The sequence below is a fragment of the Pseudomonas sp. TR47 genome (genome assembly GCF_044143025.1).
In the GTDB taxonomy this organism is placed as follows: domain Bacteria; phylum Pseudomonadota; class Gammaproteobacteria; order Pseudomonadales; family Pseudomonadaceae; genus Aquipseudomonas; species Aquipseudomonas putida_E.
Map to the genome: position 1 here is coordinate 1 of NZ_JBHFCS010000017.1, position 54,719 is coordinate 54,719.

Below are 54,719 nucleotides of genomic sequence, written 5' to 3' on the forward strand. Positions count from 1 at the left end.
GCAGCCCGACAAAAACGATGGAATGGGCAGAAGTGACGTGCTGTAGGGCCAGTGCCGTCAGCAGCGGAAAACCGATAACGACGCCAAGCGCTGTTACAGCCAGTGACGACAGGTCACCGCGCTTGGGTCGCGGCTGGCGTAGCACGATCAAGAACAGCGCACCCAACAGCGCGGCAATGGTTGCCCTGGCACATGTCAGAAACGTAGGCTCGAAGGCCGTCACTGCCACGCGGGTGGCCGGCAACGAGCCGGCAAAGATGGCGACGCCTATGAAGCCGTTTATCCATCCGCTTGTTGTTTTTTCCATCGGTGCGTCCTCGATAAGCCAGGGCTCAGTACATCACTGACGGGCTCACCAAGGCCATGTACACTCCACTACAATTCAACCGAACTGTTATGCATATGAATCCAGCACAGTTGAGGGTGCGATGAAACGGGACGGAACGCGAATCCGAGCTGTGATGGGGGAGGTCCAGGCCAGGATAGCCTCTCGAAGCTACACACCAGGTGCGAGAATTCCTTCAGTTCGCGCAATGGCTCAGAGCATGCAAGTATCGGTTTCTACCGTCCTGGAGGCTTATGAACGGTTAACCGCAGAAGGTGTACTTAGCGCACGCCCTGGCTCCGGCTTTTACGTGGCTGGGCCAGCTGCGCCATTGGCACTGACCGAGCTCGGCCCCAAACTTGATCGTGATGTCGACCCGCTTTGGATCTCGCGCCAGTCTCTGGAAACTACCAGTGATGCGTTGAAACCAGGATGCGGGTGGCTGCCCGCATCCTGGCTGTACGAAGCAGGCTTGCGTAAAGCTCTTCGAATGGTTGCGCGTTCTGACACTTTGAAACTGACTGAGTACGCTTCACCGCTTGGGCATCCGCCTCTCAGGCAATTCTTGTCGCGACGACTGGCAGGCGTTGGTATCGAAGCCCCTCTGGAACAGATCATGCTCACTGAGTCCGGCACTCATGCTATCGACCTGATTTGCCGTTTTCTGCTGCAACCGGGTGACACTGTCCTGGTCGACGATCCCTGTTATTTCAATTTTCACGCATTACTCAAAGCACATAGGGTGAACATCGTCGGAGTCCCCTACACCGTAACGGGTCCAGACATCGAGGCGTTCGGCGCTGCCCTGCGCGAGCACGCGCCGCGGTTGTACATAACGAACTCCGGCATCCACAACCCGACCGGGGCCACCTTGTCACCAGTCACAGCACACAGGCTGCTAAAGCTGGCCGACACCTCCAGCCTGGTAATTGTCGAGGACGACATCTTCGCCGATTTCGAGAATACCCCCGCGCCACGACTGTCTGCCTTCGATGGCCTCGCTCGTGTGATCCAAATCGGTAGTTTTTCCAAGACCATCTCCGCTTCAATCAGATGCGGCTACATCGCTTCGCGCAGGGAGTGGATCGAGAGCCTGGTCGACCTCAAGATTGCGACCACATTCGGGGGTGGGCGCATGGCTGCGGACATCGTTCATCAAGCTATTACCGATAGCGGGTACCGAAAGCACATGGAAGGTGTCCGCTTCAGGTTAGCCCAGGAAATGGGCAAAACAGTAGCGAGGCTTCAGGCGATTGGTATCAAGCCTTGGATGGTTCCCCAGGCAGGCATGTACGTGTGGTGCCAACTCCCTCAGGGTAAGGATGCAGCGACGCTGGCCAGAGCTTGTTTGAAGGACGCAGTGGTGCTCGCGCCCGGAAATGCTTTCAGCCAGTCCATGACTGCGGGAGATTTTCTGCGTTTCAACGTCGCTCAATCTGGCGACAGCAAGATCTACGAAGTGTTGAAACGGGCTCTGAATGCTTAGCCGCGGGACCGATCCAGCGGCGACTCATCCTGTTCTAGCTGCTTTCAAGGCGTGCATGGCATATCCTTACGCCACGCAATCAACTTCGAAGCAGTGAATTGAACGATGGGTTTTGAACAACTAGCAGAGCTACGTGACCGTCTCAGGTCGGAAAAAGAGCAGGTAAAGGCTGACGGTGGGAAACACCCCAAGCGCAAGCCTTCCCCGCAGGCGAAGCCTCGCGACCTTGATCCGGCAGTGCAAGCGATCTGGCCCTTGCAGAAGCATTTTCCCTTGGCCTTCCCCGTCAATCCGGCGCCCAAGGTGCCGCTCAAGGAGGGTATTTTCAAGGATGCCGAGCAGCACCTCGAACTGCTCGGCTTGACCCGCGAGCAGCTCAAGCTGGGTATTTCTACCTGGTGCCGGGGAGCTCGATACTGGGCAGCCATGGTGGAGAATGCGCCGCGCCTGGACTTGAATGGGCAACCGTCTGGCATTGTGACCGCCGCTCAGGCGCTGCATGCCAAGCAACAAGCTTCGCGCCAACGTAGCCAGGGCCGACGCAAGCGTGTGAAGTCAGAAGCGAGTGCCCCGGCCTCTACCGCCGATAGCACAGCAGAGCAGATTACCGACTGAGGCCGGTCGCCCGCTGCCCAGGGCTTTCAGGACTCGCGTGAGAGTGCTTGTGAACGGGAATGTGCGGCCTGCATGGCAGCGTCGACCAGCCGACGCAAGCCCTCATTCTGTTCAAACGAGGCGATCGCCGCCGCCGTGGTGCCATTGGGCGAGGTGACTGCGGTGCGCAACTCTACAAAGTCTGCGCCTGGCTGGGTTTGCAGCGTCGCGGCACCCAGCGCTGTCTGCGCTGCCAGGGGCCTTGCCAGTTCCGGGCTCAGGCCCAACGCTACACCTGCGGCGGCGAGGGCTTCGCTGAACAGGTGGTAGTAGGTAGGGCCGCTGCCGGACAACGCCGTCACGGTATCCAGCAGGCCCTCGTGCTCCACCCAACTGGCGCTGCCGACCGCTTCGAACAGCCGAGTCACCCGCTCGCGCAGGTTTTGACATGAACCAGTCCGTCGCTGCCGCCACGGATCAGCAACGTGCGGTGGTCGGGTCAATCAGTCGCGAAGTGGGCGAAATCGTCACGCTCAATCAGCATGTGCAGGCGGGCCAAGAGCAGACGTTGGGAGTGTGTGAAAAGCTGGATGGGCGTTCGGGGGAGTTGCGTCGATTGGTGGCGAGCTTTTGTATCGAGAAGTAGTTCTGAAGCTTGTGTGGTCGTTGGGGGCTGACCTGCGGTTTGCGGTGCTGCGCAAATCGAGCGCCTGTGCGGCGCTCGATCTCAAGGGTGCGCAAGAAATTGGCCTGTCAGGCGACCATCACCCCAGCGCCGGTGTCCGTGGCGGGATCATGCGGCGTGAGCCGGTCGCTTCGAAGGCTGCCGCAAAACTCAACAGCGCATTGTCGCTGTAGGCACGCCCGGCGAAGGTCAGCCCCACCGGCATGCCGATGTCAGCCATCACGCCCATTGGCACGGTGACGGTCGGTACGCCCAGGTGGCGGATGGCGAGGTTGCCGTTGGCTACCCAGATGCCGTTGCTCCATGCGATGTCCGCCGAGGCCGGGTTCACGTCGGCATCGGCCGGGCCAACGTCGGCCACGGTCGGGAACAGCACCGCATCGAGGCCTTGGGCGTCCATCCAGTCTTCCAGGTCCAGCTTGCGAGTCTTTTCCAGCCCGCGCAGGCCGTCGGGCAGGGTTTCGATCTGGTCCCAGCGCTTCAGGCCGCGTTTGGCCATGTTGACGTATTCGTCCATGCCGGCAGCCAGATCGTCCTCACGGTTGGGCAGGGTGCCTGGGTCGTGGGGGAAGATCTGCGGGCCGTCGACATCGGCCAGGCGGTTGAGCTTGGGGTCGTTGTTGGCACGCAGGAAGTCGTCGAAGCCCCAGCCGGACAGTTCCCACAGCTCGTCATGCAGGAACGCCTTGCTGACGATACCGCGGTTGTAAACGGTCGGTGCGCCGGGCCGATCGCCTTCGCAGTTGGAGACCAGTGGGAAGTCCACTTCAACCACTTCAGCGCCCGCTGCTTCCAAGGCCTGGCGCGCCTGTTGCCACAGGTCGATGACTGTGGCACGGGTGTTGATGCGCTGGCCGGTCGGGCCACCGATGCCAGGTTTCTCGGACGTACCGGCCTCGGGGTCGGCGTTGATGTACATGCGCGGTACGCCGAAACGCTTGCCCTTGAGCGCGCTGGCGTCAACCGCCAGGTCCAGGTAGGACGCCGGGCGTACCGAAGAGGCGGCCGGGATTGGCACCCAAGGTTGCAGGCGCCAGAGGTCGCCACGCTTGTCGGCATCGTCGGCAACCACCACATCCAGCACTTCCAGCAGGTCGGCCATGGTGCGGGCGTAGGGCACTACCACGTCCATGGTCGGTGTCAGCGGCCAGTTGCCGCGTACCGAAATGACCCCGCGCGAAGGGGTGTAGGCGCACAGGCCGTTGTTAGAGGCCGGGCCACGGCCACTGGACCAGGTTTCCTCGGCCAGGCCGAAGGCGCTGAAGCTGGCAGCGGTGGCGGTGCCGGCACCGTTGGATGAGCCGGAGGCGAACGGTGCGGTCAGGTAGTTGGCGTTGTACGGGCTTTCGGCACGGCCGTAGACGCCGCGCTGCATGCCACCGTTGGCCATGGGCGGCATGTTGGTCTTGCCCAGGCAGATGGCGCCGCCGGCGCGCAGGCGCTCGACGGTGAACGCGTCGCGCTGGGCCACCAGGTCTTTGAATGCCGGGCTGCCGGATGCAGCGGTCAGGCCCTTGACCAGGTAGCTGTCCTTGGCGGTGTAAGGGATGCCATCGAGCGGGCCGAGCAGTTCGCCACGGGCGCGGCGCGCGTCGGAAGCCTCGGCCTCCTTGAGCGCCTCTGGATTGCGGACTACCACCGCGTTCAGCGCGGTGGGGGTATCGGCTCCATCGTAGGCGTCGATGCGCGCCAGGTAGGCCTTGACCAGCTCGACCGCCGTCGTGCGGCCCTTTTCGAGCGCGTCGCGCAGCTCGGCAATGGAAACCTCGGTTACCTCGATCATGCTTTCACCAAAATTTGTGCAGGTGGGGGCTTTTGCGAGGAGTGTACAAGAAGGGCTGGGCGGAAGCAGGTTTGCGCGGGGGCAAATGGATTTTTGCAGCGGGGCATTGTCGGGCCCCTCGGCTGCCGGCTTGCTGGGCAAAGGGCCGCTTGGCGGCCCATACGCGCTTAATCCAGATCTGCCGCCCAATGGCGCTCGGGCACCTGGCTGGCTTCATCTCCCCAGGTGCGGTTGACCCGGGTGCCCCGCTGCACGGCCGGCCGCTGCGCGATTTCTTCGGCCCAGCGCTGCACCTGCGGGTATTCATGCACGGCAAGGAACTCTGCTGCGCCATACAGGTTGCCGCGTACCAGTTGGCCATACCACGGCCACACGGCGATATCGGCGATGCTGTACTCATCGCCACCCAGGTAGCGGCTTTGCGCAAGGCGCCGCTCAAGCACGTCCAGCTGGCGCTTGGCTTCCATGGTGAACCGGTTGATGGCGTATTCGAACTTTTCCGGGGCATACACGTAGAAGTGGCCAAAGCCCCCACCCAGATAAGGCGCCGAACCCATCTGCCAGAACAGCCAGTTCAGGGTTTCGGTACGCGCGGCCGCACCGGTGGGCAGGAAGGCTGCGAATTTCTCGGCCAGGTACAGCAGGATCGAACCCGATTCGAATACCCGAACCGGTGGCTCGACGCTGCGATCGAGCAGGGCGGGGATCTTCGAGTTGGGGTTGACCTCAACGAACCCGCTGGAGAACTGGTCGCCTTCGCCGATGCGGATCAACCAGGCGTCGTACTCGGCGCCGCTGTGGCCCAGGGCCAGCAGTTCTTCAAGAAGGATGGTGACTTTCACGCCGTTGGGGGTTGCCAGCGAGTACAGCTGCAACGGGTGCTTGCCGACAGGCAGCGCCTTGTCGTGGGTAGGGCCGGCGATCGGGCGGTTGATACTGGCGAACTGGCCGCCAGAGGCTGACTCATTGCGCCAGACCTTGGGCGGAACATAGGGGGACTTGCTCATGCAGGGGCTCCTTGAGTGGCGCAGATGGTCACATACAGGCGTTGACCCGCATCTATGCCACGGGTTCGCAGAAAAGTGCAAATCCGGTGGCGCGGGCCAGGGTATCAACGCGTTTAGCGGCCACGCCGCCGCGACACGCGCGCCTCGATGTTCTTGCGGCCAATCAGCAGCGGCGGTTTTTCCACTACCGGCTCGTCGGCCAGCCATTTGTACATCACCAGGCAGTCCACCAGGCCCAGGCGGGCGTGGCGGTAAGCCTTGGGCAAGCGGCCGACGGTCTCGAAGCCCAGTTTGTGCCATAGCGCCACGGCCACTTCATTGCTGGCCACCACCGAGTTGAACTGCAGCGCCAGGAAGCCTTCCTGACGCGCCAGTTTCTGTGAGTGTTCGCACATCAGCCTGGCCACGCCGCGACCACGGGCGGCTTCGGCGACCATGTAGCCGCAATTGCCAACATGGGCACCGGGGCCGGCGGCATTGGCCTTGAGGTAGTATGCCCCCAGCAACTCACCGTCCTGCTCGGCCACCAGCGTGTGCAAAGGCAGCTCCAGCCATAGCTGGAGTGCCTGTTCGAAGCTCAGGGCAGGGTCGTAGGCGTAGGTTTCGCGGGCCTGGACAACGGCCTGGAAGGTGGGCCAGAAACGCTCGAAGTCCTCGGGCGTCATGGGGCGGATGTGGATCATGGCGGCAAAAGGCTCCCGGCCTGCTCAGATATAGATGAAGGCCAGCACCAAGGCCGCCACCACCAGCCACTTCTCCAGGTAGTAGCGCATGCGGTTGCGTTTTTTCAGTGCCTTGCCCCGTTCACGAATCTTGTAGATCCGGGTGAACAGGCGGTTGATGCCGCCAGTCTTGTCATTGGCATTGTTCGGCGCTGCCGCGGCAGCCATCACATTGCGGCTGAACCAGCGGTTGAACGCAGTCGCCCAGCGGTATTTCAGCGGGCGCTCGATGTCGCAGAACAGAATGATCCGGTTGTGCTCGGTGGTGTTGGCGGCGTAGTGGATGTAGGTCTCGTCGAACACCACGGCTTCGCCGTCACGCCAGGAATACTTCTCGCCATCCACATCGATGTAGCAGCCATCGTCGTTCGGTGTGTCAAGGCCCAGGTGGTAGCGATAGGAGCCGGCATAAGGGTCGCGGTGGCGCACCAGCTTGGCGCCCGGCGGCAGGGTCGCGAACATGGCTGCCTTGACCGTGCCGATGCCCTGCAGCAACTCGGTGGTGCGCGGGCACAGGTTCATCGCAGACGGGTGGCTTTCGCCGTACCATTTCAGGTAGAAGCGCTTCCAGCCGGTCTTGAAGAAGGAGTTGAAGCCAACGTCGTCGTAATTATCGGACTTCTTGATCTCGCCCACATGCAGCAACTGCTGGGCCTCCTGGCGGATTTCCTGCCAGTGGTCCTTGAGCGGCTGCAGTTCGGGGAACGCTTCTACCGGCAGATAGGGTTTGGCCGGGTGCCTGGAGAACAGGTAAAGGAAGCTGTTGACCGGGGCCAGGAAACTGGAGTGGTCACCCAATTGGCGGGTGAGCTTGTGGCGTACCCGACCGCGCAGATGAACATAGGCGATCGAGAGGGCAAAGATCAGTACGAGTGCAATTTTCATGGACGATTACTTGTCGAAAAATGGCCATGCGCCATGGCATAAGCCCGCCAGCATAAACAATCATGGGGGGAGTTTGTACAGATAGTTTGTACCGAGGTTGGCGAGATTTGCGGCCGACCAAGGTGTAATGGCCGCAGTTTGCGCAAACGTTTAAGGTAAAGGAGCACGCATGGTTCAGGACCCGCGCCGCAGTGGCGCCCCCTTCAAACGGCTGTTTTTCGCCCTGCCGGTAACCGACGCCCAGCAGCGTGCGATAGCCCAGTGGCGGCGTGGCCTCCAGCTGCGTAGTGGCAAACCGGTGCCCAGTGCGAACTTCCACCTGACCCTGATGTTTCTAGGCGATGTGGATGCAGCGCAGGTACCTGCGATTTGCGCTGCGGTGGACAACCTGGCGCGCCCTGATGCCCCCCTGCGCCTGCTGCTCGATCAGCTCAAGGTCTGGCCGCGGGCAAACGTGCTGGTGCTCGAGCCGCAGCAGGCCCCGGCTGCGCTGCGCCAGCTGGCCTATGGGCTGCAGCAGGCACTGCTGCCCATGGGCTTTGCCGAGCAGGCCCGTGAGTACCGGCCGCACCTGACCCTGTCACGGGACTTTCGCGGCCAGGCGCCCGAGGCCAGCGTGGCGCCCGACTTCTTCATCGCCGCCCGGTACTTCGCGCTCTACGAGTCGCGCAAAGGCCAGTACCTGCCGCTGGCGCAGTGGCCTTTGACGGCGTGAAGCGGGTTCAGCGCGCATTGATGCCTTGGTCGAGAGGCCGGGGCTGGGCCCGCTTGCCGCCGCGTACAGTCATGCAGGCAAACTCTGATAGGCATGCTCATCTCCCGGGCTACGGGCAAACTGGCGTTTGTACTCGCGGCTGAACTGTGAGGTGCTCTGGTAACCCACCCGGTGCGCCGCCTGCGCCACGCCAAGGCCTTCGCCGATCAGCATCTGTTGCGCCTTGAGCAGCCGCAGGCGCTTGAGGTACTGCATCGGCGCCATGTCGGTGCAGCGCTTGAAGTGCTCGTGGAAGGTCGACACGCTCATGTTCGCCCGCGCTGCCAACGCCTCGACACTCAGCGGCTCGGTGTAGTGTTCACGCAGGTGAGCAAGGGCGGCGCCGATGCGCGCGAAGTGCCCCTGCTGCTCGACCAGCGCCCGCAACACCCCGGCCTGGGGCCCACGCAGTGCGGTGTACAGAACCTCGCGCACCCGCGCCGGCCCGAGCACCTTGGCGTCTATCGGGTCCTGCAGGCAGCGTAACAGCCGCTCGACGCATTCGCGCATGGGCACATTCAGCGCTGCCGAGGTCATCGACTGCGGTGTCTGCGCCTGCACTGCGGGGTCAGGCGACAGGGCCATGCTCTGTACCAGTTCACCCAGCACGCCACGGTCGATGTCCACAGCCACGCCCAGCAACGGCGCTTCGGCGGTGGCGAAGGTTTCGCACATGAACGGCACCGACAGCGCCTGCACCAGGTAATGCCCGGCGCCGTACTCCAGGGTGCGCGGGCCAAGGCGCGCCAGCTTGCTGCCCTGGGCCAGGATCATCAGGCTGGGCTCGTAGATCTGCGGGCTGCTGGCCACGTAATGGTCCCAGCTCAAAACCTGGACCTGTGGCAGATGAGTGGGCACGAAGCCCGGGCGTGTGGCCAGGCTGCGGATCAGGGCGCACAGCGTGGCGTTGGCGTCGACGTGGCGGGTCAGTTGCATGATGGACCATGGGCAGAGAATCAGACACTTGCATCATCTCAGATTTGAGGCTTGGCGCCAGGTGGCTCTGGCCAGGTTCGGAGAATCAGGCATTCACCTCGGAGGATCTGCTGTGGCCGGGGAGGGCGAGGATGCGGAAAATGTATCGACTGAATCGTTTCACTTTCACCTGAGGTCTTGTATGTACACTGCTATCGGTTACGCCGCCCAAACCCCGACCAGCCCCTTGGCACCCATGACCTTCGAGCGTCGCAGCCCGCGCCCGGACGATGTCGCCATCGAGATCCTCTACTGTGGCGTTTGCCACTCCGACATCCATCAGGCCCGCAATGAGTGGGGCATTGCCGTGTACCCGCTGATGCCCGGGCACGAGATCGTCGGCCGCGTCACTGCGGTGGGCGAGAAGGTATCGGCGCACAAGGTCGGTGACCTGGTCGGCGTTGGCTGCATGGTCGATTCCTGCCGCCACTGCAAGGCCTGTGCCAAGGACCTGGAGCAATACTGCCTGGAAGGCCCGACCATGACCTACGCCACCCCGGACCGGGTCGATGGCAGCAATACCATGGGCGGTTACTCCAGCAGCATCGTGGTCAGCGAGCACTTTGTGGTGCGCATCCCGGACGGCATGGACCTGCCCAGCGCGGCGCCGATTCTCTGCGCCGGTATCACCACCTACTCGCCGCTCAAGCACCATGGCGTCGGCCCTGGCCACAAGGTCGGCATCCTTGGCATGGGCGGCCTGGGGCACATGGGTATCAAGCTGGCCAAGGCGTTGGGCGCTGAAGTGACCCTGTTCACCCGCTCGCAGGCCAAGGCCGAGGAAGCCCGTCGCCAAGGCGCCGACCATGTGATCGTGTCCACCGATGCCGAGCAGATGCGCGCCGCTGCCGGCCGCTTCGATTTCCTGCTCGACACCATTCCGGTGCAGCACGATCTGAACCCGTACCTGGAGACCCTGAAGTTCGATGGCGTGCATATCCTGGTGGGCCTGATCGAGCCGATCGACCCGGCGCTGCACGCAGCCAACCTGGTGATGAAGCGCCGAGTGCTGGCCGGCTCGCTGATTGGTGGTATCGCCCAGACCCAGGAAGTGCTGGATTTCTGTGCCGAGCACGATATCCGTTGCGATATCGAGATGCTGGATATCCGCAATATCAACCAGGCTTACGAGCGCATGATCGCCGGTGATGTGAAGTACCGTTTTGTCATCGACATGGCGACGCTGCAGGGCTGACCCATCCCAGCCAGGCGTTGCCCCCAGACCAGATGGGCGATCTGGTCTGGGGGCAACGCCCATTCCCCTGCGCACGTCTGCGCGTCTGGTTGTGAGGCGCGCTGTTGACGCGTACCATGCCGGCATTCCCTCCAATAACAAACCCGTGCCTCAGCGCGGCCGATACTTGGCCCCTGACGCGCGTCCTTTCGCCTTGCCTGCGGAGAATAGAATTCGCCCCATGAACGGACCTGTCCCCACCAACCTTGCGCCAACCACCGGTGGCGGCAGCTGGCTGAGTGTGATCGCCCTGGCCCTTGCGGCTTTCATCTTCAACACCACTGAGTTCGTCCCGGTGGCGCTGCTCAGCGACATCGGCCGCAGTTTCGACATGAGCACCGCTCAGGTCGGCCTGATGCTGACCATTTATGCCTGGGTGGTGGCCTTGGCCTCGCTGCCGATGATGCTGCTCACGCGCAACATCGAGCGTCGGCGCCTGCTGTTGTTCGTGTTTTTGGTGTTCGTGGTCAGCCACCTGCTGTCGTGGCTGTCGCAAAGTTTTGCCATGCTGCTGCTGAGCCGCATCGGCATCGCCCTGGCGCATGCCGTGTTCTGGTCCATCACCGCCTCGCTGGCGGTGCGTGTGGCGCCGCCAGGCCAGCAGGCGAAGGCGTTGGGCTTGCTGGCTACCGGTACGACCCTGGCAATGGTCCTGGGCATCCCGCTGGGGCGCGTGGTGGGCGAGGCGCTGGGCTGGCGGGTCACCTTCCTCAGCATTGCCGGAGTGGCGCTGGCCACCATGCTTTGCCTGATGAAATCGCTGCCGCTGCTGCCCAGCCAGAACTCCGGTTCACTGCGCAGCTTGCCGATCCTGTTCAAACGCCCTGCACTGGTGATCACGTATGTGTTGGTGACCCTGGTGATCACTGCGCAATTCACGGCGTACAGCTACATTGAGCCGTTTGCCCTGCAGGTGGCACAGATCAGTGGTGAGCGCATCACGTTGTTGCTGCTGCTGTTCGGCGGTGCAGGGGTGTTTGGCTCGGTGCTGTTCAGCCGCTACAGCGACCACTTTCCGCATGGCCTGCTGGTAGGCTCGATCGGCTTGCTGGCGGCTTGCCTGCTGCTGCTGTTGCCGCTGGCGAGCAACTTCTATCTGTTTGCCGGGCTGAGCATGTTCTGGGGAGTCGCGATCCTGAGCTTCAGCCTGTCGCTGCAGTCCAAGACCCTGAAGCTGGCGTCCGATGCCACGGACGTGGCGATGGCGCTGTTCTCGGGCATCTATAACATCGGCATTGGCGGTGGGGCGTTGCTGGGCAGTATCGTCAGCAGCCAGATGGGGGTGGCCTCTGTCGGGTGGGCCGGCGGCAGTGTGGCGGTGGTCGGCTTGCTGCTGGCAATGGCCAGTACCCGGCGCTTTCGCGAGGCCCTGAGTCATTGATTGACGTTACCGGCCCTATCGTCGGCAGCTGCCGACAGGGCCGGTACAGCCCACCTTCAACTCAGCCAAGCAGTGCAGCCCAGGCTGACACCAGCAACATGCCCGCCAACCCCCGGTTGAACCATAGCAACCGCCCCGGCGCCTGCAGCCAGCGCGCACTGCCTACCCCCAACAGTGCCCAGGCCGTCATGCACGGCAGGGCGATCAATAAAAACACCAGTGCCAATTGCCACACCGGCAGCGACGGCGCGGCAAACACGCCGATCACCGCCACTGCCATCATCCACACTTTCGGGTTCACCACTTGCAGCGACGCTGCGCTGAGGGCGTCGAAAGGCTTGGCTGCGCTGACATCCAGGGGCTGCCCCGCGCTGCGCAAAATGCGCCACGCCAGCCAGCTCAACCACAGCACTCCGGTCCAGCTCATCACCTGCTGGGCCAGCGGGTGACGCACCAGCAAATCACCAAGCCCCAGGCCGACCAGCAACACGACCGCTGCCGCCGCGCCGCAACCCGCCAGGATCGGCGCCACGCTTGCGCGCAGGCCCTGCCGTGCGCCATGGGCAAGGATCAGCAGGTTGGTAGGCCCGGGGCTGATACTGGCGACCAGGGCGAAGAGCATGAACGGCAACAACGAATGCGACATGGTGAACGGCTCCTGTTGAACAGGGCACCATGCTCGGCGATTGCTGCGTGTCAGTCTGGAAGGTTTGAGCAGCGGCGCCGGTAGTCCGCTGGGGTGAGCCGGTAGGCACGGCGAAACCAGCGCCCCAGGTGGCTCTGGTCAGCAAAGCCGAGCGCCATGGCCACTTCGGTCGGTGTCTGGCCTTGGGCAAGCAAACGCCGGGCACGGGCCAGGCGCAGCTGGATCAGATAGGCGTGCGGCGCCAGGCCGAAGGCGGCCTTGAACGCACGGGTCAGGCGGAAGCGGTCCACGCCGCAGGCCAGTGCCAGGTCGTCCAGGCCGATGTCCTGGTCGAGGTGGGCATGCAGGAAGTCGCGCGCCCGCTGTGCCGTCAGCGGCAGGCGCGGGTCGGGGTTCAAGCGCTTGCGCCAGTGCAGGTGGCCGGTGAGGCAACTGAGCAGGTCATCGGTGGCGGTTTGCCGCACGATGCGCATTTCGCCACCATGCACCGCCTGAAAGGCGAGGGTAGTTGCGCGGGCAAGCTGGCGATCATCGCACAGCGTATCGGCGAAGCTTGGCAGGCTGTCACTGGGCGCCTGCTCGAACAGCACGCGCAGCTCGGCCTCAAGCCACGTCGGCTCCAGGTACAGGGTCGAATAGGTAAAGCCTTCCGCCGTTGGCGCATCGCCGTCGTGAATGTCGCCTGGCTCGAGCAGAAACACCTGCCCGGGCGTGCTGTGATGGCGTGTACGGCGGCAATTGAACTGCTGCACCCCCTGCTCGGTGACCCCGACCAGAAAGCTCTCGTGCCAGTGCGGGTCGTAGGCGTGGCCAACGAAATGCGCACGCACCGACTCGATGCCGGTGTCGGCGTCTTGCTTGAGGTCGATCCAGTCGGGCATGGCTGCGAGGCTGCAGAGGGTAGGGCAGTTCACCTTAACGCAGAACCCCACCTGCGTTTAGAACAATTGTGCACCGCAGGCTTCAGTGCGGCTGCTGTGCCGCGAAACGCTCCCGCAGCCACAGGTGCAACTGCGATACCGCAGGCGACAGCTGCTTGCGGTGTGGGCATACCAGGGTTACCGGGCTCAGTTCGCCCGGGTGCTCCGGCAGCAGCACTTCCAGTTCGCCAGTCGCCACATTGGCGCTGACATCCAGCCACGACTTGTAGGCAATGCCCTCGCCGAGCACGGCCCAGCGCCGCACCACATCGGCATCGTCGCTGAACAGCGGGCCGCTCACCTGCACGGTACGGTTGCCCAGCCGCCACTTGTCGTAGGTTCGCCCCTGTTGCAGGTAAAGCAGGCACGCGTGCTGCTGCAAGTCATCCAGCGTCTGCGGCCGCCCATGACGCGCCAGGTAGGCCGGCGAGGCCACCAGCACGCGGCGATTCCACGGTGCCAGGGGCAGGGCGATGTAGTTGGCTTCTTCGTTCAGGCCATAGCGTATGGCCACGTCCACCGGGTCGCGGAACAGGTCGGCAACGTGGTCGGACAGGTGCAGCCGCAGGGTCAGCTCAGGATGCTCACGGCGAAAATCACTCAACCACGGCAGCAGGATGTTGCGGCCAAGGTCCGAGGGCGCCGACACCTGCAGCACCCCACGCAGGGTGCTGTGCGCGCCGTGCAGGTTATCGCGGCCCTGGCGCAGGCTCTGCAGCACGCTGAGCGCGGTGGGCAGGTACAGCTCACCCTCGGCTGTCAGGCGCAGGCTGCGGGTGGTACGTGCGAACAGGCGCACGTCCAGGTCGCGCTCCAGGCGTTTGATGGCGGCTGCGACCTGCCCGGGCAGCAGGTCTGCCTCGTGGGCAGCGGCGGTGAAACTTCCCAGTACGCTGCTGCGCACGAACAGTTCGAGGTCGGCGATGCGGAGCATTTTCACTCCATGGGTGAAAGTGTTGCTGCATTTTGCCGCTTTTTCTGGTTTGCAGGAAAGATAATATGCGCCACACGTCCCGTTCCGCTTAAGGAGTTGCAACATGGATACCGTTTCTCTGGCCAAGCGCCGCTACACCACCAAGGCGTACGATGCTGCCCGCAAGATCCCTCAGGCCACCATCGACGCCTTGCTCGAGCAGCTGCGCCACAGCCCATCCTCGGTCAATTCGCAGCCATGGCACTTCATCGTGGCCGACAGCGCCGAGGGCAAGGCACGTCTGGCCAAGAGCACGCTGGACGGTTTTGCCTACAACACGCCGAAGATCCTCGATGCTTCCCATGTGATCGTGTTCTGCACCCGCACCGACATGACCGAAGCACACCTGGACGCCGTGCTCGACCAGGAAGCGGCTGACGGACGTTTTCGCGACGATCAGGCCCGTGCCGGCCAGAACCAGAGCCGTCGCCATTATGTGAACCTGCACCGCTACGATCAGAAAGACCTGCAGCACTGGATGGAGAAGCAGACCTACCTGGCCCTGGGCACTGCGTTGCTCGGCGCTGCCGCCCATGGCCTGGACGCGACGCCGATCGAAGGTTTCGACAGCAAGATCATGGATGCCGAACTGGGCCTGCGTGAGCAGGGTTACACCAGTGTGGTGCTGCTGAGCCTGGGTTATCGCAGCGAGTCGGACTTCAATGCCGGGCTGAACAAATCGCGCTTGCCGGTTGCGAAAGTATTTACCTTCCTTTAAGGCAAGCGTCGTCAGTACCGGCCTCTTCGCGGCCCTGCCCGCAAAGAGGCCGGTTCAGCAGGCGGTAAAGCCCGGGTTCACCACAAGGCCGGTGAAGCGCCCGCAACTGTGCGTTCAAACACCTCGATCGCCTTTTCCACCTCGGCTTCGCTGGTAAACCGCCCGATGCTCATGCGCACGCTTTTGCGCGCCTGCGCCTCATCCAGCCCCAACGCCAGCAGCACATGCGACGGCGCGTGGCTCGCCGAATTGCACGCCGAGGTGGTCGACAGCGCCAGCTCACCGGCCAGCGCCATGCTGTTGAAGCCCGGGGCCTCGATACACAGGTTCAAGGTATGCGCAATGCGCTGGTCGGCGCAGCCGTTAAGCTTGACCCCTGGCACTGCCAGCAGCCCCTCGCGCAGCCGCCTGGCAAGCCGCTCGATGCGCTGGTGCTCGCTGTCGCCAGGCTGACCGGCCAAGGCGAAGGCGCTGCCCATGCCAACGATCTGATGGGTAGGCAGGGTGCCTGAGCGCAGCCCGCGCTCATGGCCACCACCGTGAATCTGCGCACGCATCAGGGCGCGTGCGCGAGCCCCGACATACAACGCACCGATGCCTTTTGGCCCATAGACCTTGTGGGCAGAAAACGACATCAAGTCTACCGCCATCGCCCGCAAATCGATGGCCAGCTTGCCCACCGCCTGGGCTGCATCCACGTGCAGCAGGGCGCCATGGGCGCGCACACGTTCGCCAATGGCAGCGAAATCGGTGACGGTGCCCAGTTCGTTGTTGACCGCCATCAGTGACACCAGGCGGGTATCGTCGCGCAGGGCCGCTTGTACGTCATAGGGTTGAATCAGGCCGGCAGCATCCGGTGCCAAGCGCGTGACTGCCCACCCTTGGCGCTCCAGTTCGCTGACGGTATCGAGCACGGCCTTGTGCTCGAGCTGACTGGTAATCAGGTGGCCTGGCTGGCCCATGCCCTGGGCGATGCCTTTGAGTGCAAGGTTGTTGGACTCGGTGGCGCCCGATGTCCAGACCAGGTCCTGCGCGCTCGCCCCGACGCAGTCGGCCACTTGCTGGCGAGCTTGCTCGACGGCTTCGCGGGCGCTCTGGCCGTAGGCGTGACCGGAGGAGGCGGGGTTGCCGAAGTTCACCTGGCGGCCGAGGCAGGTGAGCATGGTTTCGATGACGCGCTCGTCTACCGGTGTGGTGGCGGCGTAGTCGAAATAGAGTGGGGAGCTGGGCATGGCGGTGGGTCCGTCGCTGTCGCCGCGGGTTCGGCGATCCTGACAGCAAGCGTACCCTCGGCGCTGCGAAAATTTTTGCCCTTGATTTCGTGATTTACCAGTTTTTGTAGAAAAATATTCTCCAAAGGCGGTTGATCGTAGGCCATTTAGAGGGTGCAGGAGGGATCACACGGGTTCCGGCGCCCGTTCTTCTTCCGCCACCACCCGTTGGCACAATTCGATGATCTGCTCGCGCATCCAGCGGTTGGCCGGGTCCTGGTCGGTGCTTTCGTGCCAGTACAGGTGCGTTTCAAGCGCAGGCACTTCCACCGGCAAGGGCTGGTAGCGCAATTGGTGGCGACGGGCAAACCGTTCTGGCACGGTCATCGCCATGTCTGTCTGCTGCAGCACCTGTGAAGCCATCAGGTAATGTTGCGAGCGCAGGGCGACCTTGCGTTGCACGCCCATTTTGCCTAGCGCCAGGTCGACATAACCCAGGCCGTTTCGACGGCTGGAAATATGGATATGGGTCATGCCCAGGTAGCTCTCGACGGTGAGTTTGGCGTCGGCCAGCGGGTGGCCCTGGCGCAGGGCGCAGACGTATCGGTCCTGCATCAGCTTGACATGGCGCACCTGCGGATCTGTGTTCAAGGGTGCGTCGACGGCGAAGTCCAGGCGCCCTGCAGCCAGCTCCTTGGTAGTTTCGCGGCGCTTGCACAGGAAGCTCTCGATCAGCACCGCAGGCGCCAGCCGCCGCAGGCGCTGGAACAGCGGGGGCAGGATCACCGCTTCGGTAAGGTCGGTCATGCTGATGCGGAAGGTCTTGTTGGCCTGCTGCGGGTTGAAGATGCGGCTTTCCTGCACCGAGGTGCGCAGCAGCGCCAACGCGTTGCGCACCGGGCCGATGATGTTCTGCGCCATGGGGGTGGGCACCATGCCCTGGGCGGTGCGCACGAACAAAGGGTCGTTGAAGGTTTCGCGCAGGCGCGAGAGAGCGTTTGACACCGCTGGTTGGGTAATACCGACGATCTGCCCGGCGCGGGTCAGGTTGGCTTCGGTGTAGATCGCATCGAAGACGATGAACAGGTTCAGGTCGACCTTGCTGAGGTTCATGGGCGCCGCTCTTTGTTGGAATTATCGGCCGATCATATATCGGTTATGAATGTTTATACACGCAGAAAATAGACTAGGTGGATTGAGTTGCACTGCTCTAGGCTCTGCCCATGTACTTCGAACCGTGAAGGTAGCCCCGATGGATTTCGCCTATTCACCCAAGGTCCAGGCTCTGCGCGAGCGCGTCACTGCATTCATGGATGCCCATGTCTATCCCGCCGAACCGGTGTTCGAGCGCCAGGTCGCCGAGGGTGACCGCTGGCAGCCCACCGCAATCATGGAAGAACTCAAGGCCAAGGCCCGCGCCGAGGGCCTGTGGAACCTGTTCCTGCCCGAGTCGCAGTACGGTGCCGGCCTAAGCAACCTGGAATACGCGCCCCTGGCCGAGATCATGGGCCGCTCGCTGCTGGGGCCGGAGCCCTTCAACTGCTCGGCGCCGGACACCGGCAACATGGAGGTGCTGGTGCGCTATGGCAGCGAGGCGCAGAAGCGCCAGTGGCTGGAGCCTCTGCTGCGGGGCGAGATTCGCTCGGCTTTTGCCATGACCGAACCGGACGTGGCCTCCTCGGACGCCACCAACATGGCCGCCACTGCCGTGCGTGACGGTGATGAGTGGGTGATCAACGGCCGCAAGTGGTGGACCTCCGGGGCCTGCGACCCGCGCTGCAAGGTGATGATCTTCATGGGCCTGTCCAATCCTGATGGCCCGCGCCACCAGCAGCACTCGATGGTGCTGGTGCCGACCGACGCAGCGGGGGTGAAGATCGTTCGGCCGTTGCCCGTCTTCGGCTACGACGACGCACCCCATGGCCACGCCGAGGTGTTGTTCGAGAACGTGCGTGTGCCCTACGAAAACGTGATCCTTGGTGAGGGGCGCGGCTTCGAGATCGCTCAGGGGCGCCTGGGCCCAGGCCGTATTCACCACTGCATGCGTTCGGTGGGCATGGCCGAACGGGCGCTGGAGCTGATGTGCAGGCGCTCCGTCGAGCGCACAGCGTTCGGCCGGCCGCTGGCACGGCTGGGCGGCAATGTCGACAAGATCGCTGACTCACGCATGGAAATCGACATGGCGCGGCTGCTGACCCTCAAGGCGGCGTACATGATGGACACGGTCGGCAACAAGGTGGCGCGCAGTGAGATCGCCCAGATCAAGGTGGTGGCGCCGAATGTCGCATTGAAGGTGATCGACCGTGCGATTCAGCTCCATGGTGGGGCAGGGGTGAGTGGGGATTTCCCGCTGGCGTACATGTACGCGATGCAGCGTACCTTGCGCCTGGCTGACGGGCCGGATGAGGTGCACCGGGCGGCGATTGGCAAGTATGAGATCGGCAAGTATGTGCCGGTGGAAATGTTGCGTAGCGGGCGGTGAGGGCCCGCTCGACGAACTGTTTTTGAGTATCTTTGTAAGCAAAACTTCAGGGAGAGGGAAGGTCAGACCCGCAATTGCGGGTCTTCTTCCTTTTTGGCGCTCTTGGTCTGCGCGGATGGGGGCTGTTCCCCTTGCGCTTCATCCATGCCCGCTTTTTGCCCACGCGTCTTGATCAGCGACACCACCACCCCACCGAGCAACAACCCGAACGTCACGCCCAGCGACAGCAGTGCCGGCACCTTGCCCACCATGCCGTGGTAGAAGATCTTGCAGCCGATGAAAATCAGCACCAGCGCCAGTGCGTACTTGAGGTAAACGAAGCGGTGCATCAATGCCGACAAGGCAAAGTACAGTGAACGCAAACCAAGAATGGCAAAGATGTTCGAGGTGTAGACGATGAACGGATCCTGCGTGATGGCGAAGATTGCAGGCACGCTGTCGACGGCAAACACCAGGTCGGCCAGCTCGATCAGCACCAGCGCCAGGAACAGCGGTGTGGCATAGCGCAATGCCTTGCTCTCGCCTGGCGGGGTGAGGCGCACGAAGAAGTGTGAACCGTGAATCTGGTCAGTCACGCGCATGTGCCGCCTGACAAACTTGAGCACCGGGTTGTTGGCCAGGTCGGGGTGGCTGTCTTCTTTCGAAAACGCCATTTTTACCCCGGTAAACAGCAGGAATGCCCCGAAGATGTACAGCACCCATTCAAAGTTTTGCACCAGTGTTGCGCCCACGCCGATCATGATCGCACGCAGGAACACCACCCCCAAGATGCCCCAGAACAGCACCCGATGCTGGTAACGACGGGGGATGGCGAAGAAACCGAAAATCATCGCCATGACGAACACGTTGTCCATCGACAAGGACTGTTCGACCAAAAAACCGGTGTAGAACTCAAGCGCCGACTGCGCGCCCAGTTGGTACCAGACCCACGCGCCGAACAGCACGCCCACGCTGAAATAGCCCGAGTACAGCAGCAGGCTTTCGCGCATTTCGATTTCACGTTCTTTGCGGTGCAGCACGCCCAGGTCGAGTACCAGCAGGCCGATGACGATGGCCATGAACACCAGCCACAACCAGGTGCTGGTACCGAGGAATGGTGTTGTGAGAAATGTGTGTAGAGCTGTCATGAGCCCCTCCTTGATTGTCGACGTTGCATGGCAACAGTGATCCGACATGGCGGCGCGGTAGCCGTCAGAGGGGCCCGGTATCACATGGGTTTGAGCCTAGACCCATTTCCCCGTGATGCCGAATGGCGCGCTGTTACAAATTTTTGCCTGAGCCTGTGCGCGGCTGCCTGCCTCAGTACACCCAAACCTCCACCCGGCGGTTACGCAAGCGTCCCTGTTCCAGCTCGTTACCCGCAACCGGCAACTCGTCGCCCATGCCGGTCACCTCCAGCACTTCGACGCCATCGCGCGCCAGCTCACGGCGTACCGCCTGTGCTCGCAGGCGCGAGAGCAGGGCGGCACGGCCCGGTGTTGCCTTGGTGTCGCCAAAGCCGACCAGCACCGCCTTGCTGTGCAGCTTGCCGGCCTGGCGCAGGTAGTCGGCGACGCGCTGTATGTCGCGCAGCGCTTTGTTGTCGAGGCTGGCACTGCCTTCCTGGAAGCGGAAGTTGACGCTCAGGCGCTGGGCCTTCTGCGCCAAGTTGCGGTAGCGCGGCGGCATGTCGACCTGCGCCGGTACGGCCAGGGACTTGACCTGCTGTGAGACGAACCCTTGCTCGGCGACGATGGCCTGGCCGGCAGGGCTTTGGGCGAATTCTGCCAAGGCCCTGGCCTGGGGTTTGGCGTTGGCGGGCAAATAGAAGTACAGCCGGCGTGACAGGGGGTAATCCTCGCTCGCCACCAGCGGGCGGTCCGGCAGCATGGCTGGCGCATCGCCTTCGGCGATCGCCAGCACCTTGGCTCCGTGCACCGCTGCCAGGCTGCTGAACCCGATGGCCTGGCGATCTGTACGTACCCGATCGGCCAACTCATCACTGGATTCGAAACGCTGCGCCTGCTGGGCCAGTTCACTGCGGTGCGGTTCCAGCACCAGTGCCTTGAAGGTCTCGAAGGTACCGGAGCGGTCGTCGCGTGCATAGAGGTGTATCGGGCCGCCTGCCAAGCCCAGTTGCTCCCAATACTGGATCCGCCCCGAGAAGATGTGTGCCAATTGTTCGGTGGTGAGCTGTGGCAGGGGATTATCGGGGTGGACGAACACTGCAACACCATCCAGACCGATCACTTGCTCGGCACCGGCTGCACGCAAGTTACCCAGCGCCTTGAGCTGGCGCACCTCGGCATCGTTGATGGGGCGAGACGCTGCGGCCAGGTCGGCCTCGCCACGGCCAAGCGCGATAAAGCCGGTGCTCGAGCCGTGCGCCGCGATGTCGATGCGCAGAGGCTGGCCCTGGGCGTCAACGGCGGTTACCACGGTCTCGTTTGCCACAGCGCCTGGCCGTTGCTCGATCGCCGTTGCCTGCTGTGCCCAAAGATGCCCCTGCACCAGCGCAGGCAGCAGGGCCGCGCCGATGGTGTTGGAACCTTGCACGCGCAGCTGCACAGGCTCGGCCACGGCCGTCAGGGGGAGCAGGGGAAGCAGCAAGAGCAACAGACGGAGCATGCCGGGCGACCTTTGGCACAGAGTTGCCCGGCAGATTACGACAGTGGCGTGACCGAAATGTGACCATGGGCGTGCCAGCGCTAAGCTGTCGGGCTGCCTCAGGTGTGCGGAGCCTGCTTGGGCACTGCACCACCGGCATACTGCGGTTTCAGGTGCCCTTGGTCATCCAGCAGGTAAGCATCCATCACCTCGCGCACGACCGGCCCGGCCACCCGGCCGCCGGCCTCGCCGTTCTCGATCATCACGGCCACCACCACGCTCGGGTGCTCGGCAGGTGCAAAGCCGACGAACAGGGCGTTGTCGCGGTGGCGCTCCAGGGTCTTGTTGCGGTTGTAGCGCTCCCCCTGCTTGATCGCCACCACCTGCGCGGTGCCGCTCTTGCCGGCGATGCGGTATTGGGCGCCGGCTGCGGCGGCGCGGGCAATGCCGCGCGGGTCGTGCATGACCATCTGCATGCCCTGGCTGACCTGGTCCCAGGCATGCCGGTCGTGCAGCACGATGTCGGGCATCGGGTTCGGGTCCACCGGGGTTTCACCCCCCACGGTCATGGCCAGGTGCGGGCGGTGCCAAACGCCTTTGCTGGCCAGCAGGCTGGTGGCCTGGGCCAGTTGTAGCGGGGTGACCTGCATGTAGCCCTGGCCGATGCCCAGGATCAGCGTTTCGCCGGGGTACCAGGCCTGGCGGCGGGTGGCGCGTTTCCACTGGGCAGACGGCATCAAACCCGAAGCCTCTTCGTTCATGTCCAGCGAGACCTTATGGCCAAGGCCGAATTCGGCCATGTAGTCGTGCAGGCGGTCGATGCCGAGCTTGTGCGCCAGGTCGTAGAAGTAGGTATCGTTGGAGCGCATGATGGCGGTGTACATGTCTACCCAGCCATCGCCGCTGCGGTTCCAGTTACGGTACTTGTGTTCGTAGTTGGGCAGCTCGTAGTACCCGGGGTCGAACACCCGGCTGCCGGGGGTGATCACGCCACTGTCGAGGCCGGCGATGGCCACTTCCGGCTTGATCGTCGACCCCGGTGCATACAGCCCGCGCAGCACGCGGTTGAACAGCGGCCGGTCGATGGAATCGCGCAGGGCCGCGTACTGTTTGAAGCTGATGCCCTTGACGAACAGGTTGGGATCGAAACTGGGGTTGCTGACCATCGCCAGCACGTCGCCGTTGGCCGGGTCGAGCACCACCACCGCCCCACGGCGGTCGCCCAAGGCTTTTTCTGCAGCCACTTGCAGGTGGGCGTCGAGGCTCAGCACAATGTCTTCGCCTGGTGTAGGGGCCTGGTGCTTGAGCACGCGCATCACCCGGCCCTGGGCATTGGTCTCGACCTCCTCGTAGCCGACGTGGCCGTGCAGCTGGCTTTCGTAGAAGTGTTCGATACCGGTCTTGCCGATCGATTGGGTGCCGCGATACTCGGTGCTGTCGAGGGTCTTGGCTTCCTTTTCGTTGATCCGCCCGACGTAGCCGACCGAATGGGCGAAGTGCTCGGCCAGCGGGTATTCACGGATGAACTGCGGTTCTACATCCAGGCCCGGCAGGCGGAACTGGTTGACCGCTACCAGGGCGATCTGCTCCTCGGTCAGGCCAACCATCAGGGTGACCGGTTCAAACGGCTTGCGTCCACGGCGCAGGTCCTTGTCGAACTGCTTGCGGTCATCCTCGCCCAAGCTCAGGACCTGGGTCAGGGTGTCGAGCACCTTGGCCGAGTCGCCGGCGCGCTCACGGGTCATGGTCAGGTCGAAACTGGGCTTGTTGTCGGCCAGCACCACACCGTTGCGGTCGTAGATCAGCCCGCGCTCGGGGGCGATGGGCAGTACGTGCACGCGGTTGTTTTCCGATACCGCGCTTTGCTGGTCGTGTTGCAGCACTTGCAGCACGTAGAGACGGCCGATCAGCACGGCGACCAGGCTGAAGACCAGGGCAGCGCAAGCCAGGAGCCGGCGGTTGACCAGGTGCTTTTCCTTTTCGTGGTCCTTGAGGGGGATCGGTTGGGGCATGGGCGGTGGTGTGTCGGTTGAGCGCAAACCTGTGGGAGCCGGCCTGCCGGCGACTACGCCAGGCCAGCCAACATGGATGTAGACGAGTGCCATGCACTCGAATCGCCGGCAAGCCGGCTCCCACAAGGATGCGGGGCGGCGATGCTACGCGTGCCGGGGGCGCGCCTCAAGACAGGTGCGATGCGCGAAGCCGGGTATCCGGCGTTTCATCCCGGCATCAGGGCGCTGAAGGCCTGTATGAAGATTTGTTCATTCACCTGACTTGGCCGGCTTGAGACGGTGAATGGATGACTGGGGCAGGCCATTTGGTTAGAATGCCCGCGGGTGCTAGCTGCATGACGCAGTGACGCAGGTTAAATAACTACGCAGGTCGGGCCGCCGTGCGGGAGTTCTTGTGCCCATGCAAAAACACGTAATGCCCCGTGCCCAGCAAATTGCCCAACGCGCATTCGCCAACTTCGAACGCTTTCTGCATATCGAGGCCGTGAGCGGCGTAGTACTGTTGATCGCCGCCGTTGCAGCACTGATCTGGGCGAATTCGCCCGCTGCCGAAAGCTATGACGCCCTCTGGCACACGCCGATAAGCTTCGGTGTCGGCTCGCTGGTCTATTCCCAGTCACTGCATTTCTGGATCAACGACGGCCTGATGACCATCTTCTTCCTGGTCGTCGGTATGGAGATCCGTCGCGAAATTCATGAAGGCGCGCTGTCCAGCCTGCGCCAGGCCACGCTGCCGATGGCGGCGGCTGTCGGCGGTGTGGTGGTACCCGCGCTCATCTACCTGGCGTTCAATCATTCGCCTCCCGCGCAAGAGGGTTGGGCAGTGCCGACTGCCACAGACATCGCCTTTGCAGTGGGTGTGCTGGCGCTGCTGGGCAAGTCGATCCCTTCCAATGTGCGGGTGTTCCTGCTCGCCCTGGCGATCATCGACGACATCATCGCGGTGCTGATCATTGCCTTCTTCTACTCCGGTGGCCTGGATTACAGCGGTTTCGGCGTCGCCGCCATCGGCCTGCTGCTGGTGCTCGGCCTGCAGAAGATAGGTGTCGGTTCGGCCTATGCCTACATCATCCCCGGGTTCATCACCTGGCTGGGCATGTTGATGACCGGTGCCCACCCCACCTTGGCGGGCGTGGTGCTTGGCCTGATGACACCGGTTCGGGCCATGCCTTTGGGCGAGCGCCCACTGGAGGCCGTCACCCGCTTCACCGACGACCTGCTCGGCCGCGCCAAGGCACCGCAGATCGATGACAGCGAACTCATGAGCCCGCTGAAAAACCTGCGTGTGGCGCAGCGCGAGCTGGTCGCCCCAGTGCTGCGCGTGCAAGGCCATCTGCACCCTTGGGTGGCTTTCGCGATCATGCCGCTGTTCGCCCTGGCCAACGCCGGTGTCGGGTTGTCTGGTGTCGACCTGTCTGCCGATGGTCCTCACTGGGTGATGACAGGCGTCGCTGTGGCGCTGGTCCTGGGCAAGCCGTTGGGTATCGTGACGATCAGCTGGCTGATGGTACGTTTGGGCTGGTGCGCGTTGCCGGCGGGCGTTACCTGGCACGGCATCACGCTGATCGGGCTGTTGGCAGGCATCGGCTTTACCATGTCGATCTTCATTGCCAACCTGGCGTTCTCTGACCCTGGCGTTCTGGGTGCGGCCAAGCTTGGCGTACTGTCGGGCTCGGTCATTGCTGCTGTGATCGGCCTGGCATGGGGTGTGTGGAGCCTGCGCAAGGCAGCCAAGACGGCACCGGCCCAGGTAGGCTGACAGGCAAGCCGGGCAACGTACGGGTGGATGCACAATTTTTTTCTACAGGTGCATCCAATCTGCAACCTGGCGGGTATTACAGGTAGCGCGACTTCGCGCTGTCGATTACTCGCCAGGAGATTTGCACCATGAACAGCCCAGTTACCATGCTGATGCTCACAGGCGGTCTTGTCCTGATCGTGGCCAGCCAAGCCGCTCACGCTCAATCCGCGTTGCCCGACGCGGTCAAGGTTCCGGATGGCCACGCCGTCATGCTGGAAACCGTCGGTGTGGGCCAGGTCACCTACGAATGCCGCGACAAAGCCAATGCCCCCGGCCAGACCGAGTGGACATTCGTCGGCCCCAAAGCGGTACTCAAGGACAGGTCTGGCAAGGCGGTGGGCGACTATTTCGGGCCGCCCGCCACCTGGCAGGCCAAAGACGGCTCGAAGGTCACCGGCACCCAATTGGCCGTGGCGCCAGCGGCCAAGGGCGACCTGCCTTACCAGCTGGTTCAGGCCAGCCCGGCCGAAGGTAAAGGGGCCATGACCGGTGTGAGCTATATCCAGCGCGTTGCCACCCGCGGCGGTGTTGCGCCGGCAACTGCCTGCTCGATGCAAAACAAAGGTGAGCGCAAAATCGTTGATTACCAGGCTGACTATATCTTCTGGGCGGCAAAATGATGGCAGTGCGCATAGGCAGGTGAGCCACTGGCGTCTACGCTGATCGACAGCCCCCCGGCCCGATGGCTGGGGGAACCGTCCAGGGACTATAGGGCTGACCTTGCAGTGAACTCACCTTTGCCCCCTTTCGACTTTCAGCGTTGCCTTGAAGCCTGCGCACGGGGAGACCGCCGAGCGCTGCATGCACTCTACGAGGAGGAGGGCGCACGCCTGCTAGGTGTGGTGCGCCGTATCGCCCGCGACCACGCTACAGCAGAAGACATCCTGCACGATGCCTTCATTCGGATATGGTCCGGGGCTGCCAGCTTCGACCCTGCGCGCGGGTCTGCGCGGGGCTGGATCTATAGCGTGGCCCGGCACCTGGCGCTCAATTACATACGCGACACACGGCGCGAAGTCGTGCTGGATGAAGGGGCGTTTGACAGTGCACAAGTACCGTTGCCCTTCGCGAGTGATATCGATCTTATGGCGGACTCGGCCAAGGTTCACCGTTGCCTTGAGCAACTGGAACCCTCACGCAAGCTGTGCATCCTGCACGCGTATGTCGACGGTTGCAGCCATGCCGAAATCGCCGGGTTGCTGAACACACCGTTGGGTACCGTCAAAGCCTGGATCAAACGCAGCCTGAAGGCGTTGCGGGAGTGCATGGGATGAAGAAGCCACTGGGCGAAACCGCCGAGGCACTTGATGAGTTGGCCGGGGAGTATGTGTTGGGTACCTTGTCGGCCGAACAACATGAGGCCGTGCGCCAGCGCCTGACGGGGGATCAGCAGTTGCGTGGTGCCGTGGATGCCTGGGAGCAGCGGCTATTGGCGTTGAACGCACTCGCTGAGCCTTTGCCACCCAGCCCACGTTTGTGGGGGCGTATCAGCCGCAGCGTCGATGCACAGTCACAGTCACAGCCACAGCGCAAGGCGGCGTCAGCACAGCCAAGGCGCTGGTGGCATCGCCTGGTGCTATGGCAAGGCCTGGCGGGTGCAGGCCTGGTTGCCAGCCTGCTGTTGGCCTTCACGCTGCTGACCGCCAAGGCACCGGAGCCTTCCTACCTTGTGGTGCTGGTTGCGCCGGCAGACAGTGCCCCGGGGTGGGTGGTACAGGCAAGCGATGCCCGCAGCATTCAACTGATTCCCTTGGGGCAGTTCGCGGTACCGAGCGACAAGGTGCTGCAGTTCTGGACCAAGGGCGAACAGTGGCAGGCGCCACTGTCGCTGGGCCTGGTCAAACCTGGCGAGCAATATCGCGTGCCCGCGCATGACCTGCCTCCCCTGGAGCCCAACCAACTGTTCGAACTGACCCTGGAAAGAGCGGGCGGCTCGCCGACCGGACGCCCAACCGGGCCTGTGCAGTTCATCGGTCGAGCGGTGAAGGTGCTTTGACAGCGCCTTGCACAGGGGCAGTAAAAGCGGCGCCTGCGCGCCGCTCTACAGGCTTGCAGGCCGCTATCAATCGCCGGTAACCAACTGACGGGCCAACTGGTTGTGGCGCTCCAGCACCAGCGGCAGGTCGACGGTGGTGATGCGGCCGTCCTTGACCACTACACGGCCGTTTATCACGCTGGTATCGACCTGAGTCGGAGTGCAGAACACCAAGGCCGCAAGCGGGTCATGGTGTGCGCCTGCGTAGGCGACATGGCCGAGGTCGAAGGCGACGAAGTCGGCGACCATGCCCGGCGCCAAGGCGCCGATGTCATTACGGTTGAGCACCTTGGCACCGCCGAGGGTGGCGATTTCCAGCGCTTCGCGTGCGGTCATCGCATCAGGGCCGAAGCCGACACGCTGCAGCAGCAGCGCCTGGCGCACTTCACCGATCATGCTGGCGCCATCGTTGGAGGCCGAGCCGTCGACGCCCAGGCCTACGGGCACCCCGTGGTCGCGCATCTTGCGGATCGGTGCAATACCCGAGGCCAGGCGCATGTTTGAGCATGGGCAGTGAGCCACGCCGGTGCCGGTACGGGCGAACAGCTCGATGCCGTGCTGGTCGAGTTGCACGCAGTGCGCGTGCCACACATCGTGGCCGACCCAGCCCAGGTCCTCGGCGTATTCGGCAGGGGTCATGCCGAACTTTTCGCGGCTGTAAGCGATATCGTTGACGTTTTCAGCCAAATGGGTGTGTAGCGAAACCCCGTAGTTGCGTGCCAGCACCGCCGCTTCACGCATCAGGTCGCGGCTGACCGAGAACGGCGAGCAGGGCGCCACGACCACACGCAGCATCGAGCCATGGCTGGCGTCGTGGTAGTCCTCGATCAGGCGCTGCGACTCCTTGAGGATGTCGCTTTCCTTTTCCACCACCGAGTCTGGCGGCAGCCCGCCTTGGCTGCGGCCCACGCTCATGCTGCCGCGTGCAGCATGGAAACGCATGCCGATTTCCCCGGCGGCGTGGATGCTGTCGTCGAGCTTGCAGCCATTGGGGTAGATGTACAGGTGGTCGCTGGAGGTGGTGCAGCCGGAGAGAATCAGTTCGGCCATCGCGGTCTGGGTCGATACCGCGATCATCTCGGGCGTCAACCGTGCCCAGATCGGGTAAAGGTTGGTCAGCCAGTTGAACAGTTCACCGTCCTGGGCCGCCGGGACCACGCGGGTGAGGCTTTGATACATGTGATGGTGGGTGTTGACCAGCCCCGGGATGACCACCTTGCCGGTCATGTCCAGAATCTCGTCGGCGTGCTGGGGCAGCTCGTCGCTGGGGCCGACCTGCTTGATCAGGTTGTCTTCTATGAACAGGCCGCCGCGTCTGATCTCGCGGCGCTCGCCGTCCATCGTCACCAGCAGTTCGGCGTTCGTTATCAGCAAAGTCTTGGGCATAGGTATTCCTTCCCGCCAAGGGCGGGGTGCAATTCGTCAGTGCGGACACCTGGTTTTTTCTCGAGGGCAACCAGGCTCGGTGTGGAAAACACGGCGTTGGCAGCAGGGCCAGTCAGCGCAGCCGCGCACGCGCCGACACCGCTGAGTCACGAAGACTAGGCGCGAGACGGCGGATGGGTGCATAGGGCGACGGGTGAACGGCGAATGCGTCGATTCGCAGAGGGCGCTCGAAGGGATTGAGCAGATAGGGGTAATGCATGGCTTTAGCCTGTCGCAATACGCAGCGGCGATTACCACTGTCGTAGGCGCGGGTTGATGTAACCAGAAATGTTCATTTTTGTATACGAAAAATTCTGCATTGAATGTCGAGGTGGTGCCGCGGCGCTTTGCGCAGTACATGGCCTGGTTTATGTTGGGTGCCCAAGGCATGCACTTCGACAGGACGCCACCAATGCCATCGTCAACCCGATTGATCAGCACCCTGTGCCCTGGCCAGCCAATGGGCTTGGGCCGACCAGCCGCTGCCCGCGCCCCCGGAGCTTGGGTCAGGTTACCGCTCCGGCCTGCAACCGGTTCACGCCACCCGGCACATGGTGGCGGCTGCCAACCCGCTGGCCAGCGAAGCCGGGCGGGCGATGCTGCGCGCCGGTGGCAGTGCCATCGATGCGGCAATTGCCATGCAGATGGTACTCACCCTGGTGGAGCCGCAGTCCAGCGGCATTGGCGGTGGGGCGTTCATCCTGTACTGGGACGGCAAACGGGTACAGGCATTCGACGGCCGCGAGACCGCGCCGGCCGCAGTGACGCCAACGCTGTTCCTGCAACCGGACGGCACTCCGATGCCGTTCCGCGCAGCGCAGATCGGCGGGCGCTCGGTAGGCGTACCTGGGGTGCTGCGCGCCTTGAAAATGGCGCACGAGCAACATGGCAAGCTACCGTGGCATCAACTGTTCGCGCCGGCCATTGCCTTGGCGCGCAGTGGCTTCCCTGTGTCCGAGCGCCTGCATGCGTTGCTGGCGGGTGACCCTTTCATCGCCGGTTCACCCACCATGGCCCGCTATTTCCTGGATGAGCACGGCCAGCCGCTGGCGGTGGGTGCGCTGCTGCGCAACCCCGAACTTGCCCACACCTTCGAACGCATCGCACAACAGGGCGTCGATGCGTTCTATACCGGTGAAATTGCCGAAGCGATCGTCACCCAGGTACAGGCGCATGCCAATGCCGGGCTCCTGTCACTGGAGGATCTGCGCCAGTACCAGGCCAAGGAGCGCACGCCGTTATGCGGCCCTTACAAGGCCTGGCAGATCTGCGGCATGCCGCCGCCATCGTCAGGTGCAGTGACCGTGCTGCAGACCTTGGGCATCCTCGAGGCGCTGCAGCACGCCATGCCACAACGCGACCTTGCGAAGCTGCCGCCCAGCGTCAGTGCTTCGCCGGCAGGCCTTGAGCCTGCGCCGCTGGCCGTTCACCTGATCGCCGAGGCCGAACGGCTGGCCTACGCCGACCGTGCCCAGTACCTGGCCGACAGCGACTATGTGCCGATACCGCTCAAGGCATTGACCGCCCCGGGGTACCTGGCCGGGCGGGCCGAGTTGATCGGCGACTTCAGCATGAAACATGCGCGGCCGGGCAAGCCGCAGGGCGCGGACCTGGCCTTGGCCCCGGACCGTTCGCCGTTGCGCATCTCCACCTCGCACCTTTCGGCGGTGGATGACAGCGGTCAGGCGCTGGCCATGACCACTTCGGTGGAGGCGGCGTTCGGTTCGCACCTGATGGTCAAGGGCTTCCTGCTGAACAATCAGTTGACCGACTTTTCCTTCATCCCACAGGAGAAGGGCAAGCCCGTTGCCAACCGGGTTGAACCGGGCAAGCGGCCGTTGTCGGCGATGGCCCCGACCCTGGTGTTTTCGCAGGCGTCCGGGGAACTGGTGGCCAGCCTCGGATCACCCGGTGGCTCGCAGATCATCGGCTACGTGAACAAGGCGCTGGTGGGTTTGCTGGACTGGCGGCTCGACCCGCAACAGGCCAGCAACCTGCCCAACTTCGGCAGCCGTAACGCCGGTACCGAAGTGGAAGCCGGGCTGATCAGCCCGGCGCTGGTCCGGCAATTGGCGGCCTGGGGCCATGAGGTGACGCCCATGACCATGACCAGCGGCATGCAGATCATCCAGCGTACCGGCGCAGGCTGGGCGGGGGGCGCCGACCCGCGGCGCGAAGGTGTGGCGCTTGGCGATTAGCCGTGGTAGAAGACAACCTTGTCATTCAAAAGTTGAATACCAGGATGTCTATCAGCGTTAAATCGAATAGGGCTCTGTTCGACCTCGACCTGCTGCGTGCCATTGTCGTGGTGGCCGATTGTGGCAGCTTCACCACCGCTGCCGCACGCCTGCATTCGACGCAATCGACCATCAGCCAGAAAGTCCGGCGTCTCGAGGACATGGTCGGCCACCGCCTGCTGGTGCGCGGTAACCGTGACGTGTTGCCGACCGACGCCGGCCAGACCTTGCTCGGCTACGCCCGGCACATGCTGGCATTGAACGACCAGATGCTCGAAGCCTTGGCCGGTGCCATGGTCGGCGTCACCGTCCGTTTGGGCGTTCCCGAAGATTTCGTTGGCGGGCGCACCACCAACGCGCTGTCGGCATTCAGCCGGCTGCACCCGCAGGTCAAGCTGGAGGTCACCAGCGGCCTGTGCCGCGACCTCAGCCAGGCCTATGACAACGGCGAACTTGACCTGGTATTGCTCAAGCAGCGACGCAACAGCCGCGAAGGCGTGGCGTGCTGGCCCGAGCGCCTGCAGTGGATCGACAGTGCACGCATGCCGTCCTTCGAGCTCGACCCGATCCCGCTGGTGACCTTTCCGCCACGCGGGTTGTACCGCGATGACATGATCACCGCCATCGAAGGCATGGGCCGGCGCTGGCGCATCAGTTTCACCAGCTCCAGCCTCAGTGGCATCCAGGCCGCGGTGGCCGACGGCATGGGCATCAGCCTGTTGCCACCACGGGCGGCGACCCCTGAGCATCGGGTGCTTGGCAAGCAACACGGGTTGCCGGAGGTGGACAGCTACGAAATCGTCATCGTCCACCGGCCGACGGCGGATGTGATGGTCACGGCACTGGCCCAGGTGATGTCGCAGGTGCTGGAGGGGGGAGGGATCTGAAGCCTGTACGGCCCCGTCGCCAGCGTGCCGGCGATGGGGCCCGGAAGGTCAGTGCATTACGGCATGCCCAGCCACTGCGGCAGTGCCAGCGAAATGAACGGCACGTAAGTCACCAGCACCAGGAACAGCAGCAGGATCGACAGCCACGGCAGTGCGGCGCGAATCGTCTGCCCCAGCGTCAGGCCCGTCACCGCTGAAGTCACGAACAGGTTCAGCCCCACCGGCGGATGCACCAGGCCGATCTCCATGTTCACCACCATGACGATGCCCAGGTGAATCGGGTCGATCCCAAGCTTCATGGCGATCGGGAAGAAGATCGGCGCCAGGATCAGGATGATCGCCGACGGCTCCATGAAGCTGCCCGCCACCAGCAGTACCACGTTGACCATGATCAGGAAACCGATCGGCGTCAGGCCTTCGGACATCACCCACTGGGTGATCTGCTGAGGGATCTGCTCGGTGGTCAGCACATGGGCAAACAACATGGCGTTGGCGATGATGAACAGCAGCATGATGGTCAGCCGGCCCGACTCCAGCAACACCTTCGGGCAGTCGCGCAGGCGCATGTCCTTGTACACGAACAGCGCGATGAACGCCGAGTACACCGCTGCCACGGCGGCCGCCTCGGTGGGGGTGAACATGCCGCTGTAGATGCCGCCCAGGATGATCACCAGCAGCAACAGCCCCCAGAACGCGCGCCTGGCGGTGCTCAACCATTCGGCAAAACTGGCACGAGGTTGTGCGGGCAGTTTCTTGATCCGGGCGACGATGTAGATCGTCACCATCAGCGCCAGGCCCAGCAGGATGCCTGGCACCACACCGGCCATGAACAGCTTGCCTACCGAGGTTTCGGTCGCCGCCGAGTACACCACCATGACGATCGATGGCGGAATCAGGATGCCCAGGGTGCCGGCGTTACAGATGATCCCCGCGCCGAACTCGCGGGGGTAACCGGAGCGCACCATGCCGGCAACGGCAATCGAGCCCACCGCCGCGACCGTGGCCGGCGACGAGCCCGACAACGCGGCGAACAGCATGCATGCCAGCACTGCGGCAATGGCCAGGCCGCCACGGATGTGCCCGACACAGGCGTTGGCGAAGTCGATCAGCCGCTGGGCCACGCCACCGGTGGTCATGAACGCGCCCGACAGCAGGAAGAACGGGATGGCCAGGAAGGTGTAGCTGTCGGAGGTCTCGAACAGCTTGATCGCCAGCGAGCTCAGTGAGTCCTGGCTGAACATCAGGATTGAAAGTGCGCCCGACAAGCCCAGCGAAATTGCGATCGGCACGCCCAGGAACATGAACACGAACAACAACAGGAACAGGCAGATAACCGTCATCAGTGATGCTCCTCACCCGGGTTGGCCAGCTTGCTCGCCTCTGCAGCCTCGTCGGCCAGGCCCAGGCCATACTGGCGATGGGTGAACAGGCGATAGAGGATCTCCAGGTAGCGGACAATGACCAAGGCGAAACCGAAGGGCACGATCAGCGCAATATGGCCAACCTTGATGCCATAGCGGTCCAGGTCTTCGGCGCCGATGCCGGCCACCAGCACTGCGCTTACCCATTTGATGCTGGCCACCAGGAACAGCCCGGCATACGCCAGGCAACAGGCACAGGCGATCATCGCCAGCACCCGTTGCACTGGTTTGCGGGTGCGCCGCACCAGTACGTCGACCCCCAGGTGGCCGGCGGTGCGCACGCCATAGGCAATACCGAAAAAGATCAGCCAGCCGAACAGCGCCTTGGTCAGGGCGATGCTCCAGGTCATTTCCTGGGCGTAACCCATCAGGTGGTCGCCGATGCCCAGCAGCAGGTCACTGGCAAAAGCCCAGTGGTCACTGAGCGTGTAGAACACGGTATAGAGGTTGTTCAGTGCTACGTAGACGAAGGTCACCAAGGTCATGGCCGCCAGGAGAAGGGCGATCATGCCCTCCTCGAAGTGCTCCCAGACACGCCTGAGCGATTGCATAGGAATTCTCCAGACAGAGAGAGGGCTGGCCACCTGTGCAACAGGTGGCCGGGGCAGGGCGGGCGGCTGTCAGGAAGCCTTGTTGGCGGCCTCGGCTGCCTTGATCAAGTCAGCGCCGATCTGATCGGAAAACTTGTCCCACACCGGGCGCATGGCCTCACGCCATTGCTGGCGCTGCTCGGCAGTCAGGGCATCGATCTCGCTGGTCTTGGCATCGATGATTTTCTGCCTGGAGGTCTGGTTGAGGGCTTCGGCCTGTTTGTTCACCTCGACGGTGACCTGGTCCATGAGCGTTTGCAGCTCGCCACGTACGTCCTCAGGCAGGCCGTTCCAGAACTTGGCGTTGGTGATCACCATGTAGTCGATCAGGCCGTGGTTGGTCTCGGTGAAGAACGGCTGCACCTCGTTGACCTTCTGGCTTTCGTAGTTCGACCAGGTGTTTTCGGTGCCATTGACCGTGCCGGTCTGCAGGCCCTGATAAACCTCGGCAAAGCTCATCTTGCGCGGGTTGGCACGGATCGCCTTGAACTGCTCTTCGAGCACGCTGGAGGCTTGCACGCGGAATTTCAGGCCGCGGGCATCTTTGGGCAGGATCACTTTCTTGTTGGCCGACAGCTGCTTGAGGCCGTTGTGCCAGTAGGCCAGGCCGTGGATGCCTTTGTCGTCCATCGAGGTCAGCAGTGCCTTGCCCTGCGGGCCTTGCTGGAAGCGGTCGACGGCCGCCAGGTCGTCGAACAGGAACGGCAGGTCGAAGATCTGCACCTGTTTGTTGTAGTGCTCGAACTTGGCCAGTGAAGGCGCCAGCATCTGTACATCACCCAACAGTAGCGCTTCCATCTCCTTGCCGTCGCCGAACAGCGACGAGTTGGGGTAGACCTCGACCTTGACCTTGTCCTTGAGCTGCGGGTCCGCCGCCACCAGCTTCTGGAACATCAGTGCACCTTGGCCTTTGGGCGTGCTGTCGGCCACCACGTGGGCGAACTTGATGATGATCGGATCGGCAGCCTGTGCAAGGCCGGCCATGGACACTGCGGCGGCGCAGAACAGCGCTTGGGTCAGCTTGAACATCGATGTCACCTCAGATTTATTTTTGTAGGAGGATGGATGTAACGATGGACCAATGGCTTGCGTGTGGTGAATTAGCATTTGTGTAAGGCGGCATTCGGTATAGCCGAACGCCAACCCAGTTCAACCGGACGCCTGTGCCAACAACCGCTGCGCCCGCAACACGACCGGCGCATCCACCATCTGCCCGTCCAGCTGAAACGCACCGGCCCCGTTCGCTGCGGCGCTCGCCGCCAGCACCCGCCGGGCCCAGGCCAGCGCTTGGGCGTCGGGTGCGAGTGCCGCGTGAATCACCGGCACTTGCCTGGGGTGAATGCACAACGCCCCGCCATACCCCAGGTCGTAGGCATGCCGCATTGCCTGGTGCAACCCTTCGGCGTCGCCAATGGCAGGAAACACGCCATCGAGCGGCGGCAGCAGGTCGGCACCCCGCGAGTGTAGCTGCACGGCCATGCGCGCCTGGTCGAGAAACTGCCTGGCAGCGGCGCTGTCGGTGTTCAAGTGTAGATCCAGCGCCAAGTCGAGGCTGCCGAACGACAACCGCTCGACCCCCTCGGCATGGGCGATCTGCTCCAGCGCGAGCAGGCCCTTGGCGCTTTCGATAATGGGCCATACCGGTTTGCCGGTGTGCCGGGCAACGGCCACCTGTGCGGCGTTTTCCACCTTGGGCAGCAGCACGCCGGCGATGCCAGGCTGCTGCGCGCAGAAGGCCAGGTCTGCCGCATGCTCGGCGTGCTGCGGCGCATTCACCCGGACCCACACCGACGCCAATGGCGTGGCCTGCAGGAACGCCTCCAGGTGGTCCCGGGCCTGGCGCTTGAGGGGTTCCTCCACGGCATCCTCGAAATCGACGATGACGGCATCGGCCCCTGCCGCCAGCGCCTTGGCGAAACGCTCAGGCCGGCTGCCGGGTACGAACAGTGCAGAGCGCACGCTGTTCATACCACACCACCTGCGGCCAGGCTGGCTTGCTCTGCCGGGCTGAAGCCCAGCTCGCCGAGGATGCCCTGGGTGTGTTGCCCCAGCGCCGGCACGGCGTCCATGCGCGGGGCAAAGGCCGCGTTGCGCCCTGGTGGCAGCAGCGAGGGCAGCTTGCCGGCCGGGCTGTCCACTTCACGCCAGCAGCCGCGGGCCTGCAACTGCGGGTGTTGCCACACCCCGTGCATGTCGTTGACCCGGGCGTTGGCGATTTGCGCATCTTCAAGGCGTGCCACTACCTCGTCCAGCGACAGGCTGGCGAAGCCCTCGATGATGATCTGCCGCAGCACCTCGCGGTTATCCGAGCGCTTGAAGTTGGCATTGAAGCGGTCATCACTGGCCAGCGCCGGGTCAAGCAGCACCTTTTCGCAGAACAAGGCCCATTCCCGTTCGTTCTGCAGGCCAAGCATGATGGTGCCGCCACCGCCGGTTGGGAACGGCCCATACGGGTAGATGGTGGAGTGCGAAGCGCCGGCACGCGGGGGAGGCGGCGCGCCGTCGTAGGCGTAGTACATCGGGTAGCCCATCCACTCCACCAGGCTTTCGAGCATCGACACGTCGATGCGGCTGCCGATGCCGGTCTTGTCACGCAGCAGCAACGCCGAGAGCACGCCGGTATAGGCGTACATGCCGGCGGCGATATCGGCGATCGAGCAGCCGGCCTTGGCCATGTCGTTTTCGCCAGGGCCACCGGTTACCGAGAGAAAGCCGCCTTCGCTCTGGATCAGCAGGTCGTAGGCCTTTTTCTTTTCATAAGGGCCGCCTTCGCCATACCCGGAGATATCGCACACGATAAGCCCTGGGAAGCGGGCGTGCAGGGCGTCGAACGACAAGCCCATACGCGCTGCCGCGCCCGGTGCGAGGTTTTGCACCAGCACATCCGCCTTGGCCAGCAGGGCCTCGAGAATACCGTCGGCGGCGTCCTGCTTGAGGTCCAGGGTGAGGCTTTCCTTGGAGCGGTTGGTCCATACGAAGTGCGAGGCCAGGCCATCGACACGCTGATCGTAGCCGCGGGCGAAGTCGCCGCTGCCAGGGCGCTCGACCTTGATCACGCGGGCGCCGAGGTCGGCCAGTTGGCGGGTGCAGAAGGGGGCCGCGATAGCGTGCTCCAGGCTGATCACGGTGATGCCGTCCAGCGGGCGGGGCGTTGTTTGGGTCATAGGGTCACCTGTTGGTGTTCAGTGCAGATCAGCCAGCGAGCGGGCGTCGCGCAGTTGCCAGACGCGCTCGATCAATGCCTGGCCCTGGGCCGGGCTGCGCGCGCCGGAATACGCCAGCAGGCGCTGAAACTTGGCCTCAAGCTCCGGGCGCGACAGGGTGTTGCCGGGGTCGCCTTTAGGTTCGTCGATGGCGGCGCTGAAGCTGCGGCCGTCGGTGCAGGTAACGTCCACGCGGCCCAGCCACCTCTTGGGGTAGGCGGCGTCCACTTCGGCGTCCAGTTGCATCTCGACGTGCTCGCGAAACTTCGCGACCTGTGGGTCGGTGAGCGCCAGGTCACGGAAGTCGATGAGTTGCGCGCTGCCATGCACTGCAATCAGGCCGAGTACGGTACCCATTGAGAACTTGGCCTGGTGCACGGTGGCAGGTGTGGTGACGCGGCCAAGCACATCGATCGCACCCTGATGCACGCGGGTGACGACCCTGGCGATCTGTTCATGGCCAAGGCCTTCGCGCTGCATCAGCAGCAGCAAGGCATCGGCGGCGGGGTGGGTATGGCGACACGAAGCGTGGTACTTGAACGAGGTTTCCACCAGCGCCCAGCGCGTGCCCAGGCGGTCGCTCAGGCGCGCCGGGTCGGCATCGCTGGACATGCCGGCGGCCATGCCCTGTTCGCCTTCGAGGATATTGCGTGCACCGCTCAGGCCATCGGCGGTGAGGTAGGCGGCCAGCAAGCCGTCGGCGGCGGCCTTGGCGGTATGTAACTGCTTCGAATCGGCGGCGTCGCGCAGGAACTCCCATAGCCCGGCGGCCTGGGTGCCGGCGCTGCCGAGCAGGTTGATGAACTGCGCCTGGTTGAAGCCCAGCAGTTTACCCACCCCGACTGCTGCGGCCAGGGTGCCGACAGTGGCGGTGGTATGGAAGATGCGGTAATGCGAGCGACCGAGGAATTCACCGATGCGGATGCCGGCTTCATAGCCGGCGACTGCAGCCAGCAGCAGGTCCTGGCCAGACTTGCCAAGGTCCTGTGCCGCCGCCAGTACGGCAGAAAACACCACGGTCGCCGGGTGCAGCACCGAGCTGTTGTGCAGGTCGTCCTGCTCGACCAGGTGCGAGGCCGCGCCATTGACCAGGGCAGCGAAGTAGGGGGATGACGTGCGCCCGCTGGTCAATACTCGAGCATTGCCCTGCGCAGGCCCCATGCGTTCGGCATAGCGCTCGAACAGCGGGATCGGGTGCGCGCCTTGGCTGGCCAGGGCCGAGCCAAGCCAGTCCAGGAACAGGTCTTCAGTGCGGTCCAGCACGTGGCCGGGCAGGTGTGCGTAACGCAGGTCGGCGAGAAAGCCGGCCAGGGCGTGGGTATGTTGCATGCTCAGGCCCTCAGAAGCTGCGCGGCAGTTCGAGCAGGTGCTCGGCCACGTAGGACAGGATCAGGTTGGTGGAAATCGGCGCCACCTGGTACAGGCGGGTCTCGCGGAATTTGCGCTCAACGTCGTACTCGCAGGCGAAGCCAAACCCGCCATGGGTTTGCAGGCACGCATTGGCGGCTTCCCACGAGGCCTTCGCCGCCAGGTACTTGGCCATGTTGGCGCTGGCCCCGGCATTCTGCCCGCTGTCGTATTCGGCGCAGGCGCGCCAGCGCATCAGGTCGGCGGCTTCGATTTCGATGTGCGCTTCGGCGATGGGGAACTGCACGCCCTGGTTCTGCCCGATCGGCCGGCCGAACACCACGCGGTCACGGGCATAGGCGCTGGCTTTTTCGACGAACCAGCGGCCGTCACCGATGCACTCGGCGGCAATCAAGGTACGCTCTGCGTTGAGGCCGTCGAGGATGTACCTGAAGCCTTTGCCTTCTTCGCCGATCAGGCTGCTGGCCGGCAGTTCCAGGTTGTCGAAGAACAGCTCGTTGGTCTCGTGGTTGACCATGTTGGCGATCGGCTGCACGGTCAGGCCCTTGCCAATGGCGTCGCGCAGGTCGACCAGGAAGATCGACATGCCCTCGGACTTTTTCTTCACCTCAGGCAAAGGCGTGGTGCGGGCCAGCAGGATCATCAGGTCGGAATGCTGGACCCGCGAGATCCACACTTTTTGCCCGTTGATCACGTACTTGTCGCCCTGGCGCACCGCAGTGGTCTTGATCTTGGTGGTGTCGGTACCGGTGGTGGGCTCGGTCACACCCATCGACTGCAGGCGCAGCTCGCCACTGGCCAGCTTGGGCAGGTAGTGGCGCTTCTGTTCCTCGCTGCCATGGCGCAGCAAGGTGAACATGTTGTACATCTGCCCATGCACGGTGCCGGAGTTGCCACCGCAGGCATTCACTTCTTCGAGGATGACCGAGGCTTCAGCCAGGCCCAGGCCCGATCCGCCGTACTGCTCCGGAATCATCGCCGACAGCCACCCGGCATCGGTCATGGCTTTTACAAAGGCTTCAGGGAAGCCTTTTTCTTCATCGATTTTGCGCCAGTAGCTGGCGTCGAATTCGGCGCACAAGGCGCGCACGCCTTCGCGGATGGCATTGAGGTCATCACTGTCGTACGTATGCATGCGGGGTTCCCCTGTCCAGTTCTCAGTCGAAAAGCACGTCGGCGCTCTGCGCCACGCCGTCGGCATTGCCGGCCCACAGTTGCGCCTGGCCCGGTGCGCCGATGCGCCCGGCCACTTCGAATGGCGTGGGCACGGTCAGTGGGCGTACGCCGCGATAGGCGAATTGGCGCAGGCGCTTGCCAGGGTTGGCGCGCAGGAAGGCGCGCAGGGTGAGGGTGGCGATCAAGGGGCCGTGCACGACCAGGCCGGCGTAGCCTTCGGTGCCGGTGACATAGGGGTGGTCATAGTGGATGCGGTGGCCGTTGAAGGTGACGGCGGAGTAACGGAACAGCAGAGTCGGGGAGGGCGTGACGGCCTCGCTCCAGTCGCCTGGGGCGGTTGGCGCGGCGCTGCTCAGTTTGGGTGGGTTCGGTTCGCGGTAGACGATATCCTGCTCTTCACGTACGCACAGTTCGCCCTGCTGGGAGTACTCGTGGCGCACCGTGACGAACAGCAATGCGCCACTGCGCCCATGCTTTTCCTCGATATTTACGATGGTCGACAGGCGATGGGCCTCGGCGCCGACCTTGAGCGGGGAAATGAACTCGACACGGCCCCCGGCCCACATGCGGTTGCGGTTATCGGCGGGGGGCAGAAAGCCGCCGCGCGCCGGGTGACCATCGCTGCCCAGTAGCGTTTCGGCCACCGGTTCCTGGAAAAAGCACCACATCCATAGCGGCGGCAGGGGCTGCCCCACGGCGGGGGCGGCTTCGCCGAAGGTGGCGGCGATACGTTTGATCAGGTTGCGGCTCAGCTCATCGACGGCCTCTTCCGTGCGGCCGGTCCAGGCGCTGTAATCCGTGGGCGGGTGCGTAGCAGTCATAACCATTGGCCTCTGCATTTGTTGTTATGCAGCGATCATGCGAGGCACCTGGCATTCTGTGAATTTGCATTTATGTAAGGCAGCGTTCATGTATGCTGAACGCCTGCTCCATATTCGGATAGGCCCATGCATTTTGATCTGGCAGACCTGAGGCTGTTCATTCATATCGGCGAGTCACCGAGCCTGACCCAAGGCGCGCGGCGGGCATTCCTCTCACCGGCAGCCGCGAGTGCGCGCGTCAAGGCCCTGGAGGCGCAGCTCGACACGCGCCTGCTGTACCGCGACAGTCGCGGCGTCGAACTGACCCCGGCCGGGCAAAAACTGCTCATGCACGCACGGCTGATCATGCGCCAGGTGGACTACCTGAAAGCCGAATTCGCCCAGTTCGGCACCGATTCGGCCGGGCATATCCGCATCTTTGCCAACACCACCGCGGTCACCGAGTTCCTGCCCGAAGTGCTGGCGGGCTTTCTCGCCAAACGTCCCGGCGTGACCGTGGACCTGCAGGAGCGCCTGTCGCGGGATATCGTGCGCGGTGTACTCGATGGCAGCAGCGACATGGGCATCATTGCCGGCCCCGTGGAAGCCAGCGGTTTGCAGGTGCTGCACTTCAGTACCGACCGGCTGGTACTGATCGTGCCGGCAGGGCATGAGCTGGCTGCCAGCAGGCAGGTCACGCTCAAGCAGACGCTGGCGTTCCAGCATATCGGCCTGCACGACGGCAGCACTTTGCTCAGCTTCCTGCGCGACCATGTCGAACGCATGGGCCTGAATCTGTCGCTGCGTATCCAGCTGTCGAGCTTCGAGGCCATATGCCGGCTGGTGGAGGCGGGCGTGGGGATTGGCATCATCCCCGAGTCGGCGGCTGTCCGGCACAGCCAGACCATGAACCTGGTCACCATCGAGCTGGATGAAGCGTGGGCGGTGCGCGAGCGCAGCATTCTGGTGCGCGAGCTGGATGCGTTGCCAGGGACGGTGAGGGCGTTGATCGCCACCTTGATGCCTGAGGGGGCAGACAGCGCACTGCAACCGCCCCCGGCCCCCTAGAAGAAACTGCGCTGAGCCTTGAACGTCAGCATGCTCTCGCAATACGTGTTGATACCGGCATAGGCACCGCAGCCCCCGCCGTTGAGGTCGGAGTTGCTGTAGATCAGGTTCAGGTCGATGCCCAGCCAGGGGCGCGACAGCTCCAGCGACCAGTCGGAGAACGCATTCACCTGGCTGCCGTCGCCGATGGTGAAGGGCGTGCCCAGGCGGTGATGGGCGAGTTTGACCGTGAGGTCGATGTCGAACAGCGGCAACTGGCCAAAATCGGCGAACAGGGTGCCGGTGCGATTGTCCGGGTTGTCACGCCAGGCCCCGCCGATTCGGCTGCCCATGACCGAAATGCCGCCATACAACGCATAGCTGTCCGGCCCTGCGATGTTCGGCTGGCTGTAGTGGATCAGGCCTACTTCGTAACCCAGTGTGCTGTCGAAGTGGTGCTTGTAGCCCAGGTAGCTGTCTAGGCGCAGTGTGGAATCAGGCGTCACGCCCATGCTCGGCGCGTACTGGCCCACGTACCAACCGCTTGGGTGGCTGAGGTCCAGGCCACCGTGAAAGGCGCCGCTGGCGCTGGGCGAGATCAGCCCCTGGGCCATGCTGCGTGAAGGCGTGGTGCCAAGTTTGAAGTCGAAATCGCCCAGTTGGCGTTGGATCTGCTGCGCTTGCAGCACCGGGCTGAACAGCAGGGCCGCACTGAGCAACAGAAGGGGCCTGGTCATGGTCACCGTCCTGGAAGGCTTGCGCTTGAGCGGCACAGGATACCCGTGTTGGCTGGCGGGGAAAACAGCGTGGTCTGCTTCAAACGGGTGGTGATGTCGATCAGGGGCCGCACGTGAGCGTATGGCCTGGCTTTCAATTCAACCTTTTATCGCCCCGGCCGGCTCAGCCACCTCGGTCACCACCTGTTCGCTGGCGGCGCGCAGGATCACGCGTTTGCGCAGCTCGTACTCATCCAGGGAGAGTGCCTGGCGCTGGATGGCTTCGAGCTGAAGCTGGCGGGTTTCTTCTGCGGTGTAGGGGCGCAGTTCGGGGTGGGTGGCGCAACCGCTGAGCACGGCAATGGCAGTGGCGGACAGGGTGGCGAACAGCAGGCGGGCCGTGGTGTTCATCGGCAAGCTCCAGGATTCGGGAGATGGGTGTGTGACGAATCGATGGAGCAAGATTATTGAGCCGACGCGATCATTAGAAATTGCCATTCTCGATAGTGACTATCGATAGCACCGTGTGATGACGGCAGCCTTTGCTAACCTTAAGTTCCACGCGGTATGGGCCAGAGGGATACTGTGATGCGCATGCCATTGTTATGTGCCGTGGCGCTGCTTTGCCTGGGTGGTGAACCAGGCCTGGTCCAGGCGCAAGAGCCTGCCCCGGCCGCCGAGGCGGCACCTGCCAAGCAGGCGGTGTTCAACCCCGAGCAACTGGACCAGATGCTCGCGCCGATTGCGCTGTATCCCGACGCGCTGCTGGCACAGGTACTGATGGCCGCCACCTATCCCGGTGAAGTGGCCGAAGCAGTGACGTGGTCCAAGGCCAATCCCAAGGCTCAGGGTGATGAGGCTGTCAAACAAGTGGCGACGCAGGCCTGGGACCCGAGTGTCCAGGCATTGGTGGCGTTCCCGCAGGTGCTGGTGGTTCTCGGGCAGGACCCGGTGTGGGTGCAGCGCCTTGGGGATGCGTTTCTGGCCCAGCCTGATGACGTGATGGGTGCCGTGCAGCGTCTGCGCCAGCAGGCCAAGGCCGCAGGCAACCTGCAGAGCAACCAGTACCAGAACGTCACGGTGCAGGCTGCCCCGGCAGCCGCGCCCAGCTCGCAAGCGGCGCCGGCCAGCAGTTCGTCCTCCAGCACCATCATCATCCAGCCGGCCGACCCGCAGGTGGTGTATGTGCCCACCTACAACCCGACCACCGCTTACGGAACCTGGGCCTACCCCGCATCACCGCCGGTGTATTACCCGCCATCGCCGCTGTACTACGCCGGCAGCGCGCTGTTGGCCGGGCTGGCGTTCGGTACTGGCGTTGCGATCGTCAACTCGCTGTGGGGCGATTGCGACTGGGGGCGCAACGACATCGATATCGACGTCAATCGTTACAACAACATCAACGTCAACAACCGCATCGCCAACAACCAGAACACCTGGCAGCACAACGCCGTGCACCGCGATGGGGTGCCGTACCGTGACAACCGCAGCCGCCAGCAATTCGGCCGCCAGCTCGACGGTGCCAGCCAGCGTGCGGCTTACCGTGGCGACGATGCCCAGCGTGCACAGGCACGCGATCGCGCCCGTGCTTCGATGGACCGGGCGGGTATCGAACGCCCGGCCACCAGCAATCGTGAAGCCCGTGACCGGGCTCGCGAAGCCCAGGCCAGCAGGCCCCGTGCTGCGGAGTACCGGCAGGCAAACGGCCAGGCACGCCAGGCGCTGCACAACAAACCGGGCAATAGCGCTGGGAGGGCGAAGAACAATGCGTTCGACGGCGTGCGATCCCCCTCACGCTCTGCGGCGCAGGCCAACCGTGGCCGCACCAGCCAGGCGCTCGCCAAGCGGCCGAGTGCATCGCGTGCGGCGGGCCATACCATCTCCCGGCCCAGTGCGGCCATGCACCGTGGTGGAGGGGGGCGTCGATGAACATGAGCCAAAGCAAGTCGTCGCTGGGCCTGTGGCTGTTTGCCCTTGGCGCCGCCTGGTCATGCCTGGCCACTGCGCAGCAGGCATTCCCCACGCCAGAGAAGGCCGCCGCAGCCTTCGTCGAGGCGCTGGGGGTGGAGCAGGCAGACCAGGCGCGCCTGACGCAATTGCTCGGTGACGACTGGCGCACCTACATCCCCCGCGAAGGTGTGCAGCGCAGCGACGTTGATGCGTTCGTGCAGCAGTACCACCAGCAACATCAGATCCAGATGCACGGTGACCGGCAGGCCATTCTGGCGGTGGGCAGCGAGCAGTGGACCTTGCCCATTCCGCTCACTCGAACTGCCAGCGGCTGGCGCTTTGACCTCAAGGCCGGCAGTGCCGAGATTCGTGCCCGGCGCATTGGCCGCGACGAATTGGCCGCTGTGCAGTCGCTGCTTGCCTATCACGATGCGCAGATGGACTACGCCACGCAGGACCATAACGGTGATGGCGCACTGGAGTACGCCCGGCAGGTTTTCAGCACACCCGGCAAGCGCGACGGCTTGTACTGGGCGGACGAAACGGGCGGGCAGGTCAGCCCGCTGGGCCCGCTGTTCGGCCAGAATGCACCCGGTGATGACTGGTACGGCTACCACTTCCGCATCCTCGAGGCTCAAGGCCCTTCGGCACCGGGTGGTGCGTACAGTTACCTGATCGGCAAGCATATGAGCCGTGGCTTCGCCATGGTCGCCTGGCCGGCCAGGTACAACGACACCGGGGTGATGAGCTTCATGGTCAGCCATGACGGCCAGGTGTTCGAGAAGGACCTGGGGCCCCAGGGCGAAGCGTTGGCCCAAGGCATGAAACGTTTCGATCCGGATGACAGTTGGCAGGTAGTCGAAGCGGACCACGATCAATAAACGTTCTACCCCGGCGCTTGATTGGCCAGCCAGTCTCGCCCATTGGCTGCCAAGAGGGGGCTCGCATTGGCCGTCACTGGGGCGTGGAACCGCCCACCAGCAATTGCTGGACCAACCATTGCCCAGCGGGGCCCAAGGCTCGTCGGTGCGACCAGACAACATCCATCGCGACTCTGCGTGGGTAGCCGGCCACGGGCAATTCCACCAGGCCACTGCCGAAGCGCGCCACCAGCGCCCTGGGCAGTTCCGCCCAGCCATAGCCGCGCACCGCGAACTCCAGCAGGGTCAGGTAGTCCGGCGCCGACCAGGCCTGGCCGCGCCCGTGGTGCAGGCTTGGCGCGTAGGTCCTGATGTATAGCTGACGCTCGTTTTCCAGGTGCTGTGGCTGCACGCCAGGCTGTTTTGCCAAGGCGTGGCCTGTGCTGACGTAAACGGCGAATTGCGCATGTTCCGGCAGGCGTGCCACGGCGATGTCGGCCGGGTAGCGCTGCTGCGCTGCAAGGATGCCGATCTGCGCCATGCCCTGCTGGATCAGGTCGATAACGTCGGCGTCTTCCGAAGGCCCGCAGCGCAGTTCGGTGTGCGGATAGCTGGCAGCGAAGCCACCTATCACCGCGCCTTGAAAGGTCACGCTGTAACTGTCGGACATCACCACCGACACCAGCGGCTCTACCTGTTCGGTCAGCCTCACCGCCAGCGCATCGAGCCGGGCGCTGGCATCGAGGATCGCCTCGACGTGGGTCAAGACCTGGCGGCCGGCCTCATTCAGGGTGGGGTGGCGGCCTGCACGGTCGAACAGTTCGCAACCTATGTCAGCCTCGAAGTTGGCGATTGCGATGCTGATGGTCGACTGGCTCTTGCGCAGTTTGCGCGCTGCGGCGGAAAACGAGCCAAGGGCAGCGGCTTCTACAAAGGCAACGAGGGCTTCAGGTGAGTAGCGCACAGGTATTGATAAAACCGATAGGAGATATGTCGCGAGTATCAGTTCCATCAAAGAAAATGTGAAGCACAAGTTCACTACTGGATGGAAAATGCCGTGAAAAAAGTCTCTTTTACCGAGCGCCTGGTCCATGCCATCGGCTATGAAGTGTTTGCCGTGCTGCTGTGCGCGCCGCTTTTGTCCTGGGTGATGGACAAGTCGTTGGCAACGGCCGGTGGCCTTGCGGTCACCCTGTCGCTGATCGCGATGGTGTGGAACATGCTCTACAACGCGCTGGTCGACCGTTGGGTGCGTACCGCACGCATTCACTGGAAGGCCGCGGCACGCTTTGCCCACGGCCTGGGTTTCGAGTTGGGGCTGGTGGTGTGGTGCCTGCCGGTGGCGGCCTGGATGCTGGATATCTCGCTTTGGCAGGCGCTCATGGTTGAGCTGGGCTTCTTCGTGATCATTTTGCCCTACACCGTGCTGTACAACTGGGCATTCGACCAGGTTCGGCACTGGATAACGCAGCGCTGGGCCGCCGCCTGAGCAGACAAACGAGCAAGACGCATCAGCCTGTGAGAGGATGTTCGCCAACCCAGCCATAAGGCCAGACAGGACCCCGAACACAAGCCTGATGAAGACGCCAAAACGAATCGAACCGCTGATTGAAGACGGACTGGTCGACGAAGTACTGCGACCCTTGATGAGCGGCAAGGAAGCAGCCGTCTACGTGGTGCGTTGCGGCGCCCAGGTACGGTGCGCCAAGGTCTATAAAGAGGCCAACAAACGCAGTTTCCGCCAGGCCGCCGAGTACCAGGAAGGCCGCAAGGTACGCAACAGCCGCCAGGCCCGGGCGATGGCCAAGGGCAGCAAGTACGGCCGCAAGGAAGCCGAGGACGCCTGGCAGAACGCTGAAGTGGCGGCGTTGTTCCGCCTGGCCAATGCTGGTGTGCGGGTGCCCAAACCCTATGATTTCCAGGATGGCGTACTGCTGATGGAGCTGGTGACCGACGCCGATGGCGATGCGGCCCCGCGCCTTAACGACGTTCACCTGGAGGCTGATGATGCGCGTGAGTACCACGCCTTCGTCATTCGCCAGATCGTGCTGATGCTGTGTGCCGGCCTGGTGCATGGCGACCTGTCCGAATTCAATGTGCTGCTGGGCCCCGATGGCCCGGTTATCATCGACCTGCCGCAGGCGGTGGATGCCGCCGGCAACAACCATGCCTTCAGCATGCTGCAGCGTGACGTGGCGAACATGGCCCACTATTTCGGGCGCTTTGCACCGGAGTTGAAGGACACACGCTTCGCCCAGGAAATGTGGGCGCTGTACGAGGCAGGTGAACTGCGTGCGGACAGCCCGTTAACAGGCGAATTCGAGGATGATGAGCATCTCGCGGACGTGGGCGGAGTGATGCGCGAAATCGACGCTGCCCGCCTGGATGATGTCCGCCGCCGAGCTGCGCGGACAGAAGCCGAGCATGGGCCGGTCAAGGGCGAAGAACCGCCGCCGCCCTGGCTGCAGTAATCTCGCATAGGTGCTGGCCCTATCGCCGGCTTGCCGGCGATAGGGCCAGCCAAGTGGTGATGAAGATGCTGATCGCAGGGGCTCAGTGTGACAGCAGTACGGGCATTTGAAGCGCTTGCAGAACCCCATGGGTAGCGCCACCCAGGATGAATTCTTTCAAGCGCGAATGACCAAAGCCGCCCATGACCAACAGATCGGCGCCGGCGGTGAGTGCTTCTTGCTGCAGGCACTCAGCGATCGCGCGCCCGGCCAGCTTCACGCTCAGCGGCCGAGCGTTCAGGCCTCTGTGCTGTAAAGCGTGTGCCATGTCCTGCGCAATGGCGCCGTGCTCGAGTGGTTTTTCCCCCTGCACGGTCAGAACCGTGATCAGCATGTCTGAGCTAATCAGATTCGACGCGTCAGCCAGCGCTCGCGCCACGACGCGGCTGCCGTCCCAGGCCAACGCCATGTGCCTGACAGGCTGGATGGGCAAAGAGGGAACGAGTACGCATGGTCTGCCAGCGCCGAAAATCACCGACTCTGCCAGCTCCTGAATGACTGGCTTGTCGACTGCCCATGGCAGGATGGCCAGGTCGAAATACCTTGACGCCTCTGCAGCCGCGGTACCCGTCAGGCCGGGCACCACTTCTCTGGTGGAGAATTCCACACTGCTCTGGCCGTGTTCAAGGCCGCTCACCATGGCCTGCAGCGCTTTGCACTGGCTTCTACTGTTGCTTTCGGTTGTACGAATCATCTCGGGGATATTCAGGAGTGTGCTGCCAACTGATGGCGAAAGGTAGGGGATCCTTACCGAAAAGGTCATGACATGCAGGTCGTACCCCAGCGCGATGGCCAGCTGTACACCGGCTGCCACAGCGTCCTCGGGGAGCACATCCGGATAGGTGATCAATGGCATGTAAGCCAGATGAAAATTCGACATGTCCGACACCTTCAGCTGTTGCGAGGCGATGCGCGGTAAGCCAGGCGTCTAAGGCACGCCGGCGACTGGCAGTTCAGTGAGGCGAGGGCTGCCCGGGTAACCCAGTTCCAGGGCCATCAGCGCAGGCATGTCCAGAATCTCCACCAGCCGGCCATGCAGGTTGACGATACCCAGGGCGCGCAAGTGGGCGACCGAGCGGCAGATGGTTTCCAGGCGCAGCCCCAGGTAGGACGCCATGTCCTCGCGCGACATGCGCAGCATGAAGCCATGGGAGGAATAGCCACGGCTGACAAACCGTCGGGACAAACTCAGCAGAAAACTGGCCAGCCGCTGCTCGGCAGAAAGGTTGCACAGCATCAGCACGCGCTCATGCTCGCGGATGATTTCCCTGCTCATCAGGCGGTTCAGGCTCTGCTGCAGCGTAGGGAAATCACGCGCCAGGGCCTGCAGCCGATGGTAAGGGACGGGGCAGACTTCGCTGTCTTCCAGGGCAATGGCATCACAGACATGGTGCTCGGTGGCAATGGCATCTAGGCCCAGCACGTCGCCCGGCATCCAGAAGTTGATGATCACACCCTGGCCTTCGGCATTGTTCAGGTTGGTCTTGAAACTGCCTGAATGCACCGCATACAAGGCACTCAAGGGTACATTGGCATTGAACAGCGCAGCTCCCTTCCTGATGCGGATGCGCGGGCCTATCAATGTATCCAGGCTAGTGCTGTCGCGTAGGGGCAAACCCGTGGGCAAGCACAAGCCGTTGACCCGGCACTCGTTGCAACGGGATGCCAGTGGTTTCAAATGAATGGGCGGCGGCGTGCGCACCTGCACAGGCTGGCTGAGCAGCTGAGCGTCGATCAGGCCCGACATTTCAGGCCTCCTTCGCAGGTCTGAGAGCGACGGTGGCGATCTTGTTCAGTGAATGAGGCGCATTGAGGCGGGCAGTCAGCACGCCCAAAAACTGTTCGGCTTCTTTGGGTGTTTTGAAACTCACCCGCCACTCGTCCATGTGGACCCACCAGCGGCTGTCATTCGCGCTTTTCTCGACGTAAACGTTCATCGGAACCTCCAGTGCCTGCATGCGCAAGCAATAGCTATTGATTCGAGGTGCAATGGCGTCCATGTCGGCAGCGAGGCTAGGTACAGCGTGCGCCCAAAAAACCGATAAGTCTTGATCCGTGTCAATTACCCGGTAAGCGCTAACAGCCGCTGGTCGGCTCGCTTGCACTGTTGACAAACATCAAACCGGGCAGCCCCCGGCGGCAGATCATTGAGGTACTCATCGACCCCGCAGAGGTGTGCCATGACCAACCCGCAAAGACTTCTTCTCATCGCATCGCCCCTGATGCGCCGCACACCGGTTTATGACCGTGCAGCGGCGCTGGCCAAAGCCAAGGGCATGCCACTGCACATCGTCGCCTTTGACTACCTTGAGGGCCTGGCCACCGCCGGCCTGGTCAACGAACAGGCCTTGGCGGTCATGCGCGAGGGCTATGTGCAGCAGCATCGTGAATGGCTGGAAACCCAGGCATTGTCGATGCGCCGCAATGGCGTGACGGTGACCACCGAGGTGTTGTGGGTTCAGCACCCGCTGGACGAGATTGAGGTGCATCTGCGTGAGCAGCCGTTCGCCATGCTGATCAAGGGGCTCGAGCATGAACCGTGGTGGATGCGAGCCATGTTCACCTCGCTCGACGTGCAGTTGCTGCGTGACACCCGAATTCCGCTGCACCTGGTACACAACGCCAGCAATGCCCTGCCGCGCCGCATACTTGCAGCGGTTGACCTTTCGCGCCCGGAGGATCAGTTCGAAGGCTTCAACGACCATATCATCAGCGAAGCGCTCAAGCTGGCCTTGCAATGCAATGCCCAGATCGAACTGCTGTATGCCTACGATATGGGCTCGATGTACCTGGACGCCGAAGGCAGCCGGGAACATTCGTTCCTGTTCGATTCGAACCTGTCACGGACACTGCACGAGGCTCAGGCCGATGCCTTCCAGGAACTGGCCGAACGCAACGGCATTCCCTTCGAGCACCGCCACATGCGGGTGGGGGACCCGACCAAGGTGCTGGCGCTTTTCATGGACAACAACGACATCGACGTGCTGGTGATGGGGAGCTACCACCATCACGGCATCGGTTGGTTCATCGGCAGTACGGCCGAGCGGATCCTGCATCGGCTCAGCACCAGTGTGCTGGTGTTATCACCCGAGCATTCGCAAGGTTAGACGTGCAAGGCCCGCAAGGGCCTTGTTTCAGGCGCGCAGATCAAGCTCGTGGAGGATTTCGCTGACATCGCCGCCCAGGTAGCGCGAGGTGAAGCCCAGCGCCTTGGTCAGCCGGTGCATGGCGTAGTTGTTCGAGAGGTCCCTGGACACCATGCACTGGTAACCATTGCGCCGTGCCGCTTCGATCAGGTGCTGCAGCAACAGCTTGCCCAGCCCCTTGCGCTGCCATTGCTCGCCGACAGCGACGGCACATTCGCAATTGTGGCTACCCGGGATCGCGGCATAGCGGCTTACGCCAAGCTGATGCAGCTGGCCATTGTCATGGGCCAGCGCGACGTAGGCCATGCGCTGGTGAGCGTCGACCGGCATCAACTGCGCGTCCAGGGCGGGCAAGCCACCGCTGAGTCCGGCGAGAAAACGAAAGCGCCTGGCCTCATGGCTGATCGTGCTCACAAAGCGACTGTCGCGTTCGTGATCATCATCGCGCAGCGGGCGAATCAGCACGGCTGTGCCGTCAGCAAGGGTGTCTACCCAGTGCTCGCTGGTGTCTTCGGGTTCCAGCAACTGCTTGTTCATAGGGCCTCCAGAGGGCTTGATCAACGTGGGCTTTACCGGTTGTACCGTGAGACGGCGTTCTGGTTCTGACATTGATCAAGTCGGTGCGCCAGTGGTGACTTTCTGATCTGCATCAAACGCGCAAGGGCAGGGGGTTCGAAGATCGATGCTACTTGCCATCGCCGCGTGCGGCCGGAGGTTTGCCATGGGTCAGTATCGACAACTGCTGGTGCTGCTTACCGACATCGACCCGCACTCGGCGGCTTTACGCCGGGCGCTTGCCCTGGCGCATGTCAGCGGCGCAGCGGTGCATATCGTTGGGCTGTTCGAGCCGTACGAGGCGCATTCGTTACGCCAGGAGCGGCTGAACGAAGCCGAGCTGCAGCGCCAGTACGGGCTCTATCGCAAGCAGCTTGAGGCGCTGGTCGAACGTCACCGGTCGAGTAATACCTGTCTGACGCTCGATACCGTCAAGGCAGAAGACCTGCGCGACCAGGCCGCCGATTACATCCGCGAGCTCAAGCCCGATATGGTCATCAAGGACACCGAAACGACACCGGCACTGGCCCGGTTTTTCGGCACGCCGCTGGACTGTGCGCTGATGCGCGCGTACCAAGGCTCGATGCATTTCGTACCCCGGGCAGCCGCGTCCTTGCCAAAACGCATACTGGTAGCCGTGGACACCGCCCTGCGCGATGACCCCGATGCCCAGATGCTATTCAACCGCGCCCTCATCCGCGCAGCCGATGCCCTGGCGCTGCAATGCGATGCGCAGCTGCACCTGCTCTCGGCCTATGACCTGGTGGGTGTGTTTGCCCCTGACATGGTGGTTGCGCAGACCTGGGTCGAGGAGATGCGTGATGCCTTGCAGGTGCCCTTCGATGCATTGGCCGATGCCGAAGGTGTGCCCCCCGATTGCCGGCATTTCATGGAAGGCGGGGCAGTGCAGGTGATTCGGGACCAGGTGGCGGCCCTGGATATCGACGTGGTGGTCATGGGGGTGGTGCAGCCCAGGGGGTTGAGCAAGCTGCTGGGTGATACCACCGAACGTATTGTCAGCGATCCACCGTGTAGCGTGCTGGCCGTTCACCCCTGTGTGATCGATACCTGGGAGCCGATGCCATGCAACTGACCTTTTTCGGCGGGACGGGTACGGTGACGGGCAGCAAGTTCTTGCTGACGCATGACTCGACACGGGTGCTGATCGACTGCGGGCTTTTCCAGGGTTACAAGCAACTGCGCTTGCGCAACTGGGAGCCACTGCCGGCGGCACTGCGTACGGTCGATGCGGTAGTGCTCACGCATGCCCACCTGGACCACAGCGGCTACCTGCCGGTGTTGGTGCGCGAGGGCTTCAGCGGGCCCGTGTATGCCACCCCGGCGACCTGTGCCTTGGCTGAAATCCTGTTGCTCGACAGCGCCCGATTGCAGGAAGAGCAGGCCGAACATGCCAATCGGCATGGCTATTCCAAACATTCGCCGGCCCGCCCCTTGTACACCGAACACGATGCCAAACGCGCACTGCAGCTGTTCAGGCCCGTCGCATTGCACCATCGCACCCAGATCGCGCCCGGTGTCGAACTGTTGCTGCGTACGGCCGGGCACATTCTGGGCGCGGCGACCGTGCAACTGACGTTGGACGGCCAGACAGTGGTTTTCTCGGGCGACCTGGGCCGGCCCAATGATCCCGTCATGCGTGCGCCCGAACTGATCGGTGCGGCCGATGTGCTGCTGGTGGAGTCGACCTATGGTGACCGGTTGCACCCTGCACAGCCCCCGGAGCGTTACCTGGCCGATGTGATCAACCAGACCCTGCTGCGTCATGGCATCACCCTGGTGCCGTCGTTCGCGGTCGGCCGAGCGCAATTGCTGATGTATTACCTGTACATGCTCAAACGCGACGGGCTGATACCGGACATTCCGGTGTATCTCAACAGCCCCATGGCAACCGATGCCACCACCCTGTACCAGCAGTTCAGAAGCGAGCATCGCCTCACGGCGCTGGAGTGTGCCCAGATGTGCAAAGGCACGCAAATCATCCGCACGGTCGATGAATCCAGGCACCTGGATCAGCTGCGCGAACCTGCGGTGATCATTGCCGCCAGCGGCATGGCCACGGGAGGGCGGGTGTTGCACCACCTCAAGGCGCTGGCCCCCAATCCGCACAACAGCATTCTGTTCTCCGGCTTTCAGGCAGGCGGTACCCGGGGCGCCGATATCGTTGCCGGGGCGCGCAGCGTGCGCCTGCATGGCGAAGACGTGCCGATTCGGGCGCAAGTCTTTGCCATGGACAATCTGTCGGCGCATGCCGATGCGGACGAAATCATGGAGTGGTTGCGCGGTTTTACCCGGCCACCGCGGCAAACCTACGTCATTCATGGCGAACCGCATGCTGCGGACACCTTGCGTCGACGGATAAGCCTTGAGCTCGGCTGGCAGGTGTGCGTGCCCGAGCACCTGGAAACGGTTGCCATAGACCCTGTGCGCTGACACGGCGCTGGAGGCTTGCATGAACATGCAAACAAGGGCAAAGCTCAGCGCCTGGGCAAAACGACCCAGGGGCAGCCTTGGATGGATCGCAGCCATCGCCACACTGGTGGTTGCCGCCTCGATCTATCAGGTGTTGGGCCCGGCCTGGCAACTGCCCATGCGCGCCCCGGCCATTGTGCTGGCGCTGCTGGCGCTCAGTGCGGCGGTCGGGTTGGCCGTGCACCGCAGTTTCAAGAGTACGGTGGGCAAGACCATTTTTTCCGGGCAGGGGAGAGGTTGGCAGGCGAGGCTCGCCATTGTCCGGGACGTAGCCAGAGAGTCGAACATTTTGCTGGGCATGCTGCTACTGCTGGCAGTGTTGGGCTTAGGCTCACTGATACTCGCCAGCCGCTCCGTGCAAGGCATCGTCAGCGGATGCGAGACCAACCTGCAGGCCCAGGTTGATCTGCCAGAGGACCAGGCGCTCGCCGCGTTGGTCGCCCAACCGGTCTGCCAGTGCCTGGCGCAAACGTTTCTGGAACGCAATGGCGTCATCCGCCTGGCGCTGTTCAATACGCCGTTGCTTGAAGTCAGTGCCTTCAAGGGTGTGACCGAGGCCGATGAGCGGCGGTGCCTGGAGCAACTGGACCTGCTGCCGGAGGCTACCGCCGTGGCACCGCCTCAGGCCAGCGAAAGCCGGTGAATCAGCTGGCTTGGGTCATCCGGGTCTCTGGCAGTGGTGAACCCTGCCGCCTGCGCCAGATCGCGCATCGCCACATTGGCCGCAGCGTCGATGGAATACATCTGCCGCAGGCCCTTGGCGCGTGCGTGGTCGATCAGGTGCCGGAGCAGCAATGTGCCCAGACCGTGACGCTGCCAGCTATCGAGCACGGTGACGGCGCATTCGCATTCTTGGTTGTCCGCACCGGTGGCGTAGCGGGAGATACCGACTTCCTGCAGTTCACCGTCGACATGCGCGAGGGCCACGTAGGCCATGTGCTGGTCCTGATCAACCACCATCAGTTGATCCAGCATGGCTTCGCCAGGCTCCTTGAGCTGGGACAGAAAACGGAAGTGGCGCGATTGAGGGGACAGGCGTTCGATGAAGTTCTTCTCGCGCTGACGGTCCTTGGGCTGCAAGGGCCTGATCAGCACATGGGTGCCATTGTCGAGCGCTTCGATC

General features: G+C 63.3%; 55 protein-coding genes (1 of these 55 running past the window's edge). 23 read left to right on the plus strand and 32 right to left on the minus strand.

What is annotated here, in order from left to right; all coding sequences use genetic code 11:
• The coding region (locus ACEWE8_RS17620) for an EamA family transporter (protein ID WP_395589338.1) at positions 1–307 on the minus strand (307 nt) is incomplete at its 3' end.
• A 121-nt stretch (positions 308–428) separates the two neighbouring features.
• Between ACEWE8_RS17620 and ACEWE8_RS17625 the strand changes: the two genes are divergently transcribed.
• Both ACEWE8_RS17625 and ACEWE8_RS17630 read left to right on the plus strand, forming a co-directional pair.
• Positions 429–1,811 (plus strand): PLP-dependent aminotransferase family protein, encoded by a 1,383-nt coding sequence (locus tag ACEWE8_RS17625; RefSeq protein ID WP_046785780.1) that lies wholly within the window; start codon positions 429–431, stop codon positions 1,809–1,811.
• A gap of 105 nt (positions 1,812–1,916) precedes the next feature.
• Positions 1,917–2,426 (plus strand): ProQ/FinO family protein, encoded by a 510-nt coding sequence (locus ACEWE8_RS17630; RefSeq protein WP_046785781.1) that lies wholly within the window; start codon positions 1,917–1,919, stop codon positions 2,424–2,426.
• 26 nt (positions 2,427–2,452) lie between these two features.
• On the opposite strand, the gene ACEWE8_RS17635 is transcribed toward ACEWE8_RS17630, so the two are convergent.
• On the minus strand, positions 2,453–2,833 hold the full coding sequence (locus tag ACEWE8_RS17635) for a pyrroline-5-carboxylate reductase dimerization domain-containing protein (protein WP_052750416.1): 381 nt from the start codon (positions 2,831–2,833) through the stop codon (positions 2,453–2,455).
• Between the two features lie 20 nt (positions 2,834–2,853).
• Here ACEWE8_RS17635 and ACEWE8_RS17640 point away from each other — a divergent pair, with 20 nt between their 5' ends.
• Positions 2,854–3,051 carry a hypothetical protein gene (locus tag ACEWE8_RS17640; protein WP_052750417.1) on the plus strand — a complete coding sequence of 66 codons (198 nt, stop codon included), beginning with the start codon at positions 2,854–2,856 and terminating at the stop codon, positions 3,049–3,051.
• A 118-nt stretch (positions 3,052–3,169) separates the two neighbouring features.
• Here ACEWE8_RS17640 and ACEWE8_RS17645 read toward each other — a convergent pair whose 3' ends face one another.
• From ACEWE8_RS17645 to lpxO, 4 genes are all read right to left on the minus strand, one after another.
• Positions 3,170–4,873 (minus strand): amidase, encoded by a 1,704-nt coding sequence (locus ACEWE8_RS17645; RefSeq protein WP_046785782.1) that lies wholly within the window; start codon positions 4,871–4,873, stop codon positions 3,170–3,172.
• A 167-nt stretch (positions 4,874–5,040) separates the two neighbouring features.
• Positions 5,041–5,880 carry a glutathione-dependent disulfide-bond oxidoreductase gene (gene yghU / locus ACEWE8_RS17650; RefSeq protein ID WP_046785783.1) on the minus strand — a complete coding sequence of 280 codons (840 nt, stop codon included), beginning with the start codon at positions 5,878–5,880 and terminating at the stop codon, positions 5,041–5,043.
• 113 nt (positions 5,881–5,993) lie between these two features.
• Positions 5,994–6,563: a GNAT family N-acetyltransferase gene (locus ACEWE8_RS17655; protein WP_046785784.1), complete on the minus strand. Its 570-nt coding sequence runs from the start codon at positions 6,561–6,563 to the stop codon at positions 5,994–5,996.
• A gap of 24 nt (positions 6,564–6,587) precedes the next feature.
• The gene (gene lpxO / locus ACEWE8_RS17660) at positions 6,588–7,487 is read right to left on the minus strand and encodes a lipid A hydroxylase LpxO (RefSeq protein WP_046785785.1); all 900 of its coding nucleotides are present in this window, start codon (positions 7,485–7,487) and stop codon (positions 6,588–6,590) included.
• A 169-nt stretch (positions 7,488–7,656) separates the two neighbouring features.
• On the opposite strand from lpxO, the gene thpR reads away from it, so the two are divergent.
• On the plus strand, positions 7,657–8,202 hold the full coding sequence (gene thpR, locus ACEWE8_RS17665) for an RNA 2',3'-cyclic phosphodiesterase (protein ID WP_046785786.1): 546 nt from the start codon (positions 7,657–7,659) through the stop codon (positions 8,200–8,202).
• A gap of 69 nt (positions 8,203–8,271) precedes the next feature.
• On the opposite strand, the gene ACEWE8_RS17670 is transcribed toward thpR, so the two are convergent.
• Positions 8,272–9,177, minus strand: coding sequence for an AraC family transcriptional regulator (locus ACEWE8_RS17670; RefSeq protein WP_046785787.1), 906 nt, complete (start codon positions 9,175–9,177; stop codon positions 8,272–8,274).
• Positions 9,178–9,358: 181 nt separating this feature from the next.
• On the opposite strand from ACEWE8_RS17670, the gene calA reads away from it, so the two are divergent.
• Together calA and ACEWE8_RS17680 are read left to right on the plus strand one after the other, a co-directional pair.
• A complete protein-coding gene (gene calA / locus ACEWE8_RS17675) occupies positions 9,359–10,411 on the plus strand; it encodes a vanillin reductase (RefSeq protein ID WP_046785788.1) in 1,053 nt (350 codons plus the stop codon).
• Between the two features lie 220 nt (positions 10,412–10,631).
• A complete protein-coding gene (locus ACEWE8_RS17680; protein ID WP_046785789.1) occupies positions 10,632–11,831 on the plus strand; it encodes a sugar transporter in 1,200 nt (399 codons plus the stop codon).
• A 61-nt stretch (positions 11,832–11,892) separates the two neighbouring features.
• Here the strand turns inward: ACEWE8_RS17680 and ACEWE8_RS17685 are convergent, their stop codons facing one another.
• From ACEWE8_RS17685 to ACEWE8_RS17695, 3 genes are all read right to left on the minus strand, one after another.
• Positions 11,893–12,477, minus strand: coding sequence for a LysE family translocator (locus ACEWE8_RS17685; protein WP_046785790.1), 585 nt, complete (start codon positions 12,475–12,477; stop codon positions 11,893–11,895).
• Between the two features lie 50 nt (positions 12,478–12,527).
• Positions 12,528–13,358 carry an AraC family transcriptional regulator gene (locus tag ACEWE8_RS17690; RefSeq protein WP_046785791.1) on the minus strand — a complete coding sequence of 277 codons (831 nt, stop codon included), beginning with the start codon at positions 13,356–13,358 and terminating at the stop codon, positions 12,528–12,530.
• Between the two features lie 82 nt (positions 13,359–13,440).
• A complete protein-coding gene (locus ACEWE8_RS17695; RefSeq protein ID WP_046785792.1) occupies positions 13,441–14,331 on the minus strand; it encodes a LysR family transcriptional regulator in 891 nt (296 codons plus the stop codon).
• A gap of 103 nt (positions 14,332–14,434) precedes the next feature.
• Between ACEWE8_RS17695 and ACEWE8_RS17700 the strand changes: the two genes are divergently transcribed.
• Complete coding sequence (locus ACEWE8_RS17700; protein WP_046785793.1) at positions 14,435–15,088, plus strand: oxygen-insensitive NAD(P)H-dependent nitroreductase NfsB; 654 nt, start codon at positions 14,435–14,437, stop codon at positions 15,086–15,088.
• A 77-nt stretch (positions 15,089–15,165) separates the two neighbouring features.
• On the opposite strand, the gene ACEWE8_RS17705 is transcribed toward ACEWE8_RS17700, so the two are convergent.
• Both ACEWE8_RS17705 and ACEWE8_RS17710 read right to left on the minus strand, forming a co-directional pair.
• Entirely contained in the window at positions 15,166–16,320 is a 1,155-nt protein-coding gene (locus tag ACEWE8_RS17705; protein WP_046785794.1) for a cysteine desulfurase family protein, read from the minus strand.
• A gap of 165 nt (positions 16,321–16,485) precedes the next feature.
• Entirely contained in the window at positions 16,486–17,412 is a 927-nt protein-coding gene (locus tag ACEWE8_RS17710; protein ID WP_046785795.1) for a LysR family transcriptional regulator, read from the minus strand.
• A gap of 139 nt (positions 17,413–17,551) precedes the next feature.
• Here ACEWE8_RS17710 and ACEWE8_RS17715 point away from each other — a divergent pair, with 139 nt between their 5' ends.
• The gene (locus tag ACEWE8_RS17715; RefSeq protein ID WP_046785796.1) at positions 17,552–18,781 is read left to right on the plus strand and encodes an acyl-CoA dehydrogenase; all 1,230 of its coding nucleotides are present in this window, start codon (positions 17,552–17,554) and stop codon (positions 18,779–18,781) included.
• Positions 18,782–18,843: 62 nt separating this feature from the next.
• On the opposite strand, the gene ACEWE8_RS17720 is transcribed toward ACEWE8_RS17715, so the two are convergent.
• The 3 genes from ACEWE8_RS17720 to mrdA form a co-directional block, all read right to left on the minus strand.
• The gene (locus ACEWE8_RS17720; protein WP_046785797.1) at positions 18,844–19,908 is read right to left on the minus strand and encodes a TerC family protein; all 1,065 of its coding nucleotides are present in this window, start codon (positions 19,906–19,908) and stop codon (positions 18,844–18,846) included.
• Positions 19,909–20,080: 172 nt separating this feature from the next.
• Positions 20,081–21,388, minus strand: coding sequence for a substrate-binding domain-containing protein (locus ACEWE8_RS17725; protein WP_046785798.1), 1,308 nt, complete (start codon positions 21,386–21,388; stop codon positions 20,081–20,083).
• Between the two features lie 98 nt (positions 21,389–21,486).
• Complete coding sequence (gene mrdA, locus ACEWE8_RS17730; protein WP_046785799.1) at positions 21,487–23,379, minus strand: penicillin-binding protein 2; 1,893 nt, start codon at positions 23,377–23,379, stop codon at positions 21,487–21,489.
• Between the two features lie 400 nt (positions 23,380–23,779).
• Here mrdA and nhaA point away from each other — a divergent pair, with 400 nt between their 5' ends.
• The 4 genes from nhaA to ACEWE8_RS17750 all read left to right on the plus strand — a co-directional run bounded on the left by nhaA (position 23,780) and on the right by ACEWE8_RS17750 (position 27,176).
• Complete coding sequence (gene nhaA / locus ACEWE8_RS17735; RefSeq protein WP_046785800.1) at positions 23,780–25,138, plus strand: Na+/H+ antiporter NhaA; 1,359 nt, start codon at positions 23,780–23,782, stop codon at positions 25,136–25,138.
• Positions 25,139–25,284: 146 nt separating this feature from the next.
• Positions 25,285–25,800, plus strand: a complete 516-nt coding sequence (locus ACEWE8_RS17740) for a DUF3455 domain-containing protein (RefSeq protein WP_371926683.1) — start codon at positions 25,285–25,287, stop codon at positions 25,798–25,800.
• 105 nt (positions 25,801–25,905) lie between these two features.
• Positions 25,906–26,454: a sigma-70 family RNA polymerase sigma factor gene (locus ACEWE8_RS17745; RefSeq protein ID WP_046785802.1), complete on the plus strand. Its 549-nt coding sequence runs from the start codon at positions 25,906–25,908 to the stop codon at positions 26,452–26,454.
• A complete protein-coding gene (locus ACEWE8_RS17750; RefSeq protein WP_046785803.1) occupies positions 26,451–27,176 on the plus strand; it encodes an anti-sigma factor domain-containing protein in 726 nt (241 codons plus the stop codon). Before ACEWE8_RS17745 ends, ACEWE8_RS17750 begins: the two co-directional genes overlap by 4 nt.
• 66 nt (positions 27,177–27,242) lie before the next feature.
• Here the strand turns inward: ACEWE8_RS17750 and ACEWE8_RS17755 are convergent, their stop codons facing one another.
• Entirely contained in the window at positions 27,243–28,601 is a 1,359-nt protein-coding gene (locus ACEWE8_RS17755) for an 8-oxoguanine deaminase (RefSeq protein WP_046785804.1), read from the minus strand.
• A gap of 488 nt (positions 28,602–29,089) precedes the next feature.
• Here ACEWE8_RS17755 and ggt point away from each other — a divergent pair, with 488 nt between their 5' ends.
• The gene (ggt, locus tag ACEWE8_RS17760; RefSeq protein ID WP_046785805.1) at positions 29,090–30,838 is read left to right on the plus strand and encodes a gamma-glutamyltransferase; all 1,749 of its coding nucleotides are present in this window, start codon (positions 29,090–29,092) and stop codon (positions 30,836–30,838) included.
• Positions 30,839–30,882: 44 nt separating this feature from the next.
• Positions 30,883–31,764 carry a LysR substrate-binding domain-containing protein gene (locus ACEWE8_RS17765; protein ID WP_046786376.1) on the plus strand — a complete coding sequence of 294 codons (882 nt, stop codon included), beginning with the start codon at positions 30,883–30,885 and terminating at the stop codon, positions 31,762–31,764.
• A 56-nt stretch (positions 31,765–31,820) separates the two neighbouring features.
• Here the strand turns inward: ACEWE8_RS17765 and dctM are convergent, their stop codons facing one another.
• The 8 genes from dctM to ACEWE8_RS17805 form a co-directional block, all read right to left on the minus strand.
• A complete protein-coding gene (gene dctM, locus ACEWE8_RS17770) occupies positions 31,821–33,104 on the minus strand; it encodes a C4-dicarboxylate TRAP transporter large permease protein DctM (RefSeq protein WP_046785806.1) in 1,284 nt (427 codons plus the stop codon).
• Positions 33,104–33,736 carry a TRAP transporter small permease gene (locus ACEWE8_RS17775; protein ID WP_046785807.1) on the minus strand — a complete coding sequence of 211 codons (633 nt, stop codon included), beginning with the start codon at positions 33,734–33,736 and terminating at the stop codon, positions 33,104–33,106. Before ACEWE8_RS17775 ends, dctM begins: the two co-directional genes overlap by 1 nt.
• 69 nt (positions 33,737–33,805) lie before the next feature.
• Positions 33,806–34,804 (minus strand): TRAP transporter substrate-binding protein, encoded by a 999-nt coding sequence (locus tag ACEWE8_RS17780; protein WP_046785808.1) that lies wholly within the window; start codon positions 34,802–34,804, stop codon positions 33,806–33,808.
• A 120-nt stretch (positions 34,805–34,924) separates the two neighbouring features.
• The gene (locus tag ACEWE8_RS17785; RefSeq protein WP_046785809.1) at positions 34,925–35,743 is read right to left on the minus strand and encodes a CoA ester lyase; all 819 of its coding nucleotides are present in this window, start codon (positions 35,741–35,743) and stop codon (positions 34,925–34,927) included.
• Complete coding sequence (locus tag ACEWE8_RS17790; RefSeq protein WP_046785810.1) at positions 35,740–36,939, minus strand: CaiB/BaiF CoA-transferase family protein; 1,200 nt, start codon at positions 36,937–36,939, stop codon at positions 35,740–35,742. Before ACEWE8_RS17790 ends, ACEWE8_RS17785 begins: the two co-directional genes overlap by 4 nt.
• A gap of 18 nt (positions 36,940–36,957) precedes the next feature.
• On the minus strand, positions 36,958–38,307 hold the full coding sequence (locus ACEWE8_RS17795; RefSeq protein ID WP_046785811.1) for an MmgE/PrpD family protein: 1,350 nt from the start codon (positions 38,305–38,307) through the stop codon (positions 36,958–36,960).
• 10 nt (positions 38,308–38,317) lie between these two features.
• Complete coding sequence (locus ACEWE8_RS17800; RefSeq protein ID WP_046785812.1) at positions 38,318–39,481, minus strand: acyl-CoA dehydrogenase family protein; 1,164 nt, start codon at positions 39,479–39,481, stop codon at positions 38,318–38,320.
• 22 nt (positions 39,482–39,503) lie between these two features.
• Entirely contained in the window at positions 39,504–40,343 is an 840-nt protein-coding gene (locus ACEWE8_RS17805; RefSeq protein ID WP_046785813.1) for a MaoC family dehydratase N-terminal domain-containing protein, read from the minus strand.
• Positions 40,344–40,469: 126 nt separating this feature from the next.
• Between ACEWE8_RS17805 and ACEWE8_RS17810 the strand changes: the two genes are divergently transcribed.
• Entirely contained in the window at positions 40,470–41,390 is a 921-nt protein-coding gene (locus ACEWE8_RS17810) for a LysR family transcriptional regulator (protein WP_115274526.1), read from the plus strand.
• Here ACEWE8_RS17810 and ACEWE8_RS17815 read toward each other — a convergent pair.
• Positions 41,387–42,106, minus strand: coding sequence for a TorF family putative porin (locus ACEWE8_RS17815; protein ID WP_012314890.1), 720 nt, complete (start codon positions 42,104–42,106; stop codon positions 41,387–41,389). The genes ACEWE8_RS17810 and ACEWE8_RS17815 overlap by 4 nt on opposite strands.
• A gap of 138 nt (positions 42,107–42,244) precedes the next feature.
• Positions 42,245–42,496 carry a hypothetical protein gene (locus tag ACEWE8_RS17820; protein ID WP_237858703.1) on the minus strand — a complete coding sequence of 84 codons (252 nt, stop codon included), beginning with the start codon at positions 42,494–42,496 and terminating at the stop codon, positions 42,245–42,247.
• Between the two features lie 177 nt (positions 42,497–42,673).
• Between ACEWE8_RS17820 and ACEWE8_RS17825 the strand changes: the two genes are divergently transcribed.
• A complete protein-coding gene (locus ACEWE8_RS17825) occupies positions 42,674–44,014 on the plus strand; it encodes a DUF3300 domain-containing protein (RefSeq protein WP_046785817.1) in 1,341 nt (446 codons plus the stop codon).
• Positions 44,011–44,916, plus strand: a complete 906-nt coding sequence (locus tag ACEWE8_RS17830; RefSeq protein WP_080952098.1) for a DUF2950 domain-containing protein — start codon at positions 44,011–44,013, stop codon at positions 44,914–44,916. The genes ACEWE8_RS17825 and ACEWE8_RS17830 overlap by 4 nt, the downstream gene beginning before the upstream one ends.
• 73 nt (positions 44,917–44,989) lie before the next feature.
• Here ACEWE8_RS17830 and ACEWE8_RS17835 read toward each other — a convergent pair whose 3' ends face one another.
• Complete coding sequence (locus ACEWE8_RS17835; RefSeq protein WP_046785818.1) at positions 44,990–45,859, minus strand: LysR family transcriptional regulator; 870 nt, start codon at positions 45,857–45,859, stop codon at positions 44,990–44,992.
• Positions 45,860–45,952: 93 nt separating this feature from the next.
• Between ACEWE8_RS17835 and ACEWE8_RS17840 the strand changes: the two genes are divergently transcribed.
• Positions 45,953–46,384: a multidrug/biocide efflux PACE transporter gene (locus tag ACEWE8_RS17840; protein ID WP_046786378.1), complete on the plus strand. Its 432-nt coding sequence runs from the start codon at positions 45,953–45,955 to the stop codon at positions 46,382–46,384.
• Between the two features lie 88 nt (positions 46,385–46,472).
• Positions 46,473–47,366 carry a PA4780 family RIO1-like protein kinase gene (locus ACEWE8_RS17845; protein WP_046785819.1) on the plus strand — a complete coding sequence of 298 codons (894 nt, stop codon included), beginning with the start codon at positions 46,473–46,475 and terminating at the stop codon, positions 47,364–47,366.
• Positions 47,367–47,448: 82 nt separating this feature from the next.
• Here ACEWE8_RS17845 and ACEWE8_RS17850 read toward each other — a convergent pair whose 3' ends face one another.
• The 3 genes from ACEWE8_RS17850 to ACEWE8_RS17860 are packed head-to-tail and all read right to left on the minus strand — an operon-like array spanning position 47,449 to position 49,342.
• Positions 47,449–48,285, minus strand: coding sequence for a universal stress protein (locus tag ACEWE8_RS17850; protein ID WP_395589339.1), 837 nt, complete (start codon positions 48,283–48,285; stop codon positions 47,449–47,451).
• Between the two features lie 48 nt (positions 48,286–48,333).
• Entirely contained in the window at positions 48,334–49,152 is an 819-nt protein-coding gene (locus ACEWE8_RS17855) for a helix-turn-helix domain-containing protein (RefSeq protein ID WP_046785821.1), read from the minus strand.
• Position 49,153: 1 nt separating this feature from the next.
• Positions 49,154–49,342: a hypothetical protein gene (locus ACEWE8_RS17860; RefSeq protein ID WP_046785822.1), complete on the minus strand. Its 189-nt coding sequence runs from the start codon at positions 49,340–49,342 to the stop codon at positions 49,154–49,156.
• 243 nt (positions 49,343–49,585) lie between these two features.
• Here ACEWE8_RS17860 and ACEWE8_RS17865 point away from each other — a divergent pair, with 243 nt between their 5' ends.
• Positions 49,586–50,512, plus strand: coding sequence for a universal stress protein (locus ACEWE8_RS17865; RefSeq protein ID WP_046785823.1), 927 nt, complete (start codon positions 49,586–49,588; stop codon positions 50,510–50,512).
• Between the two features lie 27 nt (positions 50,513–50,539).
• Here the strand turns inward: ACEWE8_RS17865 and ACEWE8_RS17870 are convergent, their stop codons facing one another.
• Positions 50,540–51,088 carry a GNAT family N-acetyltransferase gene (locus ACEWE8_RS17870; RefSeq protein ID WP_046785824.1) on the minus strand — a complete coding sequence of 183 codons (549 nt, stop codon included), beginning with the start codon at positions 51,086–51,088 and terminating at the stop codon, positions 50,540–50,542.
• A gap of 184 nt (positions 51,089–51,272) precedes the next feature.
• On the opposite strand from ACEWE8_RS17870, the gene ACEWE8_RS17875 reads away from it, so the two are divergent.
• From ACEWE8_RS17875 to ACEWE8_RS17885, 3 genes are read left to right on the plus strand one after another with little or no spacing between them, the layout of a single operon-like run.
• Positions 51,273–52,199 carry a universal stress protein gene (locus tag ACEWE8_RS17875; RefSeq protein WP_046785825.1) on the plus strand — a complete coding sequence of 309 codons (927 nt, stop codon included), beginning with the start codon at positions 51,273–51,275 and terminating at the stop codon, positions 52,197–52,199.
• Positions 52,190–53,557: an MBL fold metallo-hydrolase RNA specificity domain-containing protein gene (locus ACEWE8_RS17880; protein WP_046785826.1), complete on the plus strand. Its 1,368-nt coding sequence runs from the start codon at positions 52,190–52,192 to the stop codon at positions 53,555–53,557. The genes ACEWE8_RS17875 and ACEWE8_RS17880 overlap by 10 nt, the downstream gene beginning before the upstream one ends.
• Positions 53,558–53,576: 19 nt before the next feature.
• Entirely contained in the window at positions 53,577–54,239 is a 663-nt protein-coding gene (locus tag ACEWE8_RS17885; RefSeq protein ID WP_080952099.1) for a hypothetical protein, read from the plus strand.
• Here ACEWE8_RS17885 and ACEWE8_RS17890 read toward each other — a convergent pair.
• Positions 54,218–54,719 carry the 3' portion of a GNAT family N-acetyltransferase gene (locus ACEWE8_RS17890; protein ID WP_046785827.1) on the minus strand. It continues 68 nt past the right edge of the window, so only the last 502 of its 570 coding nucleotides appear in the window; the start codon falls outside the window, past its right edge — the gene reads right to left on this strand; its stop codon occupies positions 54,218–54,220. The two genes, ACEWE8_RS17885 and ACEWE8_RS17890, sit on opposite strands and share 22 nt — an antisense overlap.

Bases quoted from the DNA above. Each gene is read 5' to 3' on its own strand.
- ACEWE8_RS17625 (WP_046785780.1), top strand. From the start codon at position 429: ATGAAACGGGACGGAACGCGAATCCGAGCTGTGATGGGGGAGGTCCAG.
- ACEWE8_RS17630 (WP_046785781.1), top strand. From the start codon at position 1,917: ATGGGTTTTGAACAACTAGCAGAGCTACGTGACCGTCTCAGGTCGGAA.
- ACEWE8_RS17640 (WP_052750417.1), top strand. From the start codon at position 2,854: ATGAACCAGTCCGTCGCTGCCGCCACGGATCAGCAACGTGCGGTGGTC.
- ACEWE8_RS17645 (WP_046785782.1), bottom strand. From the start codon at position 4,873: ATGATCGAGGTAACCGAGGTTTCCATTGCCGAGCTGCGCGACGCGCTC.
- yghU (WP_046785783.1), bottom strand. From the start codon at position 5,880: ATGAGCAAGTCCCCCTATGTTCCGCCCAAGGTCTGGCGCAATGAGTCA.
- ACEWE8_RS17655 (WP_046785784.1), bottom strand. From the start codon at position 6,563: ATGATCCACATCCGCCCCATGACGCCCGAGGACTTCGAGCGTTTCTGG.
- lpxO (WP_046785785.1), bottom strand. From the start codon at position 7,487: ATGAAAATTGCACTCGTACTGATCTTTGCCCTCTCGATCGCCTATGTT.
- thpR (WP_046785786.1), top strand. From the start codon at position 7,657: ATGGTTCAGGACCCGCGCCGCAGTGGCGCCCCCTTCAAACGGCTGTTT.
- ACEWE8_RS17670 (WP_046785787.1), bottom strand. From the start codon at position 9,177: ATGCAACTGACCCGCCACGTCGACGCCAACGCCACGCTGTGCGCCCTG.
- calA (WP_046785788.1), top strand. From the start codon at position 9,359: ATGTACACTGCTATCGGTTACGCCGCCCAAACCCCGACCAGCCCCTTG.
- ACEWE8_RS17680 (WP_046785789.1), top strand. From the start codon at position 10,632: ATGAACGGACCTGTCCCCACCAACCTTGCGCCAACCACCGGTGGCGGC.
- ACEWE8_RS17685 (WP_046785790.1), bottom strand. From the start codon at position 12,477: ATGTCGCATTCGTTGTTGCCGTTCATGCTCTTCGCCCTGGTCGCCAGT.
- ACEWE8_RS17690 (WP_046785791.1), bottom strand. From the start codon at position 13,358: ATGCCCGACTGGATCGACCTCAAGCAAGACGCCGACACCGGCATCGAG.
- ACEWE8_RS17695 (WP_046785792.1), bottom strand. From the start codon at position 14,331: ATGCTCCGCATCGCCGACCTCGAACTGTTCGTGCGCAGCAGCGTACTG.
- ACEWE8_RS17700 (WP_046785793.1), top strand. From the start codon at position 14,435: ATGGATACCGTTTCTCTGGCCAAGCGCCGCTACACCACCAAGGCGTAC.
- ACEWE8_RS17705 (WP_046785794.1), bottom strand. From the start codon at position 16,320: ATGCCCAGCTCCCCACTCTATTTCGACTACGCCGCCACCACACCGGTA.
- ACEWE8_RS17710 (WP_046785795.1), bottom strand. From the start codon at position 17,412: ATGAACCTCAGCAAGGTCGACCTGAACCTGTTCATCGTCTTCGATGCG.
- ACEWE8_RS17715 (WP_046785796.1), top strand. From the start codon at position 17,552: ATGGATTTCGCCTATTCACCCAAGGTCCAGGCTCTGCGCGAGCGCGTC.
- ACEWE8_RS17720 (WP_046785797.1), bottom strand. From the start codon at position 19,908: ATGACAGCTCTACACACATTTCTCACAACACCATTCCTCGGTACCAGC.
- ACEWE8_RS17725 (WP_046785798.1), bottom strand. From the start codon at position 21,388: ATGCTCCGTCTGTTGCTCTTGCTGCTTCCCCTGCTCCCCCTGACGGCC.
- mrdA (WP_046785799.1), bottom strand. From the start codon at position 23,379: ATGCCCCAACCGATCCCCCTCAAGGACCACGAAAAGGAAAAGCACCTG.
- nhaA (WP_046785800.1), top strand. From the start codon at position 23,780: ATGCAAAAACACGTAATGCCCCGTGCCCAGCAAATTGCCCAACGCGCA.
- ACEWE8_RS17740 (WP_371926683.1), top strand. From the start codon at position 25,285: ATGCTGATGCTCACAGGCGGTCTTGTCCTGATCGTGGCCAGCCAAGCC.
- ACEWE8_RS17750 (WP_046785803.1), top strand. From the start codon at position 26,451: ATGAAGAAGCCACTGGGCGAAACCGCCGAGGCACTTGATGAGTTGGCC.
- ACEWE8_RS17755 (WP_046785804.1), bottom strand. From the start codon at position 28,601: ATGCCCAAGACTTTGCTGATAACGAACGCCGAACTGCTGGTGACGATG.
- ACEWE8_RS17765 (WP_046786376.1), top strand. From the start codon at position 30,883: ATGTCTATCAGCGTTAAATCGAATAGGGCTCTGTTCGACCTCGACCTG.
- dctM (WP_046785806.1), bottom strand. From the start codon at position 33,104: ATGACGGTTATCTGCCTGTTCCTGTTGTTGTTCGTGTTCATGTTCCTG.
- ACEWE8_RS17775 (WP_046785807.1), bottom strand. From the start codon at position 33,736: ATGCAATCGCTCAGGCGTGTCTGGGAGCACTTCGAGGAGGGCATGATC.
- ACEWE8_RS17780 (WP_046785808.1), bottom strand. From the start codon at position 34,804: ATGTTCAAGCTGACCCAAGCGCTGTTCTGCGCCGCCGCAGTGTCCATG.
- ACEWE8_RS17785 (WP_046785809.1), bottom strand. From the start codon at position 35,743: ATGAACAGCGTGCGCTCTGCACTGTTCGTACCCGGCAGCCGGCCTGAG.
- ACEWE8_RS17790 (WP_046785810.1), bottom strand. From the start codon at position 36,939: ATGACCCAAACAACGCCCCGCCCGCTGGACGGCATCACCGTGATCAGC.
- ACEWE8_RS17795 (WP_046785811.1), bottom strand. From the start codon at position 38,307: ATGCAACATACCCACGCCCTGGCCGGCTTTCTCGCCGACCTGCGTTAC.
- ACEWE8_RS17800 (WP_046785812.1), bottom strand. From the start codon at position 39,481: ATGCATACGTACGACAGTGATGACCTCAATGCCATCCGCGAAGGCGTG.
- ACEWE8_RS17805 (WP_046785813.1), bottom strand. From the start codon at position 40,343: ATGACTGCTACGCACCCGCCCACGGATTACAGCGCCTGGACCGGCCGC.
- ACEWE8_RS17810 (WP_115274526.1), top strand. From the start codon at position 40,470: ATGCATTTTGATCTGGCAGACCTGAGGCTGTTCATTCATATCGGCGAG.
- ACEWE8_RS17815 (WP_012314890.1), bottom strand. From the start codon at position 42,106: ATGACCAGGCCCCTTCTGTTGCTCAGTGCGGCCCTGCTGTTCAGCCCG.
- ACEWE8_RS17820 (WP_237858703.1), bottom strand. From the start codon at position 42,496: ATGAACACCACGGCCCGCCTGCTGTTCGCCACCCTGTCCGCCACTGCC.
- ACEWE8_RS17825 (WP_046785817.1), top strand. From the start codon at position 42,674: ATGCGCATGCCATTGTTATGTGCCGTGGCGCTGCTTTGCCTGGGTGGT.
- ACEWE8_RS17830 (WP_080952098.1), top strand. From the start codon at position 44,011: ATGAACATGAGCCAAAGCAAGTCGTCGCTGGGCCTGTGGCTGTTTGCC.
- ACEWE8_RS17845 (WP_046785819.1), top strand. From the start codon at position 46,473: ATGAAGACGCCAAAACGAATCGAACCGCTGATTGAAGACGGACTGGTC.
- ACEWE8_RS17850 (WP_395589339.1), bottom strand. From the start codon at position 48,285: ATGTCGAATTTTCATCTGGCTTACATGCCATTGATCACCTATCCGGAT.
- ACEWE8_RS17855 (WP_046785821.1), bottom strand. From the start codon at position 49,152: ATGTCGGGCCTGATCGACGCTCAGCTGCTCAGCCAGCCTGTGCAGGTG.
- ACEWE8_RS17860 (WP_046785822.1), bottom strand. From the start codon at position 49,342: ATGAACGTTTACGTCGAGAAAAGCGCGAATGACAGCCGCTGGTGGGTC.
- ACEWE8_RS17865 (WP_046785823.1), top strand. From the start codon at position 49,586: ATGACCAACCCGCAAAGACTTCTTCTCATCGCATCGCCCCTGATGCGC.
- ACEWE8_RS17870 (WP_046785824.1), bottom strand. From the start codon at position 51,088: ATGAACAAGCAGTTGCTGGAACCCGAAGACACCAGCGAGCACTGGGTA.
- ACEWE8_RS17875 (WP_046785825.1), top strand. From the start codon at position 51,273: ATGGGTCAGTATCGACAACTGCTGGTGCTGCTTACCGACATCGACCCG.
- ACEWE8_RS17880 (WP_046785826.1), top strand. From the start codon at position 52,190: ATGCAACTGACCTTTTTCGGCGGGACGGGTACGGTGACGGGCAGCAAG.
- ACEWE8_RS17885 (WP_080952099.1), top strand. From the start codon at position 53,577: ATGAACATGCAAACAAGGGCAAAGCTCAGCGCCTGGGCAAAACGACCC.